The organism is Amycolatopsis sp. NBC_01286 (assembly GCF_035982555.1).
Taxonomy (GTDB): domain Bacteria; phylum Actinomycetota; class Actinomycetes; order Mycobacteriales; family Pseudonocardiaceae; genus Amycolatopsis.
Genome location: NZ_CP108428.1, coordinates 1,701,176 through 1,758,031 on the forward strand (window position 1 = coordinate 1,701,176; position 56,856 = coordinate 1,758,031).

At 70.4% G+C, this 56,856-nt stretch carries 53 protein-coding genes and 1 pseudogene (2 of these 54 only partly in view); 26 read left to right on the top strand and 28 right to left on the bottom strand.

What is annotated here, in order from left to right; genetic code table 11:
• Together OG570_RS08120 and OG570_RS08125 are read left to right on the top strand one after the other, a co-directional pair.
• On the top strand, positions 1-331 hold the 3' end of the coding sequence (locus OG570_RS08120; RefSeq protein ID WP_326945969.1) for an LLM class F420-dependent oxidoreductase. The gene continues 545 nt to the left of window position 1, outside the view; 331 of the gene's 876 nt are visible here — the last part of the coding sequence; the start codon falls outside the window, past its left edge; it ends in the stop codon at positions 329-331.
• A gap of 80 nt (positions 332-411) precedes the next feature.
• A complete protein-coding gene (locus tag OG570_RS08125; RefSeq protein ID WP_326956115.1) occupies positions 412-1,005 on the top strand; it encodes a helix-turn-helix transcriptional regulator in 594 nt (197 codons plus the stop codon).
• On the opposite strand, the gene OG570_RS08130 is transcribed toward OG570_RS08125, so the two are convergent.
• The 4 genes from OG570_RS08130 to OG570_RS08145 all read right to left on the bottom strand — a co-directional run bounded on the left by OG570_RS08130 (position 998) and on the right by OG570_RS08145 (position 5,706).
• Positions 998-2,098 carry a lanthionine synthetase C family protein gene (locus OG570_RS08130; RefSeq protein ID WP_326956116.1) on the bottom strand — a complete coding sequence of 367 codons (1,101 nt, stop codon included), beginning with the start codon at positions 2,096-2,098 and terminating at the stop codon, positions 998-1,000. The genes OG570_RS08125 and OG570_RS08130 overlap by 8 nt on opposite strands.
• The gene (locus OG570_RS08135) at positions 2,095-5,019 is read right to left on the bottom strand and encodes a lantibiotic dehydratase (RefSeq protein ID WP_326956117.1); all 2,925 of its coding nucleotides are present in this window, start codon (positions 5,017-5,019) and stop codon (positions 2,095-2,097) included. Before OG570_RS08135 ends, OG570_RS08130 begins: the two co-directional genes overlap by 4 nt.
• A 66-nt stretch (positions 5,020-5,085) precedes the next feature.
• Complete coding sequence (locus tag OG570_RS08140; protein WP_326945965.1) at positions 5,086-5,208, bottom strand: hypothetical protein; 123 nt, start codon at positions 5,206-5,208, stop codon at positions 5,086-5,088.
• A 129-nt stretch (positions 5,209-5,337) separates the two neighbouring features.
• Positions 5,338-5,706 (bottom strand): YrdB family protein, encoded by a 369-nt coding sequence (locus OG570_RS08145; RefSeq protein WP_326956118.1) that lies wholly within the window; start codon positions 5,704-5,706, stop codon positions 5,338-5,340.
• A 209-nt stretch (positions 5,707-5,915) separates the two neighbouring features.
• Between OG570_RS08145 and OG570_RS08150 the strand changes: the two genes are divergently transcribed.
• The 12 genes from OG570_RS08150 to OG570_RS08205 all read left to right on the top strand — a co-directional run bounded on the left by OG570_RS08150 (position 5,916) and on the right by OG570_RS08205 (position 18,401).
• A complete protein-coding gene (locus OG570_RS08150; protein ID WP_326956119.1) occupies positions 5,916-7,211 on the top strand; it encodes a class I SAM-dependent methyltransferase in 1,296 nt (431 codons plus the stop codon).
• 1 nt (position 7,212) lies between these two features.
• Positions 7,213-8,004: a glucose-1-phosphate cytidylyltransferase gene (locus tag OG570_RS08155; RefSeq protein WP_247060419.1), complete on the top strand. Its 792-nt coding sequence runs from the start codon at positions 7,213-7,215 to the stop codon at positions 8,002-8,004.
• On the top strand, positions 8,001-8,648 hold the full coding sequence (locus OG570_RS08160; RefSeq protein WP_326956120.1) for a PIG-L deacetylase family protein: 648 nt from the start codon (positions 8,001-8,003) through the stop codon (positions 8,646-8,648). Before OG570_RS08155 ends, OG570_RS08160 begins: the two co-directional genes overlap by 4 nt.
• A 5-nt stretch (positions 8,649-8,653) precedes the next feature.
• Positions 8,654-9,673, top strand: a complete 1,020-nt coding sequence (locus OG570_RS08165) for an NAD-dependent epimerase/dehydratase family protein (RefSeq protein ID WP_247060415.1) — start codon at positions 8,654-8,656, stop codon at positions 9,671-9,673.
• A complete protein-coding gene (locus tag OG570_RS08170; protein ID WP_326956121.1) occupies positions 9,673-10,953 on the top strand; it encodes a DUF4910 domain-containing protein in 1,281 nt (426 codons plus the stop codon). The genes OG570_RS08165 and OG570_RS08170 overlap by 1 nt, the downstream gene beginning before the upstream one ends.
• Positions 10,954-10,958: 5 nt before the next feature.
• Positions 10,959-12,341 carry a hypothetical protein gene (locus OG570_RS08175; RefSeq protein WP_326956122.1) on the top strand — a complete coding sequence of 461 codons (1,383 nt, stop codon included), beginning with the start codon at positions 10,959-10,961 and terminating at the stop codon, positions 12,339-12,341.
• A 7-nt stretch (positions 12,342-12,348) separates the two neighbouring features.
• Positions 12,349-13,293: a glycosyltransferase family 2 protein gene (locus OG570_RS08180; RefSeq protein WP_326956123.1), complete on the top strand. Its 945-nt coding sequence runs from the start codon at positions 12,349-12,351 to the stop codon at positions 13,291-13,293.
• On the top strand, positions 13,290-14,474 hold the full coding sequence (locus OG570_RS08185; protein WP_326956124.1) for a polysaccharide pyruvyl transferase family protein: 1,185 nt from the start codon (positions 13,290-13,292) through the stop codon (positions 14,472-14,474). The genes OG570_RS08180 and OG570_RS08185 overlap by 4 nt, the downstream gene beginning before the upstream one ends.
• Entirely contained in the window at positions 14,471-15,019 is a 549-nt protein-coding gene (locus OG570_RS08190) for a dTDP-4-dehydrorhamnose 3,5-epimerase family protein (protein WP_247060404.1), read from the top strand. Before OG570_RS08185 ends, OG570_RS08190 begins: the two co-directional genes overlap by 4 nt.
• Positions 15,020-15,024: 5 nt before the next feature.
• A complete protein-coding gene (locus OG570_RS08195; protein WP_326945957.1) occupies positions 15,025-16,341 on the top strand; it encodes a glutamate-1-semialdehyde 2,1-aminomutase in 1,317 nt (438 codons plus the stop codon).
• A gap of 168 nt (positions 16,342-16,509) precedes the next feature.
• The gene (locus OG570_RS08200; protein ID WP_326956125.1) at positions 16,510-17,991 is read left to right on the top strand and encodes a right-handed parallel beta-helix repeat-containing protein; all 1,482 of its coding nucleotides are present in this window, start codon (positions 16,510-16,512) and stop codon (positions 17,989-17,991) included.
• A gap of 164 nt (positions 17,992-18,155) precedes the next feature.
• On the top strand, positions 18,156-18,401 hold the full coding sequence (locus OG570_RS08205; RefSeq protein WP_326945955.1) for a hypothetical protein: 246 nt from the start codon (positions 18,156-18,158) through the stop codon (positions 18,399-18,401).
• On the opposite strand, the gene OG570_RS08210 is transcribed toward OG570_RS08205, so the two are convergent.
• The 16 genes from OG570_RS08210 to ddaH form a co-directional block, all read right to left on the bottom strand.
• Complete coding sequence (locus tag OG570_RS08210) at positions 18,388-19,002, bottom strand: maleylpyruvate isomerase family mycothiol-dependent enzyme (protein ID WP_326956126.1); 615 nt, start codon at positions 19,000-19,002, stop codon at positions 18,388-18,390. The two genes, OG570_RS08205 and OG570_RS08210, sit on opposite strands and share 14 nt — an antisense overlap.
• Before the next feature lie 139 nt (positions 19,003-19,141).
• Positions 19,142-19,789 (bottom strand): phosphatase PAP2 family protein, encoded by a 648-nt coding sequence (locus OG570_RS08215; RefSeq protein ID WP_326956127.1) that lies wholly within the window; start codon positions 19,787-19,789, stop codon positions 19,142-19,144.
• A complete protein-coding gene (locus tag OG570_RS08220; protein WP_326956128.1) occupies positions 19,786-20,961 on the bottom strand; it encodes a glycosyltransferase in 1,176 nt (391 codons plus the stop codon). The genes OG570_RS08215 and OG570_RS08220 overlap by 4 nt, the downstream gene beginning before the upstream one ends.
• The gene (locus OG570_RS08225) at positions 20,958-22,229 is read right to left on the bottom strand and encodes an O-antigen ligase domain-containing protein (RefSeq protein WP_442788254.1); all 1,272 of its coding nucleotides are present in this window, start codon (positions 22,227-22,229) and stop codon (positions 20,958-20,960) included. The genes OG570_RS08220 and OG570_RS08225 overlap by 4 nt, the downstream gene beginning before the upstream one ends.
• A gap of 1 nt (position 22,230) precedes the next feature.
• Positions 22,231-23,754 carry a right-handed parallel beta-helix repeat-containing protein gene (locus OG570_RS08230; protein WP_326945951.1) on the bottom strand — a complete coding sequence of 508 codons (1,524 nt, stop codon included), beginning with the start codon at positions 23,752-23,754 and terminating at the stop codon, positions 22,231-22,233.
• Between the two features lie 9 nt (positions 23,755-23,763).
• Positions 23,764-25,704, bottom strand: a complete 1,941-nt coding sequence (locus OG570_RS08235; RefSeq protein WP_326956129.1) for a heparinase II/III family protein — start codon at positions 25,702-25,704, stop codon at positions 23,764-23,766.
• Complete coding sequence (locus OG570_RS08240; protein ID WP_247060392.1) at positions 25,701-27,884, bottom strand: bi-domain-containing oxidoreductase; 2,184 nt, start codon at positions 27,882-27,884, stop codon at positions 25,701-25,703. Before OG570_RS08240 ends, OG570_RS08235 begins: the two co-directional genes overlap by 4 nt.
• The gene (gene asnB / locus OG570_RS08245; RefSeq protein ID WP_247060391.1) at positions 27,881-29,800 is read right to left on the bottom strand and encodes an asparagine synthase (glutamine-hydrolyzing); all 1,920 of its coding nucleotides are present in this window, start codon (positions 29,798-29,800) and stop codon (positions 27,881-27,883) included. Before asnB ends, OG570_RS08240 begins: the two co-directional genes overlap by 4 nt.
• A 36-nt stretch (positions 29,801-29,836) precedes the next feature.
• Complete coding sequence (locus tag OG570_RS08250) at positions 29,837-31,681, bottom strand: Wzz/FepE/Etk N-terminal domain-containing protein (protein WP_326956130.1); 1,845 nt, start codon at positions 31,679-31,681, stop codon at positions 29,837-29,839.
• Positions 31,678-33,033, bottom strand: a complete 1,356-nt coding sequence (locus tag OG570_RS08255; RefSeq protein ID WP_442788255.1) for an exopolysaccharide biosynthesis protein — start codon at positions 33,031-33,033, stop codon at positions 31,678-31,680. The genes OG570_RS08250 and OG570_RS08255 overlap by 4 nt, the downstream gene beginning before the upstream one ends.
• A gap of 109 nt (positions 33,034-33,142) precedes the next feature.
• Complete coding sequence (locus tag OG570_RS08260) at positions 33,143-34,285, bottom strand: glycosyltransferase family 4 protein (RefSeq protein ID WP_326956132.1); 1,143 nt, start codon at positions 34,283-34,285, stop codon at positions 33,143-33,145.
• Positions 34,286-34,328: 43 nt separating this feature from the next.
• Positions 34,329-35,645, bottom strand: coding sequence for a nucleotide sugar dehydrogenase (locus OG570_RS08265; RefSeq protein ID WP_247060383.1), 1,317 nt, complete (start codon positions 35,643-35,645; stop codon positions 34,329-34,331).
• A 196-nt stretch (positions 35,646-35,841) separates the two neighbouring features.
• Positions 35,842-36,114 (bottom strand): helix-hairpin-helix domain-containing protein, encoded by a 273-nt coding sequence (locus tag OG570_RS08270; protein ID WP_326956133.1) that lies wholly within the window; start codon positions 36,112-36,114, stop codon positions 35,842-35,844.
• A gap of 75 nt (positions 36,115-36,189) precedes the next feature.
• A complete protein-coding gene (locus tag OG570_RS08275; protein ID WP_326945943.1) occupies positions 36,190-36,909 on the bottom strand; it encodes a glycoside hydrolase family 75 protein in 720 nt (239 codons plus the stop codon).
• 211 nt (positions 36,910-37,120) lie between these two features.
• On the bottom strand, positions 37,121-37,750 hold the full coding sequence (locus OG570_RS08280; protein WP_326951744.1) for a polysaccharide deacetylase family protein: 630 nt from the start codon (positions 37,748-37,750) through the stop codon (positions 37,121-37,123).
• A 108-nt stretch (positions 37,751-37,858) separates the two neighbouring features.
• The gene (gene ddaH, locus OG570_RS08285; protein ID WP_247060380.1) at positions 37,859-38,710 is read right to left on the bottom strand and encodes a dimethylargininase; all 852 of its coding nucleotides are present in this window, start codon (positions 38,708-38,710) and stop codon (positions 37,859-37,861) included.
• A 74-nt stretch (positions 38,711-38,784) separates the two neighbouring features.
• Between ddaH and OG570_RS08290 the strand changes: the two genes are divergently transcribed.
• Entirely contained in the window at positions 38,785-39,231 is a 447-nt protein-coding gene (locus OG570_RS08290; RefSeq protein ID WP_247015250.1) for an Lrp/AsnC family transcriptional regulator, read from the top strand.
• 185 nt (positions 39,232-39,416) lie between these two features.
• Here the strand turns inward: OG570_RS08290 and OG570_RS08295 are convergent, their stop codons facing one another.
• Positions 39,417-39,800 carry a hypothetical protein gene (locus OG570_RS08295; RefSeq protein ID WP_326956134.1) on the bottom strand — a complete coding sequence of 128 codons (384 nt, stop codon included), beginning with the start codon at positions 39,798-39,800 and terminating at the stop codon, positions 39,417-39,419.
• Between the two features lie 54 nt (positions 39,801-39,854).
• Between OG570_RS08295 and OG570_RS08300 the strand changes: the two genes are divergently transcribed.
• From OG570_RS08300 to OG570_RS08315, 4 genes are all read left to right on the top strand, one after another.
• Positions 39,855-40,619, top strand: a complete 765-nt coding sequence (locus OG570_RS08300) for an enoyl-CoA hydratase (RefSeq protein ID WP_326956135.1) — start codon at positions 39,855-39,857, stop codon at positions 40,617-40,619.
• 263 nt (positions 40,620-40,882) lie between these two features.
• Complete coding sequence (locus OG570_RS08305; protein ID WP_326956136.1) at positions 40,883-42,808, top strand: 2-oxoacid:acceptor oxidoreductase subunit alpha; 1,926 nt, start codon at positions 40,883-40,885, stop codon at positions 42,806-42,808.
• On the top strand, positions 42,805-43,869 hold the full coding sequence (locus OG570_RS08310; protein WP_326956137.1) for a 2-oxoacid:ferredoxin oxidoreductase subunit beta: 1,065 nt from the start codon (positions 42,805-42,807) through the stop codon (positions 43,867-43,869). The genes OG570_RS08305 and OG570_RS08310 overlap by 4 nt, the downstream gene beginning before the upstream one ends.
• 113 nt (positions 43,870-43,982) lie before the next feature.
• A complete protein-coding gene (locus OG570_RS08315) occupies positions 43,983-44,312 on the top strand; it encodes a VOC family protein (protein ID WP_326956138.1) in 330 nt (109 codons plus the stop codon).
• Between the two features lie 55 nt (positions 44,313-44,367).
• Here the strand turns inward: OG570_RS08315 and OG570_RS08320 are convergent, their stop codons facing one another.
• From OG570_RS08320 to OG570_RS08330, 3 genes are all read right to left on the bottom strand, one after another.
• Entirely contained in the window at positions 44,368-45,681 is a 1,314-nt protein-coding gene (locus OG570_RS08320; RefSeq protein WP_326956139.1) for a sunset domain-containing protein, read from the bottom strand.
• A 17-nt stretch (positions 45,682-45,698) separates the two neighbouring features.
• Complete coding sequence (locus OG570_RS08325) at positions 45,699-46,751, bottom strand: polyprenyl synthetase family protein (RefSeq protein WP_305879382.1); 1,053 nt, start codon at positions 46,749-46,751, stop codon at positions 45,699-45,701.
• A 116-nt stretch (positions 46,752-46,867) separates the two neighbouring features.
• Complete coding sequence (locus OG570_RS08330) at positions 46,868-47,491, bottom strand: hypothetical protein (RefSeq protein ID WP_326956140.1); 624 nt, start codon at positions 47,489-47,491, stop codon at positions 46,868-46,870.
• 122 nt (positions 47,492-47,613) lie between these two features.
• Between OG570_RS08330 and OG570_RS48250 the strand changes: the two are divergent.
• Together OG570_RS48250 and OG570_RS08340 are read left to right on the top strand one after the other, a co-directional pair.
• Positions 47,614-47,856: pseudogene (locus OG570_RS48250) on the top strand (MFS transporter); the annotation flags it as partial.
• A 317-nt stretch (positions 47,857-48,173) separates the two neighbouring features.
• Positions 48,174-48,581, top strand: a complete 408-nt coding sequence (locus OG570_RS08340) for a hypothetical protein (protein WP_326956142.1) — start codon at positions 48,174-48,176, stop codon at positions 48,579-48,581.
• Positions 48,582-48,647: 66 nt separating this feature from the next.
• On the opposite strand, the gene OG570_RS08345 is transcribed toward OG570_RS08340, so the two are convergent.
• On the bottom strand, positions 48,648-48,959 hold the full coding sequence (locus OG570_RS08345) for a DUF6204 family protein (protein ID WP_326956143.1): 312 nt from the start codon (positions 48,957-48,959) through the stop codon (positions 48,648-48,650).
• Between the two features lie 180 nt (positions 48,960-49,139).
• Between OG570_RS08345 and OG570_RS08350 the strand changes: the two genes are divergently transcribed.
• From OG570_RS08350 to OG570_RS08370, 5 genes are all read left to right on the top strand, one after another.
• The gene (locus tag OG570_RS08350) at positions 49,140-49,793 is read left to right on the top strand and encodes a hypothetical protein (RefSeq protein WP_326956144.1); all 654 of its coding nucleotides are present in this window, start codon (positions 49,140-49,142) and stop codon (positions 49,791-49,793) included.
• 141 nt (positions 49,794-49,934) lie between these two features.
• Positions 49,935-50,357 carry a hypothetical protein gene (locus tag OG570_RS08355; protein WP_326956145.1) on the top strand — a complete coding sequence of 141 codons (423 nt, stop codon included), beginning with the start codon at positions 49,935-49,937 and terminating at the stop codon, positions 50,355-50,357.
• Between the two features lie 32 nt (positions 50,358-50,389).
• Positions 50,390-50,980, top strand: coding sequence for a DUF3558 domain-containing protein (locus OG570_RS08360; protein ID WP_326956146.1), 591 nt, complete (start codon positions 50,390-50,392; stop codon positions 50,978-50,980).
• A gap of 188 nt (positions 50,981-51,168) precedes the next feature.
• A complete protein-coding gene (locus tag OG570_RS08365) occupies positions 51,169-51,327 on the top strand; it encodes a hypothetical protein (protein WP_326956147.1) in 159 nt (52 codons plus the stop codon).
• A 1,016-nt stretch (positions 51,328-52,343) separates the two neighbouring features.
• Complete coding sequence (locus tag OG570_RS08370) at positions 52,344-53,069, top strand: ESX secretion-associated protein EspG (RefSeq protein WP_326956148.1); 726 nt, start codon at positions 52,344-52,346, stop codon at positions 53,067-53,069.
• Positions 53,070-53,135: 66 nt separating this feature from the next.
• On the opposite strand, the gene nuoN is transcribed toward OG570_RS08370, so the two are convergent.
• The 3 genes in view from nuoN to nuoL are tightly spaced (at most 3 nt apart) and all read right to left on the bottom strand, a layout consistent with a single transcriptional unit that may run on beyond the window.
• Positions 53,136-54,707: an NADH-quinone oxidoreductase subunit NuoN gene (nuoN, locus tag OG570_RS08375; protein WP_326945927.1), complete on the bottom strand. Its 1,572-nt coding sequence runs from the start codon at positions 54,705-54,707 to the stop codon at positions 53,136-53,138.
• A gap of 3 nt (positions 54,708-54,710) precedes the next feature.
• The gene (locus OG570_RS08380; protein WP_326945926.1) at positions 54,711-56,300 is read right to left on the bottom strand and encodes an NADH-quinone oxidoreductase subunit M; all 1,590 of its coding nucleotides are present in this window, start codon (positions 56,298-56,300) and stop codon (positions 54,711-54,713) included.
• Positions 56,300-56,856: the end of an NADH-quinone oxidoreductase subunit L gene (gene nuoL / locus OG570_RS08385; RefSeq protein ID WP_326956149.1), read on the bottom strand. Its footprint extends 1,342 nt past the window's final position; the window shows 557 of its 1,899 coding nt (coding positions 1,343-1,899); its start codon lies off the right edge, out of view — the gene reads right to left on this strand; it ends in the stop codon at positions 56,300-56,302. The genes OG570_RS08380 and nuoL overlap by 1 nt, the downstream gene beginning before the upstream one ends.

Here is a 56,856-nt window from a genome sequence, read left to right on the forward strand (position 1 = left end):
CGGCGGCGAGAAGAAGACGCTGCGTTTCGTCGCGAAGTACGCCGACCAGTGCAACCTCTTCAACAGCCCGGAGCTGGAGCACAAGCTCGACGTCCTCAAGCAGCACTGCGAGACCGAGGGCCGCGACTACGGCTCGATCACCAAGACCGTCTACCACATCCTTGACATCGGCGAGGACGGCGAGAAGACCGGCGAGCTGCTGAAGGAGCTGGAGCGGCTGAACGGGCTCGGCATCGAGGTCGCCCTCGGCATGGTCCCGCACGTGCACAACCCGGCGGTGCTCGAGAAGTTCGGCACCGACGTCATCCCGGCCGCCGCGCGGATCGGCTGACCCCGGACAAAAGAACAATCAATTCCCCGCGGATCCCCTGATATCGTTTCTTCGATATTTCGGGATCTGCGGGGGCCACCATGACGGAATCACCGGCTCGGCTGAACGTGATCGCCCCGGCCTGTCTCGGCGAGGCCCTTTCACCGCACGTGTTCCTGCTCGAAAAGCAGGACATCCGGCTGGTGCTGACGGCCGATCTGTCCTGCACCCTGCGGGAACACCGCGGTGCGGTGGCCGCGGTGCCCGCCTTCACCGAAGCCGAGGTTTCGGTGATCAGTTCACTCCGGGCCGCGTTTCCCGGGCAAGCGGTGATCGGCGTCGTCGACGACGTCTCCGGAAACCAGACGTACGCCGCGATGCACGCCGGGGCGCACGGCGTGCTCAACATCCAGCTGCCGCCGTCCCGCGCGGTGACGGTGATCCACCGGCAGGCCGCCCGCCTCGCCCTGGCCACCCCGGACCACCCCGGCGCCGCGCCGGCGTTGAGCGTGAGCGACTTCGCGGTGCTCGAGATGGTGATCGAAGCGCGGTCGACGCGGGAAATGGCCCGGCGCTTCTACTGCTCCGAGCGGACGATGTACCGGCGGCTGAAGGACATCTACGGCCACATCGGCGTCGACGGCCGCCGCGGGCTCCTCGAACTGCTCGCCACGCGCCGGCGGGTGTTCAGCTGAACAGCAGGACGCGGTCCCACGACGACGGGCCGCGCCCGTCGTGCCCCGCGAACGGCAGCAGCGCGCAGGCCACCCCGGCCGCGCCTTCGACGAGCCCGGCCACGTCGACGGGCGCGCCGGATTCGTGGTGCCGGAACAGGAACTCCGCCGTTTCGTCCGCACTCGCGGCCACACGCCGGGCGACGCGGCCGGCCGCGGCCAGCAGCTCCGGATCGCCGGCGGCCGTGCCGACGCGGTGCAGGGCGCGCAGCAGACCGGCGTAACCGTGGCAGACGGTCGGGCCGTCGAGGTGCCACTCGGCCTCGGGGCGCCGGGGGACCGCGCGCAGGGCCTCGACCGCGAGCCGCCGCCAGGCCGGTTCGCCCAGCACGGTCCCGGCCCGGTGCAGGGCCACCGCGACGCCGGGAGCGCCGTAGCACCAGGCACTCTTGGCCGGGACCGGGGTTTCCGCGGCCCAGGCCGGGAAGTACGGCCCGGCGGCGTCTTCGCCGGCGATGTCGCGCAGCCAGCCGGCGAGGTGGTGCATCGCGTCCTGCTGGCCGGGCACCACCCGCTCGTGTTCCGCGGCGAGGGCGAGGAACGCGAGGATCCCGGCGACGCCGTGGGCCATCCCGGCGTCGGCGCCGGGCCGGGTTTCCGTGACCGCCAGCCGGACCAGCGCGTCCAGGGTCGGTCCGACGTCGGCACCCGCGTCGAGCAGGACGCGCCCGAGCCCGGTGAGGCCGTTGACGACGTCGTAGCCGCCCGGGTGGGCGAGCCGGTGCGCCTGCGCGGCCTCGGCGTACGCGGTCAGCCGCGCCCGCAACCCCCGGTAGCGGCCGGTGCCCGCCGCGCACGTCTGCGCGGCAGCGAGCACCGCGGCCGGGCCCTCGTAGAGCCCGGCGGCCGGCGCGTCGGCCAGCGCGGCCACCGCGGCCGCGAGGTGCCGGTGGGCCACCGGCAACCACCGCTCGTCCGTCCGGGCCAGCTCGCCGAACAGCATCGCGACGCCGGGGTGACCGCGGAACAGCGAGGTCGGCCGGGTCCCGCCCGATCCGACGGGCGTGAGCCGCCGCGCGGTCTCGGTCACCAGCGCCGCGAAGTCCGCGGTCACGAGTGCTTCCGGCGGCCGAGGTGGTCGAGAACCGCGGCACGCGCGTAGCCGTGCACCTTCCGCTCCCGCTCGACGGGCCCGCCGAACAGCCGGTTGCACGTCATGTGCAGCAGGCTCGCCAGGATCTCCTCGGCGTCGCCCAGCTCGCGGACGACATCGCCGTAGCGGCGCACGGCCTCGTCACGCGGGCCGAGCGCGTCGACGACCGCGCGTCCCTCGGCCGTCGCGCGCAGGCCGGGCCAGTCGCCGGCCGGGTCCACGAGGGACCGCCACCGGACGCGGTTCCGGGCGTACTCGCGGCCCGGCGTGATCGCCGGCAGCCGGTCCGCCGCACCGAACGCGTGGGCCAGCGCCGCCAGCGACACCGCGGCCAGCTCGTCCAGCGAAAAGGCCGTTCGCCGTTCCAGATCCAGCAGCCTCATCGCGAGCTCGCTGTCGGCGTGGAACACCGCCTCGGCCGCCGGCATCGCCGCCGGGCCGCCGTAGCGCTCCAGCTCCGGCTCGTGGCTCGCCACCAGCCAATCACCGATCAGCCGCTGGTCCGACCACTCGCCGAGCCGCGCCGCGAGGCGGGGGAACACCGACGGCCACAACGTCGCCGGGTCGCCGTGGAACCGCAGCCGCAGGACCGGGTCCGGCTCCGCGTAGCGGACGAAGTACCAGGGCCCGCCGGCTTCGGCGGCCAGCGCCGGGAGCCGGTCGCGCACGACGTCCGGCCGCGGTGAGAAAACCTTGACGTACAGCCATTCCCCGCCCGGCTGGTACCGGCGGCGGGCCCGCAGCGGCCGGGGCGGCGGCGCGGACGGCACCGGCGTCCGGCGGCTGAGCCCGACGACCACCTCGGCGGGCCGGCCGCCCAGCCAGCCGCCCGGGTCGGCGGACTCGGTGGCGACCAGGCCGGCGTCCTTCCGCAGCTCGTCGCGCAGGATCGCCCGGTGCCACGGGTCGGCCAGGTCGAGCGTCAGCCGCTGGTCCCGGCTGCGCACCTCGACCCGCTCCGGCACCCGCCACGCCGTCCGCCAGCGCTCGACCGCGCCGGGCCAGGCGTCGTCCGGCACGTCACGCAGGGCGTCCAGCCGCCACACCGCCGGGCTCAGCACCGTGCGCCGGTAGCGCACGCGCGGCAGGTACGGCCCGGCGAGCGCGCTCCCCCAGTCCCACGGTTCCCACAGCCGCGTCCCGGTCAGCCCGGCGTCGTGCAGGAACCGGACGACGTTCGGCGCCTGGTCCTCGAGCCGCAGCATGTTGTGCACCACTGGCAGCAGCTCGGTACCCGTCGGGACGTGCACGACGGTCACGCGGCCACCGGTCACGCCGACGGCGAGATCGGCCGGCGCGAGCGTCCCCCCGGGCAGGCCGACTGCGATCCGCCGGCCGGTGTGCGCGGGCGTGTTGACGACGTTCGCGCCGCGCCCCTCGCGCGGCTGGTAGGCCAGGGTCACGGGCACGACCTGCTCGTCACGCTCCACGACGTCCGGGTCGGGGAGCATTCCGGCGAACCGGCTCGCGGTCGCGCCGGGCTGGTACGACCCGTGGCTCGGCGCGGTGACCAGCCGGAACTCGCCGGCGGCGAGGTCCTCGACCGAGGCCGCGCACAGCTGGAAGCAGTACTCGCCGAAGCGCGTGACCTCGGCCGGGTCGCCGTCGTCGGCCAGTGCGTCGACGGTTTCGTCGTCGAGCACGACCTCACGCACGCCGTCCCGGACCGCCTCGGCCACCAGCGCCGCCACCCGGCGGTCCCGGGGGGTCCGCTCCGACGGCGGCTCCGGCGTCGCGGGCCGCGCGGCCGGCCACCGGTAGCCCGCCGGGGCGCCGATCCCGGCGGTCTCGTCGAGGGCCTCCAGGAGCGGGACCAGCCGTCCGGTGCCGTACCGCTCGGTGAACCGGGCCTGCCACTCGCCGAGGACGGCCCGGCGCGGCGACATCCGCCACATCGCGGTGACCGCCGCCGCCACCTCGGCGCGGACGTCCTCCGGCAACCGGACGCGCAGCCCCTGCCGGGTGTCGACGTGCACGGGGTTCTCGTGCGGCCGCAAGTCCCGCGCGAGGGCGACGACGCGACGCAGTTCGGCGGTCCCTTCGCCGATCGGCCGCGCGTCGTAGGCGTCACGCGCTTCGGCCACGGCGACGAGGGCGTCGCGCAGCGGTACGACCGCACCGCGGCGCTCGGCCGCGGCCAGCACGTCGATGACGTGGGTGAGCGGGTCACCGCCGTCGAGCGGCGGCCGCAGCGACGTCAGCAGCACGCCCTGGCGCACCAGCTCGGCGATCAGCCCGATGGCTCGGGGGTCCCGCAGCGCGGCGACGACGTCCGGGACGGGCCGGGCCGACCGCGTCTCGGCGAGCACGGCCTCGACCGCCGGGGTGCACCGCACCGAAACGGCCGCGCGCTGACCTGCCGATGGCGTGTCGAGGTGCAGCCGGTCACCGCGGCGGACCACCGTCGAGTGCGCCTGGACGTCGAGGTGGGGCAGCAGGCCGGGCTCCGGCTCGGCCGCTTCGACGACGTCCCGCAGCCAGCCGAGGTCGAGGCGGGTCCGCGTCCGCGCCGGTCCGTCGTCCTCCACCTTCGGCGCGAGGTCGAACCGGCCGGCGGACACCCCGGCGAACAGCCCGAACGGCGTCGGCCGGGTCCGCGAGCGGAGGTCGTACTTGAGCACGGCGAGCGCGGCCCGCCGCAGCTGAGCGGGCTTGCGCGCGTCGAGCCGGCCGCTCCGCGCGTCCGCCAAGACCGCGGCGAGGCTCGGGCTGGCGACCTCGATCGCTTCGGCCAGCTCGGCGCGGTCGGCCGCGGCGCGCAGGACGTCCCGGCACGCCTCGGGATCCGGGCCGCCGGGGGCGGCCGGCAGCCGCGCGGCGCCCGAGCGCAGCGGGGTGCGTACGACGAAACCGTCGTGCACCCGGAAAATCTCGTCACCCATTTCCGGCCTCCGGGAAACCGGCGGCGGAAAACCGGAACCGGTCCGGTTTTCCGCCCGCCGCGGCGATCAGAAGGCCGAGCAGCAGTCGGTGCCGAGGATCCAGACCACGACGTCCGGGTTGAACTCGGCCTGGACGTCGAGGTCGAACTCGTCCGGCACGACCTGCATGTCACCATTTGCGTTCTGCATGATTCCGCTCCTGTCCGTGGGTACGGGGATTTCGACGTTTACCGGGGCCCTGGTGCTCACCCAGTAAATGGGCGAACCCGCAGCCGGGGCAATCGCCGGCGGACAGGTTGGCAGTGATGGCAGGGCCGGTCAGCCGTCCTTGGCGACGCGGCGGGTCAGGGCCGCGACGCCGATGCCGACCACGGCCAGCACGACCCCGGCGATCACCCAGCCGACCAGGGCCAGCACCACGCCGGTGGCCGCGAACAGGGCGAACTCCACCAGGAAGCGGGCCGGTTCCGGGAGCCGCCGGGAGGCCTTCGGGGCGATGAACAGGCCCCAGACGGCGGCCGCCGCCACCGGCAGCAGGACGGCGTCGACGATCGCCAAGGCCACGCCGCCGCCGAGCTGGGTGCCGGCCAGGGCCAAGCCGCCCAGGAGCGCCAGTTCCGTCAGGAACCGGACCGTCAGCACCACACCCGCGACCCCGCTCAGGCGGGGAGTCGGCTCCGAAGTCATCCGCCCAGCGTAGGGCCCAAGTCCACTGTGGACGTTACGGATCCGGACCGGCACCGTCCGTGATCTGCACCACAGGTCACCTGCTTGGCGTGGTGATGTTGCGGTTCCGAATCGGTCCACCGGCCCGGCACGCGTCGCTGTAACGACCTTCCACCGCCGCTCGACGTGTCTAACGCATATCGCGACCGCGAGTCCAAGGAGCCTGGTAGATGACCACATGTCGACTCTGCGGTTCGACAAACACGGCCAGCGTCGTGGACCTCGGCGCGACTCCCCCGTGTGAGCGATTTCTGACCGCCGAACAGCTCGACGAGCCGGAAGCCACTTTCCCGCTGCACCTCATCGTGTGCACCGAGTGCTGGCTGGCGCAGATCCCGCCGTTGATCGACCCGGACGACACCTTCACGGAGTACGCGTACTTCTCCTCCTTCTCGACGTCGTGGGTGGAGCACGCGAAGCGCTTCGTCGACGGCTCGGTCGAGCGCCTCGGGCTGGACGAGAAGTCGTTCGTCGTGGAGGTCGCCAGCAACGACGGTTACCTGCTCAAGCACGTCGTCGAGCACGGGATCCGGTGTCTGGGAGTCGAACCTTCGGTGAACGTCGGGCAGGCCGCGCGCGACGCCGGCGTGCCCACCCTGACCGCGTTCCTCTCCGAGGAAACCGGCCGTCAGGTGCGCGAGGAGCACGGGCCGGCCGACCTGGTCGCCGCGAACAACGTCTACGCGCACATCCCCGACGTCCTCGGCTTCACCAAGGGCCTGCGCGCCCTGGTCGCGGACGACGGCTGGGTCTCCATCGAGGTCCAGCACCTGCTCACGCTGATCGAGAAGAACCAGTACGACACGATCTACCACGAGCACTTCCAGTACTACACGGTCGAATCGGCCCGCCGCGCGCTGGCGACCGGCGGGCTGACCGCGGTCGACGTCGAACTCGTGCCGACGCACGGTGGCTCGATCCGGCTGTGGGCGCGTCCCACCGAGGCTTTCGGGGGGTCCCGGGTGGCGGAGCCCCCGGCCCGGGGCGGCGCCCCGGTTGTCGCAGCGGTCGCGGGCGAGCCCAGCGAGCGGATGACCGACGTGCTGGAGCGGGAGAAGGCCGCCGGGCTGCACGAGCTGTCCGGGTACACCGAGTTCGCCGAGCGCGTCACCCGCGTGCGGCTGGACCTGCTGAAGTTCCTCATCGAGGCGCGCAACGACGGGAAGACCGTCGTCGGCTACGGCGCCCCGGGCAAGGGCAACACCCTGCTCAACCACTGCGGCATCCGCACTGACCTGCTGCAGTACACGGTCGATCGCAACCCGTACAAGCACGGCCGGTTCACCCCGGGCACCCGCATCCCGGTGCTGCCCCCGGAGCGGATCGAAGCCGATCGGCCCGACTACGTGCTCGTCCTCCCGTGGAACCTCCGGGAGGAACTGACCGAACAGCTGTCGTTCGTGGGTGCCTGGGGCGGAAAGCTCGTGTTCCCCATCCCCCGCCTGGAAATCGTCGAGGTGTCTTGAAGTGAAGGTCGTACTCTTCTGCGGTGGTTACGGGATGCGGATGCGCAACGGCGCGGCCGACGACGTTCCGAAGCCGATGGCGATGGTCGGTCCGAGACCGCTCATCTGGCACGTCATGCGGTATTACGCGCACTTCGGGCACACGGAGTTCATCCTGTGCCTCGGCTACGGCGCGGCGCACATCAAGAACTTCTTCCTGAACTACCAGGAAACCATTTCCAACGACTTCGTCCTGCGCAACGGCAAGCCGGAACTGCTCTCGACCGACATCGCCGACTGGACGATCACGTTCGTGCAGACCGGGATCGAGTCGCCGATCGGTGAGCGCCTGCGCCGCGTCCGCGACCACCTCGACGGCGAGGAGATGTTCCTCGCGAACTACGCCGACGTCCTGTCCGACGCGCCGCTGCCCGACATGATCGAGCGGTTCGAGAACACCGACGCCGGCGCGTCGATGATGGTCGTGCCGCCGCAGTCGTCGTTCCACTGCGTGGAGATGAACGAAGGCGGCATGGTCGGCGCGATCACCGCCGTCAGCGAAATGCCGCTGTGGGAGAACGGCGGGTACTTCGTGCTCCGCCAAGAGGTCTTCGACCACATCCCGGAGAACGGCGACCTGGTCGCCGACGGCTGCGGCGAGCTGGCCAAGCGCGGCCGGCTGCTGGCCTACCCGTACCGCGGGTTCTGGAAGCCGACCGACACGGTCAAGGAGCGCGCGGCGCTCGACGACGCCTACACGCACGGCAAGAAGCCCTGGGCGCTCTGGGAGCGGCCCGTCGCGAGCACCGCGTGATCGGGCTCCGGCCGGGACAGCTCGGCGGCGTCGTCGCCCTCGGCGCGCACTGCGACGACATCGCGATCGGCGCCGGCGGCACCCTGCTGACGATGTGCGCGTCACGGCCGGGCCTGCGGGTCGACGCGCTGGTCCTCTCCGGCGGCGGCACGCCCCGCGAGGACGAGGAGCGCGCGGCGCTGGCGGCGTTCTGCCCCGGCGCGCAGGTCGACGTCACGGTGCTGAAACTGCCCGACGGCCGGTTCCCGGCGCACTGGGAAGAGGCCAAGAACGCGCTGGAGGAGCTGCGGCGACGGACCGACCCGGACGTCATCCTGGCGCCGCGCACCGACGACGCGCACCAGGACCACCGCGGGCTGGCCAAGCTGGTGCCGACGGCGTTCCGCGACCACCTGGCGCTCGGCTACGAGATCGTCAAGTGGGACGGCGACCTCGGCGCCCCGTCCGTCTACCAGCCCCTGGAAGACGACGTCGCCGAGGAGAAGGTCCGGCTGCTGCAGACGCACTACGCGTCCCAGCGGCACCGCGGCTGGTACGACCGGGAGGCCTTCCTCGGCCTGGCCCGGATCCGCGGGATCGAAGCGGCCGCGAAGTACGCCGAAGCGTTTTTCGTCAAGAAACTCACTCTCGACCTGAAGGGCTGAATTCGATGCGGGTGTTGCTGACGGGGCACAAGGGCTACCTGGGCACGGTGATGGCCCCGGTGCTCGCCGCGGCCGGCCACGAGGTCGTCGGCCTCGACTCCGGGCTGTTCGAGCAGTGCCTGCTCGGGCCCGCACCGGCCGACCCGGGCGGGTACGCCGTCGACCTGCGCGACGTCACGGCCAAGCACGTCTCCGACGTCGACGCGGTGATCCACCTGGCCGCGCTGTCGAACGACCCGCTGGGTTCGCTCGCGCCCGAGCTGACCTACGACATCAACCACCACGCGTCGGTGAAGCTCGCCAAGCTGGCGAAGGACGCCGGTGTCCAGCGCTACCTGTACGCGTCGACCTGCTCGGTGTACGGCGCGGGCGGCGAGAACCTCGTCAACGAGGACGCGCCACTGAAGCCGGTGACGCCGTACGCCGAGTCGAAGGTGCGCGTCGAGGCCGACGTCCACGAGCTCGCCGACGACGACTTCACCCCGGTCTACATGCGCAACGCGACGGCGTTCGGCTACTCGCCCCGGCTGCGCGGCGACATCGTGCTGAACAACCTCACCGCGCACGCGCACCTGTCCGGCGAGGTGCTGGTGCTCTCCGACGGCACGCCGTGGCGGCCGCTGGTGCACGCCCAGGACATCGCGCGCGCGTTCACCGCGGCGCTGACGGCGCCGAAGGAGGCCGTGCACAACAAGGCCTTCAACATCGGCACCGAGGACAACAACGTCACCGTCGCCGAGATCGCCCAGGAGGTCGTCGAGGCCGTGCCGGGCTCGACGCTGAACATCACCGGCGAGGCCGGCGCCGACCCGCGCTCCTACCGCGTCGACTTCTCACGCTTCCGCGAAGCCATCCCGGGCTTCGCCTGCGAGTGGTCGGTCAAGGACGGCGCCGTCGAGCTGATCGAGGCCTACCGGAAGTTCGGGCTGACCCGGGAGTCGTTCGAGAAGCTGTTCACCAGGCTCGCCTGGCTGCGCAGTGAGGGCGAAGCCGGCCGCGTCGACGACACCCTGCGGCGGCACTAGTGGCGGGCACGCAGCTGCGGACCGGGGCGGAACTGCACGCCCTGGTCGAGCGGCTGTACCCGATCTGCCGCAGCATCACCGGCGACGGCGTGCGGCAGACCCTGGACATCATCGGCGAGCACATCGCGCTGGAGCGGCACGAGGTCCCGACCGGCACCCAGGTGCTGGACTGGACGATCCCGCAGGAGTGGAACATCCGCGACGCCTACGTGGCCACACCTTCGGGTGAGCGGGTAATCGACTTCCGGGAGTCGAACCTGCACGTCGTCGGCTACAGCGTTCCGATATCGGAGCGGCTGCCGCTGAGCGAGCTGCGGGAGCACCTGCACACGCTGCCGGACCGGCCGTCGTGGGTGCCCTACCGGACCAGCTACTACGCCCCGGCCTGGGGATTCTGCCTCGCGCAGGAGAAACTCGACGCGCTGCCCGACGGCGAGTACGACGTCGTCATCGACTCGACCCTGGCCGACGGCTCGCTCACCTACGGCGAGCACGTCGTCCCGGGCCGCGTCACCGACGAGGTCATCGTGTCCTGCCACGTGTGCCACCCGTCGCTGGCCAACGACAACCTCGCCGGCATCGCGGTGGCGGTCTCGCTGGCGCAGCAGCTGGCTCTCGTCCAGCCCCATTACACGTACCGGTTCCTGTTCATGCCGGGCACGATCGGCTCGATCACCTGGCTGGCGCGCAATTCCGACCGGATCGAGAAGGTCAAGCACGGGCTGGTCCTGGCGTGCGCCGGCGACCCGGGCCCGCTGACGTACAAGAAGTCCCGCCGCGACGACGCCGAGATCGACCGCGTCGTGCAGCACGTGCTCCGCTCGCGGGAGCACAAGGTCGTCGACTTCTCGCCGTACGGCTACGACGAGCGCCAGTTCTGCTCGCCGGGCTTCAACCTCGGCGTCGGCTCCCTGACGCGGACGCCGTACGCCGGCTACCCCGAGTACCACACCTCCGCCGACAACCCGGGTTTCGTCTCGCCCGCGGCCATGGAGGACACGCTCGGCGCGCTTCGCGACGCCTTCGGCGTCCTGGACCGCAACCGCCGGTACGTCAACCTCAGCCCGTACGGCGAACCACAGCTCGGCAAGCGCGGGCTGTACGACTCGCTCGGCGGCCGCAGCGACGCCAAGGAAGCCCAGATGGCCATGCTCTGGGTGCTCAACCTCTCCGACGGCGACCACTCCCTTCTCGACATCGCCGAGCGGGCCGGCCTGCCGTTCGACATCGTCGACGTCGCGGCGCGTGCCCTGCACGACGCCGGCCTGGTCAAGGAGTGAGCGACGTGGCCAACCACCGCCGGGCCTCCGGCTCGCTGCTCCGGAACGGCGCCGTGCGCGCCATGGCCGGACGGCTGAGCTGGGGCCTCGGCGACCAGGCGGTCTCGAGCCTGACGAACTTCGCGGTCGGCCTGTACGTGGCCCGCTCGCTCGGGACGTTCGCCTTCGGCATCTTCAGCCTCGCCTGGGTCACCTACGGCGTGGTGCTGAACGTCTCGCGCGGCCTGGCCACCGACCCGCTGATGGTGCGCTTCAGCGCCGTCTCGGAGGACCGCTGGCGCCACGGCGTCGCGAGCGCGTCCGGCACCGCCATCGGCGTCGGCTGCGTGACCGGCGTGATCAGCCTGGTCGCCGGACTCGCGGCCGGCGGCCCGCTCGGCAACGCGTTCGTCGCGCTCGCCGTCGTGCTGCCGGGCCTGCTGCTGCAGGACGCCTGGCGCTTCGCGTTCTTCGCCCGCGGTGCGGGCAAGAAGGCGTTCATCAACGACTGCGTGTGGGGCGTCGCGCTGATCCCGGCGCTGGTCATCGCCGCCGAGATCGGCACGGTCGTCGCGTTCGTGCTGGCCTGGGGCATCTCCGGCGCGGTCGCGGCGGTCTTCGGCTGGTTCCAGACCGGCGTCCTCCCGCACCCGCGCGCGCTGCTCGGCTGGTTCAGGTCCCAGCGCGACCTGAGCGTCCGCTACCTGGTCGAGAACGTCAGCAACAGCGGCGCGTCGCAGCTGCGCGCGTACGGCCTCGGCGCGATCGCCGGCATCACCGCCGTCGGCGCGGTCCGCGGTGCCGAGCAGCTGCTCGGCCCGTTCCTGGCCCTGCTCATGGGGCTGTCCCTGGTCACCGTCGCGGAGGGCGCGCGGGTGCTTCAGCGGGCGCCGCACCGGCTGAAGCACTTCTGCATGATCCTCGGCGGCGGCCAGGCCGCCGCCGCGCTGTGCTGGGGCCTGGCACTGCTGCTCCTGCTGCCGGACGCGGCGGGCCGCTGGGTGATGGGCTCGGTGTGGGACTCGTCGTCCCCGCTGATCCTCCCGGTGACCCTCGCCGTGGTCGGCGCGAGCTTCTCGACCGGCGCCGCGGCCGGCCTGCGGGCCCTCGGCGCCGCCCCGCGGAGCCTGCGGTCGCAGCTGATCGCCTCCCTGTTCTACGTCACGTTTGGCATCACCGGAGCCTTCCTGGGCGGTGCGGCCGGGTCCGCGTGGGGCGTCGCGGCCGCGACGCTCACCGGGTCCGTCGTCTGGTGGCTGCAGCTGCGGCTCGGACTGCGCGAGTACGTGCCGCCGGTCCCGGACGACGCCGGGGCCGGCGACGCCACCATCGTCTTCGCGCCGCTCAAGGAGACGATCAACGAGATCACCGTGGTCTTCGAGCCGATCAAAGAGCCGATCAAGGAATGAGGACTCCATGACCACCGTCCCGCGGCTGAGCCTCGGCCTCCCGGTGTACAACGGCGAGGAGTACCTCGCCGAGTCACTGGACGCGCTGCTCGGCCAGACCTACGAGGACTACGAGCTGATCATCTCGGACAACGCGTCCACCGACGCGACCGACGAGATCTGCCGCCGCTACGCCGAGAAGGACTCGCGGATCCGCTACGTCCGCCAGCCGAAGAACATCGGCGCGACACCGAACCACAACTTCGTGTTCGACGTCTCCCGCACCGAGCTGTTCAAGTGGGTCTCCCACGACGATCTCTACGCGCGCGACCTCCTCAAGCGCTGCATCGAGGCGCTCGACGAGCGCCCGGACGTCATCCTCGCCCACTGCGACCAGGCCATCATCGACGGCGACGGCCGCATCGTCCAGCCGCTCGAGTACACCCTGGACACCGGCTCCCGGCACGCCCCGGACCGCTTTCGCAGCATCCTGTTCGAGCCCGGCGGCGACGACTTCTACGGCGTCATCCGCGCCGACGTCCTCCGCCGCGTCAAGCCGCTCGACAGCTACCACCACGCCGACCGCACGTACTCGGCCGAGATGGCGCTGCACGGGCCGTTCTACCAGGTGCCCGAGCTGCTCTACTTCCGCCGCGACCACCCGGGCCGCGCGGAGCGGGCCAACCCGACCATCCGGAGCCGGTGCGCCAACCTCGACCCGCGGCGCGCGGACCGGCTCCGGAACCCCACCGTCCGCCTGGTCGGCGAGTACATCGTCGGGTTCGCCGACCTGATCCGGCGCTCCCCGATCTCGGGCGCCGACAAGCGCGAGTGCTTCCGGCACCTCGGCAGCTGGCTGACCGACCGCGCGCGCTCCGGCCACGGCGAGCGCGTCGAGGACCGCGCGCCGACCGCCTCCGACGTCGCCACGGTCAACGAGATCGTGGCCGGCCGGGAAGGCAGGCTCGCGTGAAGCGTGCCCCTCGCGTCGGCGTGTTCGGCCTGCTCGGCTCGGGGAACCTCGGCAACGACGGTTCCCTAGAAGCCGTGCTCGGCTACCTGCGCGCCGAGTACCCGGACGCCGTGCTGGGCGCCCTCGTGGGCGGTCCGGAGATCGTCCGCGAGCGGTACGGGCTCGACACCACGCCCCTGCACTGGAACCAGTCCGAGTACGAGACGGCGTCCGGCCTCCGATCGATCGTCCTGAAGGGCCTGGGCAAGCTCGTCGACATCGGCCGCACGGCCGCTTGGGTCCGCAAGCAGGACGTCGTCATCGTGCCGGGCATGGGTGTCCTCGAAGCGACGCTTCCGTTGCGTCCCTGGGGTTTTCCGTATTCGCTGTTCCTCCTCTCGGCCACGGGCCGGCTCTTCGGGACGAAGGTCGCGCTGGTCTCGGTCGGCGCCAACGAGATCAGCGCGCGGGCGACGCGGACGCTGGTCCGCTGGGTCGGCCGCCTGGCCACCTACCGCTCCTACCGCGACGACATCTCCCGCGACGCGATGCGCGCCATGGGCGTCGACACCAGCCGTGACCAGGTGTATCCCGACCTAGCGTTCTCCCTCCCCACCCCGGACGACGCCGGCGAGCCGGGCACCGTCGGTGTCGGCGTGATGGCCTACTACGGCGGCAACGACGACCGCGCCGACGCCGACCGGATCTACCGCCACTACGTCGACACGATGAACCGTTTTGTCGGTTGGCTCGTTGACCAGGACAGACCCGTCCGGCTGTTCATCGGCGATCAGATCGACCGGCAGGTCGTCGACGAGATCATCGAGAAGACCGCTTCCCCGCTGGTGACGGCGGCTTCGGCGGAGACCCTGGACGAGCTGATGCACGAGATGGCCGCGGTGGACCGCGTGGTGGCGACGCGCTACCACAACGTGCTCTGCGCCCTGAAGGTCGCGAAACCGACCGTGGCGATCGGGTACGCGCCGAAGAACGACGTCCTCATGGCGGAGATGGGGCTCGGCGGTTTCACCCAGCGGGCGAAGACCGTCGACTTCGACCGGCTCGTCGAACAGTTCACCGAGCTGGAGAACCGTTCGGCCGAACTGCGCCAGACACTGCTGGAACGGAACGAGATGAACGCGCAACGGCTCAAGGACCAGTTCGCCGCCCTTTCGGCGGCCCTCTTCGGCGGTGGGCGATGAAGGCCATTCCGGTACCCGAAATCGAGGGCGTGTACCTGTTCGAACCGGCACCCCACGTGGACGTGCGCGGCTTCTTCAGCCGCACCTTCGACCGCGAGGTCGTCGCGTCGGTCGGGATCGACCCGGACGGCTTCGCCCAGGACAGTCTTTCCCGGTCCCGCAAGGGAGTCGTGCGCGGGATGCACCTGCGCGGCGGGGCCGGCGAGTCGAAGCTCGTGCGCTGTTCGCACGGCGCGATCTTCGACGTCGTCGTGGATCTCCGACCGGATTCCCCGACATTCCGAAACATCAAGACTTTCGAACTTTCCGGTGAGACGCAGGTTTCGGTGTACATCCCCGCGGGGTGCGCGCACGGATTCCAGTCACTCACAGATCCCTCGGACGTTTCGTACCGTATCGATCGGGCGCACAATCCGAACGAAGACATTACGATTTCGTACAAAGACCCTGAATTGGACATTTCCTGGCCACTGTCAGTCACACTGGCCAGTGACCGAGACGAACGTGCGCCGTCTCTCGGAGAGGCGTTGAAACCAACGAGGTGACCCCCATGGGAACGAACTTGCCCCGCTCCACGACGGCGAACGAGCGGCTGCACCGGGTCATCCCGGGTGGAGCGCACACTTACGCCAAGGGCTCGGACCAGTATCCCTTCGAGATGGCCCCGGTCATCTCCCACGGCCGCGGCGGCCACGTCTGGGACGTCGACGGCAACGAGTACATCGAGTACGGCTCCGGACTGAGAGCGGTCAGCCTGGGCCACGCCCACCCCCGCGTCCTCGACGCCGTCCGCGGCGAACTGGACAAGGGCAGCAACTTCATCCGCCCGTCGATCATCGAGGCCGAGGCCGCCGAGCGGTTCCTCGAAAACGTGCCGACGGCCGACATGGTGAAGTTCACCAAGAACGGCTCCGACGCCACCACGGCCGCGGTCCGGCTGGCCCGCGCCGCGACCGGGCGCAAGCTCGTCGCGAAGTGCGCCGACCACGCGTTCTTCTCGACCGACGACTGGTTCATCGGCACGACGCCGATGAACGCGGGCATCCCGGACGAGACGACCGAGCAGACGGTGTCCTTCCCGTACGGCGACCTGCAGGCCGCCGAGGAGCTGCTGCAGCGCCACAACGGCGAGATCGCGTGCCTGATCCTGGAGCCGGCCGCGGCGGCCGAACCGCCGCCGGGGTACCTGCAGGGCCTGCGGGAGCTCGCCACGCGCCACGGCGTCGTGCTGATCTTCGACGAGATGATCACCGGCTTCCGCTGGTCCGCCCACGGCGCGCAGGGCCTCTACGGCGTCACCCCGGACCTCTCGACGTTCGGCAAGGCCCTCGGCAACGGCTTCGCCGTCTCCGCACTCGCCGGCAAGCGGGAACTGATGGAGATCGGCGGGCTGCGCACCGACCGGGAGCGCGTGTTCCTGCTCTCGACCACCCACGGCGCCGAGACCCACTCCCTCGCCGCCGCGATGGCGGTGATGGACGTCTACCGCGACGAGGACGTCATCGGCCGCATGCACGCCCTCGGCGACCGGCTCGCCGCCGGCGTCCGCGACGTCGCGGCCGGAATCGGCGTCGAGGACCACGTGGTCGTCCGCGGCCGGGCCAGCAACATGGTCTTCGGCACGCTCGACGAAGAAGGCAAGCCGTCGCAGCCGTACCGGACGCTGTTCCTGCGCGAGCTGATCAGCGGCGGGGTGCTCGGCCCGTCCTTCGTGGTCAGCGCCGCGCTCACCGAGGCGGACATCGACAAGACGATCGACGTCGTCGCCCAGGCCTGCACGGTCTACCGCAAGGCCCTCGACGCCAACGACCCCACACCGTGGATGGGCGGCCGCCCGGTGCAGCCGGTCTTCCGCAAGCGCGCCTGACCCGGCCCCCGCGCCGCCCGGTGCCCGGTTCCCGCCGGGCGCCGGGCGGTCGCGGGTCCGGAGCACGCCGTCGGATCCCCGCTCCGGGGAGCCGGTTTCACTCGTTGGGTCCGATGAGGACACTTGAGGGTGACTGTTTTCCCGCCCGATCGTGCGTAGCGTCCTGCCATGGGCAGATCTCGTGCGTTTCTCGTCGGTGCTTGCTCGCTCTTGATCGCCGTGGCTTGCCCGGCGATCGCGAACGGTGCCGACGGGCCCGGGCCGGTGTGCGATCACCAGCCCGCGGCGTACGAGGAACCGCCGCCCGGGGCGGTCTCCGTCGAACCGGGCGTCGACGGAGACCTCTCGGCCAAGACGGCGGCGCACCCGCCGGGCACCACCTTCTGGCTCCGGCCCGGCACCCACACCCTCGGCACCGACGAGTTCGGCCAGGTCGCGCCCAAGGACGGCGACGTCTACCTCGGCGCGCCCGGCGCGGTCGTCGACGGCCGCGGCGTCAACCGCGCGGCGTTCACCCAGCAGGCTCGCGACGTCGAGATCAAGGGCCTCACCATCCGCGGTTTCGCCGCGCTGCAGGACCAGGGCGTGGTCAACCACGACTCCGGCGACGGCTGGCTCATCGAGAACACCACCGTCGAAGACAACGCCGGCGCCGCCCTGATGGCCGGCGCGGGCCAGGTCGTGCGGCACAGCTGCCTGCGGAACAACGGCCAGTACGGGCTCAACGCCTACCAGGCCGGCGACCACATCACCGGCCTCGTGCTGGAGGGCAACGAGATCACCGGCAACAACACCGGCGACTGGGAGACCAAGGTCCCGGGCTGCGGCTGCAGCGGCGGCGCCAAGTTCTGGGCCGTGAACGGCGCCGACGTCCGCGGCAACTGGGTCCACGGCAACCACGGCGCCGGCCTGTGGGCCGACACGAACAACAACGACTTCCTCGTCGAGGACAACCTGTTCGAGGCCAACGACGCCGAGGCGCTGTTCTACGAGACGAGCTACAACCTCGTGCTTCGCGGCAACACCTTCCGCGGCAACAGCCTGGTGCAGGGCCGCAAGTTCGCCTCGCGCGGCGACAACTTCCCGGCGGCGACGGTGTACCTGTCGGAGTCGGGCGGCGAGTCCCGGGTGCCGGCGCGGACGTCGGCCATCGACATCAGCGGGAACACGTTTGTCGACAACTGGTCCGGGATCACGCTGTGGGAGAACGCCGACCGCTTCTGCACCAGCCCGGCGAACACGTCTTCGGGCTACTGCACAAAAGTGGCTTCCCCGTCTTCGTGCTCGGCGGGCACCATCGCGAAGGCGCCGGCCTACGACGACTGCCGCTGGAAGACCCAGCACGTCGAGATTCACGGGAACACCTTCCGGTTCGAGCCTGGGCGGGTGGGCTGCACGAGCTTCTGCGGGCGGATGGCACTGCTGTCGAACTACGGGACGTTCCCGGACTGGTCGCCCTACAAGGGAACCGTGGTCCAGGAGGCGATCACGTTCCAGCAGGACAACCGGTGGCACGACAACTCCTATGCGGGGCCGTGGACCTTCGTCGTGCATGACACCTCCAGGACGGTCGACCCTGCGGGCTGGCGGGCGGGCCCGTACTCGCAGGACGCGTGTTCTTCGTTCGACGGTGGGCCCGCCGGCTGCTGATCACGACTATGGCACCGGGTTCCGACACTTTTCTCCGGCGATCACGACTTCGGTGACGATTTCCCTTGGCAGACAAGGGAAAAGTCGCGAGTGGTGAATTCCGGACACCGCAATCACCCGTTCAAGCGATGGTGTTCGCACGAGTGTTCGGTACCTTCGGAGACATGGCCACCTCGAGCCCCGTTCCCGAAACCCTTCGCCATGACGCGACCGACGTCGTCGCGTTCGACGCGATGGGCGTCCTCTACTCGCGCGCCGACGACGTCGGTGAACTGCTCGTCCCTTTCTTGCGCAGCAGGGGATGCGTGCTCGAACGGCATGACATCCCCGACTGGTTCGTCAGCGGGGAAACCGGAACACCACGGCTGTCCACGATGGACAGACTTCGAAGAGAGCTCAGACCGTGGTGAACCGCGAACTCGGCTCTCCTCGCAGCCGCCCCGAGGGCAGCCGCCGGTTGCAGAGCACCAGCAGGAGATCCTGGGCGGCGCCCGTGAGCGGCGAGCCGGTGCCGTACGACCAGTCGAGGTCGTCGGCGCGCAGGGAGACGCCCGCCAGATCGGCGCCGAAGTACCTCACCTGCTTCGGCTTGAGACCGTCGAGAACCAGCTCGAGCCGTTCCCGGGGCACACTCCGGTCGAGGCTCAGGGCGGTCGTGATGTCCAGGCCGTGGATCACGTCGTGGCTCAGGGCGCCTTCCGCTCCCCCGCCCGGCGGCCGCCAGGGGTGTTCGGCGTTGTCGCGCAGCGAGGCGACGAGCGCCTCGGACGACAGCTCGGCCGCGTCGCGTCGCGCCACCCGGTCGGCCATGTGGTTGAAGCGCCCGGCGGACTTCAGCAGCTCGCGGGCGAACCGGCCGGTCGACATGCGGAACGGCATCGTCAGGTGGGCGACCACCTCCGGCACGCGCCAGCCCGCGCACAACGTCGGCGTCGCCCATTCGGCCGGCGACAGGCCATCGAGCACCGCCGCCAGCTCACGGCGTTCCGCGGCGATCAGGTCCTGGATCATCGGGGTCTCCTTCGCGAGTCGGTCACCCCACCGACGAACAAGCCCGACCGAGACCGACAGGTTCGCCCGGAGAACCGCCACACAACCGGACCGGCGCCTGGGCGCTGCGAGTGTCACCCCGCCGACGACCGCGGAGTCGTCAGAGGCGATCGGCGACGCGGTCCACCGCCCACGCCATCGCGGGGACCACCGCCAGCGCGGCGCAGAACCCGCCGATCGCGTCCGTCGGGTAGTGCGCGCCCAGGGATACTTCGGCCCAGCCCATCGCGATCCCGGCGACCGCGGCCAGCACCAGCATGAGCAGCACCCCCGCCGTGCGGCCCAGGTGCAGGCGGTCGGCCACCAGCAGGCCGATGACCAGCGCGAGGGCCGTGGCCATGGCCGTGTGACCGCTCGGGTAGGACAGGAACTCGCCGTGGATCGTGCGGCCGACGATCGGTTTCAGCACCGTCGTCACCGCGACGGTGGCCAGGACCCCGACCACGGTCAGCACCGCTATCCGGACCCGGTGGGCCAGGAAACCCAGCAACGCGACCAGAGCGACCAGGATCGTCGACCCGACCGGTTCACCGCCGAAGTCGAAGACCAGCGCCACGTACCGCCAGGGCGGCCGGACGCCGTCGAGCGACGGCAGCACGGCCGCGTCGATCCCGGTCAGGCCGGAGTCGTGGAAGTGGAGGATGCCGAGCGCGACGAGCACCGCCGTCGCCAGCGCACCCGACATCGCCAGCGGGGCGCGCAAGGCGACCGGCAGAGCCTCGGGTGCCGTCCGGACGAGTTCCCTCACCCGTGCGCCTCGATCGCGGCCTGGTACCCGGAGATCAGCCGGTCGAGCCCGACCGCCGGGGTGAAGTCCTTCTCGTACCGGACGCGGGCCGCGTCCCCCATCTCCTGGTTCCGGTCGCCGGTCACCTGGCGCAGCCGGTCCGCGAGCGAGGCCGCGTCGTTCGGCTGGTGCAACAGGCCCGTCACGCCGTCCTCGACGAGCTCGGGGAACGCGCCGTGGGCCGCCGCGACCGTCGGCACGCCGGCCGCCATCGCCTCGACGACGACCAGGCCGAACGCCTCCAGCCACGTCGACGGCGCCACCACGGCGACGGCGTCGGCGGTCAAGGCGCGGCACTCCGCCTTGTTCTGCAGGCCGACGTACGAGACGTCCGGCCGGCCGGACGCCCAGGTGGCGACCTCGTCCTGCATCGGGCCGGTGCCGGCGATGACCAGCGGCACGCCCAGGGCGCCGCCGAGCTGGTCCCACGCCCGCATCAGCAGGCCGACACCCTTTTCCTCGGTGATACGGCCGAGGAACAGTACGTGCTTTCCGTCGCCGGTGCGGCGGACACCGGGGTCGGTGACGAAGTTGTGCTTCACCGCCATCCGCTCGCCGGGCATCCCGGCCGACACCAGGAGGTCACGTTGAGCCGCCGAAATGCAGAAGAACCGGGACACGCCCGTCCACCACCGGCGGCGGTTCGCGATCATGCTGGCCGCCATCGGCACCGTCGCGGCGCTCGAGCCGCGGTAACAGCCGTGCTTCACCGCGGGCAGCGGTGAGCCGCCGACGCACTCGGTGCAGATGTGGCCGTCGCGGTGCAGGGTGCCCGGCGGGCAGACCATCGTGTAGTTGTGCAGCGTCGCGACGGCGGGCACGCCCGCGTCCGCGCAGGCGGCGACCACCGACGGCGACAGCAGCGGGAACGTGTTGTGGATGTGCACGACGTCCGGGCGCGACGCCCGCAGCCGGGCCGCGAGCTCCTTCCGGACCGCCGGGTTCCACGGGATCATCAGCGGAACGGTCGCCTTGCGGGGCAACGGCATCTGCGCGATGTCGTCGCTGCGGCGCTCGAACAACGACACCTTGTGCCCGCCCTCGGCGAGCAGGGAGACCTCGGCGTCGACGACGTTGTTCTCACCGCTCGGCTGCTCGGACCGGTACCGGTTGTGGACCACGAGCACCTTCACGCGGCTGCACCTCGCACGCTTGCCCCCTTCGCCGGGATGAATGCTTCTTCGTCGGACTGCGGCACCCCGCGGACCAGCAGCGACGCGGCCAGGGCCAGGTGGAGCAGGTACGGCGACGCGTCGCCGAGGCCGGCCTCGGTGTAGGAGGCCGAAATGCAGTAGGTGATCAGGAAGATCGCGCACGCGCGAGCCAGGGACGGCGGCCGCAGCACGGCCACCACGACCAATGTGAGGAGGAAGCCCGCGACCAGCGCGATCCCGACGAACCCCTGCTCGTGGTAGATCGCCAGCCAGCTGTTGTCGATGGGGAGGCCGTCGTAGGACTTGTCCGTCAGGCCGACGCCGAAGATGTACTCCGACGTCGTCCGCGGGGCCTCCAGCAACGCGTCCCAGACCTTCGCGCGGCCGGTCAGGCTGGAGAAGTTGTCCGCGCTCTGCCCGCGGAGGAACCACGCCTGCAGCGCGCCGGCCAGCACCAGGCCGCCGACACCGCCGATACCGGCCGTCCACGCGAACACCTTGCGGGCGCGGGCACTGGTCAGCGCCATCGACAGGAAGGCCACCAGTAGCCCGGCGAGCAGGCCGAGCGTCGCTGTGCGGGTGTGCGTGAGCAGCAGCAGCGCGAGGGCCGGCACCACGATGATCAGGGCGCTGCGCCAGGTCGTGCGGCGGCCGAACCAGAGCAGGAGCGTCAGGCCGGAGATGACCGCGGCGTACTGACCGATCTGCGGCGGCGTGAGCGGCCAGATCGCGCCGGACAGCCGGCCGCCGTACTCCTCGGGCATCGCGTTGCCCGGCGAGACGACCAGGCCCACCGCGACCGACGCGAGCACGATCCCGTACGTCCGGATGTGGGACCGGACCAGCCCGAACCCGCCGTCCCACCAACGGGTGAGCAACCAGAGCGTGGAGAGGAAGACCGTGAGCCGGAAGCACCGGAAGAGCGCGCCCGCGCCTTCCTTCAGGTCGGCGCTGGCCAGGATGCTGGACAGCAGCAGCAACGTCAGCAGCAGCAGGTACGCGCTCGGGCGGATCCGCAGGTGCTTGTTCAGGGCCAGCGCGATCACGAAGGCCGTCATCAGCGAGCCCATCGTGACCAGCTGGCTGACCGACCGCGGCAGCGGGATGACCGTCTTCGCGCCGGTCGAGCCGAGCGTGTTGATGATCAGCAGCGCCCACGCCAGGGCCGCCCACTTCGGCGTCGACGACGCGGGCTCGACCGTGGCTTCGCCGCGGATCCTCGCCGTCGTTCGGGTTTGTGTCGCCATGTCAGCCCCCGCCCTGCGCGGTGAAGGTGCTTCCGGAGTCCTGCGAGTACGGCGAGCCCTGCCACTCGCCGATCTCGATGACGCGGTCGGTGGTGTACGGGATGAACGTCCACGGCCCGGCGTAGCTGTTGTCGTGCCAGCGGTTGTCCTGCTTGTACGTGATGGCTTCCTGGACGACGTCGTTCTTGTAGGGCGACCAGTCCGGGTAGGTGCCGAAGTTCGACAGCAGCGCCATCCGGCCGCACGAGGCCTGGCAGCCGACCACGGCCGGGTCCAGGACGAACTTGTTGTCGTGGATGTCGACGTGCTGGGTCTTCCAGCGGCAGTCGCTCAGCAGCGGCTCGGTGGTGATCGCCGGCGCCGCGCACGTCTTCACGTTCGGCACCAGGCGGGTGCAGTCGCCGGACGAGGTGTTGGCCGGGCTGTTGCAGTACCGGTCGGCGTTCTCCCACAACGTGATCCCGGACCAGTTGTTCTCCAGGAAGTTGCGGGAGATCTCGATCTTCGCGGTCCGCGCCTTGATCCGCGGCTCGCCGCCGGACTCGGAGATGTAGATCGCCGGCGTCGGGAAGTTGTCGCCCTTGTCGGCGTACCTGCGGCCGTCGACCCAGTTGTTCTTCCGGATCGTGTTGTCGCGGATGATCGCGTTGTAGCTGATCTCGTAGATGATCGCGGCGCTGTCGTTGTTCTCGATGAGGTTGCCCTCGATGAGGAAGTCGTTGTTGTTGGTGTCCGCCCACAGCCCGGTGCCGTGGTTGTCGTGCACCCAGTTGCCGCGGACGTCGGCGCCGTTGACGTCCCAGAACTTGACGCCGCCGGTGCAGCCGCAGCCGTCGATCTTCGTTTCCCAGTCGCCCGTGTTGTTGCCGGCGATCTCGTTGCCCTCGACGACCAGCGCGGTGATCGGGGTGCTGCCGGAGAAGGCGTTGATCCCGTACTGGCCGTTGCGGCGCAGGCAGTTGCCGCGCACCTGCTGGCGCGCGCCCGCCATCAGCCCGGCGCCGTCGTTGTCCTGGATCGTGGAGTGCTCGATCTGCCAGCCGTCGCCCGAGTCGTGGTTGACGACCCCTTCGTCGCGGGGCGCCGCGAAGCCCTGCACGGTCAGGTAGGTGAGCTTGACGTTGTTCCCGTGCCCGGTGAACGCGTACTGGTTGATCTTCCGGCCGTCGAGGACCGCGCCGGGCGCGCCGATGTAGACGTCGCCGTCCTTCGGCGAGACCTGGTCGTACTTGTCGTCGCCGAGGATGTGCTTGCCCGGCTTGAGCCAGAACGTCGTGCCCGGGCCGGCCGCGCGCGTCTTCACGGCGAGGTCGTTCGGGACCGCGGGGTCGACGATCACCGCACCGGCCGGCGCCGCCGTCGGGCCGGCCGGCTCCTTGTCGCAGACCGCCGCGACCGACCCGCTGGGGGCCGAGGTCGCCTGGGCCGGGCCGCCGGTGTCGGGGCTGCTGGAGCACGCCGCGAGCGTGAGCAGCACGCCGAGCAGCGGAGCGGCACGGCGAAGTCGGGAGCGGCGGGCTGTCACGGGCGGGTCCTAACTGAAGCGGAGCAGGGTGATCGAGTGTCCGGGAGTGCCGGAGCCGACCAGGGTGGTCGAGGGTTCCTTGCGGCCGAAGCCCGCCGAGTACCAGCCGAGCAGCGGGTCGAGCTCACCCCGGTGGGCCGTCCACGTCAGCTCGGCCGGCAGTTCCAGCTCCGCGGTGTGGACGGGGGCCAACGTCCGGCCGTCACCCTCCCAGCGCAGGTGGGCGACGTTCCCGTCCAGGGTGGCCGTGACGGCCGGGCCCAGGTGGAACGCCAGCCGCGCGGCCGGGCCCGTGTCGCCGAGCACCTCGTCGACGATCTTCAGCACGGCGCCGTCGAGCTCGACCGTCCGGCGGTGCACCGCCGGCGCGTAGCCGTCGTGGGCCGCCGACCAGTGGGACGGGCCGTGGTCGGGGGTGTGCACGCCGAGCACCTTCGTCACCGCGTGCCGGGTCCAGAGGAACGGCCCGCCGGACGCCGACTGGTCCTGACCGCCCAGTTCGAGGGTGTTGTGGCCGAGCGTGGAACGGAAGTACGACCGCCACTGCGGCTCGCCGTGGTAGCAGAAGGTGCCCGGGTCGGCGAGGATGTCGACGCCGTCGTGGCGGACCTCCACCGACAGTGCGTCGGCGTGGGCGTGCGCGGCGATCGACAGGAAACCGTGCGGCCCGCCGTCGCACCGCGCCCAGACCTTTCCCGAGCGCAGGATCGTCATGCCCGCGTCCCGCAGGTGGGCGGGACGCCGGCCGGAGCGGACGCCCGTGGCTCGCGGTGTCCGGAGGGCGAGTGCGGTCAGCAGCGGCGTGCGGACGTCGTCACCCGGCACCGGCCACCAGTCGAGGCGGCCGAACAGGACCTCGCCGGTGGCCAGCAGCGACGCCCAGCGGTTGGTCTCGGAGCCGTCGACGATCAGGCCGAAGCCGTCGTCGGCGTCACCCTGCCGGGGCGGCCGGAACCGGTTGTCCACAATGGACGCCAAGGCGTCGGTCATCCGGAGCAGGACGTCCCAGGTGGAGTCCGGCACCGGGGTGCCGGCCGCGTCGGCTTCGAGCGCCGCCGCGAGGCCCAGTTCCAGCACCAGGCCGTGGTACTCGGACGCGAGCTCGGCGTTGAGCCCGGAGCCGAAGGTGTTGCGGCCCAGCTGGACGTCCAGCGAGCGGGTCGCTTCGGCCCGCCAGCGCGGCGACTCCGGGAACCAGCCGAACGCGCACGCCGCGGCCAGCAGGCCGGCGTCCTCGGCAATGACGTGGTTGTTCGCCGACGAGCCGTGGCTGCGCAGGGTCGCCAGCCAGTTCTGGTGGTGCCACAGCTGCAGGTGGAAGTCCGGGTTGTCCTCGAACAACGCCGTGACGCCCGCCCAGCCGTCGAGCAGGCGGCGGACCCAGACCCACGACAGCAACCGGATGCCCAGCTCGATGCCGCTCACCCAGTGCGGCCCGCGCAACGGCGGGTTGGCCGCCCACCAGGACCGCAGGTGCGCGGCGACGCGCTCGGCGTACGTCGCGGTGCCGGTCAGGGCGTACGCCGCGGCCAGCACGGTGAGGTGCTGGTGGCGCGACGGCTCCCAGATCTGCTTGATGTCGCCGACCTCGTCCTCCGACCGGTACGGCACGTCGAAGGCGTAGACGTCCAGCGGCGCGCGGCGGCCGGTCTTCGGGTCGAGGGCCCAGTCCGGCGACACCATGTCGTCGCGCAGGACGCCGAAGTACTCGGCGCGGCCGGCCATCAGGTGGTCGGCCGTGGCCAGCAGCCGCGTGACGGCCTCGCCGGAGACCTTGCCGAGAACGCCGTCCGGCAGCTGGGCGGTGAACCGTGGGTGTGACGGCCACGCGGGCGGCTCGGGCAGCGCGGACCGCCACTGCCGCTGGACGACGGCGTGCCGAGCACGGCCGACGACCTCCGCCGGCCCCATCCGGGACAGCCGGCGGAGGTACCAGCCGGGACCCATCATGCCGGGGCACCCGCCTTCCGCGGCAGCTCGATCCGGACCGGCGCCGAGTTCGCGACGCTGGTCTGGGCGGCGAGCGTGGCCAGCGTCGTCGCGGCCAGCGAAGCGACCGAGATCGGCATCGGGCCACCCGTGCGGACGGCTTCGAGGAAGGCGTCGACCTCGGCGGCCTGGCCCTTGTCGCGGCCCTTCGGGAGCCGCGAGCTCGCCCACTTCTTGCGGGAGAACACCGACGCGCGGACGAAGTCGTCGAACTTCAGGACCTTGCCGTCGGCGGTGACGTCGAGCGTCTCCTTCGGGAAGCCCGACGAACCGCTTTCGGCGTAGGTGATGACCGCGGTGGAACCGTCCCCATAGCCGAGGGTGATCTGCAGGTCCGTGCCGCCGGTCGCGTAGACCGAGACCGGGTCGGCGTCGAGCAGCCAGCTCACGGTGTCGATGAAGTGCCCGCCTTCACCGGCGAACCGGGAGCCCTCGGTGGCGGTCTGGTTGTACCAGCTGCCGTGGTCGAGGCGGCCGGCGTTGACCAGGTAGCGGACCGTCGCCGGGCCGACGCGCGGGCCGAACTGGCCGCGGGCTTCGTGCAGCAGCGGCGCGAACCGGCGGTTGAAGCCGACCTGCAGCCGGTCGTTGCCGGACTCCTCGATCGCGTCGAGCACCTTCTGCAGCTCGGTTTCCGTCAGCGCCAGGGGCTTCTCGACGAACACCGTCTTGCCCGCGAGCAGCGCCTGGCGGGTCAGCTCGGCGTGCGAACTGTGGCGGGTGACGACGAAGACGGCGTCGATCGAGTCGTCACCGAGCACGTTGTCGATGTCGGTGGACGCCTCGGCGAAGCCGAACTTGCGCCGCGCGTTGGCGCCGGACAGCGCCGATGTCGTCGCGACGTGCTTGAGCTCGACGTCGTCGCGCTCGACGAGGTGCGGCAGCAGCATCGACGACGCGTAGTTGCCGGCCCCGACGAAGCCGAGGCGCACCGGCTGCCCGGCGGGCTTCGGCGCGGCCTTGTGCTCGACCAGCCCGATCCGCGCGGACGTCACGACCGGCTCGGTCTTCGCGACCGCGTCCGGGTAGCGGAACAGCACCGCGACGGCCTTGAGCTCACCGTCGTTGAGCGACTTGTACGTCTCGACGGCCTCGGAGAAGTCCGAGACGTGCGTGATCAGCGGCTCGACGTCGAGGCGGTCGCGGTCGATCAGGTCGATCACGCACTCGAGGTTGCGGCGCTCGGTCCAGCGGACCTGGCCGATCGGGTAGTCCCGGCCTTCGAGCTCGTACGACGGGTCGTAGCGGCCAGGGCCGTACGAGCGGGAGAACCGGACGTCCAGTTCCTTCTCGTAGTAGGCGTTCCACGGCAGGTCGAGCTTGCACTTGCCGATGTCGATCACGCGGCCGCGGTCGCGCGACAGCTTCGCGGCCAGCTCCACCGGGTCGTTCGTGTTGCCGCCCGCGGCGAGGTACGTCTGGTCGACGCCCGCGCCGTGCGTCAGCTCGTCGACGGCGGTGTCCACCACGCCGGAGCCCGGGTGGCTGCACACCAGCGCGCCGAGGCTCTCGGCGAGCTTGCAGCGCTCCGGGTCGGGGTCGACGCCGAAGACGCGCACGCCGGACGACACCAGCAGCTGCACCACGAGCTGGCCGATCAGGCCGAGCCCGATGACCAGGGCGACGTCGCCGATCTGCGGCTCGCCACGGCGCACACCCTGCATCGCGATCGAGCCGACGGTGCCGAATGCCGCGTGCCGCGGGTCGACCCCGGCCGGCACACGCGAGTAGAGGTTCTTCGGCACCCAGTTCAGCTCGGCGTGCAGCGCGTGCTCGTTGCCCGCGCAGGCCACGAGGTCGCCGACCGCGACGTCCGTTATGCCGTCGCCGACCTGCTCGACGATGCCGCACAACGAGTAACCGAGGGGCGTGTATGAGTCCAGTTTGGACGTCACTTTGCGGTAGGTCGCCGAAAGACCGTTGGTCGCCACGCTCTGGACGACCTTCGCGACCTGGTCCGGCCGGGCTCTCGCTTTGCCCACCAGGGACAGGCTCGCCTCGGACACCTTCATCATCTCGGTGCCGGTCGAGATCAGGGAGTACACCGTGCGGACGAGCACCCCGCCGGCCTTGCACGCGGGCTCGGGCACTTCCAGCAGTGCCAGTTCACCGCTCTTGTAGTTCTGGACGACCTGCTTCACTTCGCTCCCGCTCCCGACATCGCGTTCCGGTACCAGTACTCAAGGGTCAAGATGTGCCAAAGGTGCTTGCTGCGGTCCTGCTGGCCGGCGGCGTCCTCGGCGACCATCCGCTGCAGTGCTTCGCGCTGCAGGAAACCGGATTCGACGAGCACGCCCTCGTTGACGACTTCGCGCACCAGCGGCGCGAGGTCGCGGCTCATCCAGGCCCGCAGCGGCGCGCTGAACAGGCCCTTCGGCCGGTGCACGATCTCGCTGGGCAGGATGTTGAGCGCCGCGTTCTTGAGGGCGACCTTGCCGGCGCGGCCGACGATCTTCTTGTTGCCGGGGGTCCGGAACGCCGCGCGGACGACCTCGACGTCGACGAACGGCGTCCGCACCTCGGTGGACGCCGCCATCGTCGAGCGGTCGGTGTAGGTCAGGTTCAGGCCGGGCAGGAACATCCGCGAGTCGGCCAGGCACATCCGGTTGACGAAGTCGTCGAGCGACTGGTCGTTGTACGTGTCGGCGTGCTCGGTGAGGACGTCGTCGACCGTCGGCGCGAGGTCCGGGTTGAGCAACCCGAGCAGCTCGGCCTGGTCGTACATCGTGTAGCTGCGCCGGAACGCCGTCTCCTCGGGCAGGCCCGCGAACGACAGGAACCGCTTCGCGAACCGCACCGAGCGGTAGCCGCGCTTGGCCGAGGCCACCGGCAGCCGGTCCACCAGGGACTCCACCGGACGCCGGACCGCGCCCGGAACCTTGTGGTAGCGCAACGCGATCAGGTTCGCGAGGTGCTTGCGGTAGCCGGCGAACAGCTCGTCGGCGCCCATGCCGGACAGCATCACCTTGACGCCGGCGTCGCGCGCGGCCGAGCAGATCAGGAACGAGTTGATCGCCGCCGGGTCCCCGATCGGCTCGTCGAGGTGGTACGTCATCTTCGGCAGCAGGTCGAGCACCTGCGGCGCGATCTCGATCTCGTGCAGGTCGACGCCGAACTGCTTGGCCACGATCCGGGCGTACTTCAAGTCGTCCGGCATCGCCTCGAACTTGGCGTCCTCGGCCCGGAACCCGATGGTGTAGGCCGAGATCCCCGGCTGCGACCGCGCGGCCAGCGCCGTCAGGTAGCTGGAGTCCAGCCCACCCGAGAGGAACGTCGCGACCGGGACGTCCGAGAGCAGGTGCTTGGCGGTCGACTCGGCAATCACCTCGTGCAGGTCGACCTCGCCCTCGAAGGCCGCGCCCTCTTCGGCGACCTCGCGCAGCGACCAGAAGCGGCCGCGGTCGACCCGGCCGTCCGGGCGGCAGCGCAGCCACGTGCCCGGCTGCAGCTTCTCCGCGCCTTCGTAAGCGCAGCGGCTGTCCGGCACCCAGTAGTAGAGCAGCGACGCGACCAGCGCGGCGTTGTCGATCTGCAGCGACCCGCCCAGCTCGCCGGCCAGCGCCTTCAGCTCGGAGGCGAAGGCGACGCCGCCGGCCCGGTGCACGAAGAACAGCGGCTTGATGCCCAGCTGGTCGCGGACCAGGAACAGCTCGCCGGTGCCCTCTTCGAACATCGCGAAGGCGAACATCCCGCGCAGCTTCGGCAGGCAGTCGGTGCCCCAGCGCCGCCACGCCTGCAGCAGCACCTCGGTGTCGGACGTGCCGCGGAAGCGCACGCCGGCGGCCGTCAGCTCGGCGCGCAGCTCGGGCGCGTTGTACAGCTCGCCGTTGTAGCTCAGCGCGAGGCCGTCGAGGACCATCGGCTGGGCGCCGGTCTCGGTCAGGTCGACGATCGAGAGCCGCCGGTGTCCCAAGTGGACTTCACCGGCGCCGGTGCCGCCGACGACGTGGTCGTAGCGGCCGGAGCCGTCCGGCCCGCGGTGGGCCAGCGTCTTCGTCAGCCGGTCGGTCAGCGGTCCGCCGTCCGGCCAGAGGTAGGTGCCTGCGATGCCGCACATCTCGAGTGGGTTCCCCTTCGTCGCGGCGCGCGGAGGTCAGGAGACCTCGGCGCTCTTTTCGGGGGTCTGGGTGGCGAAGCCCCCGGTCCGGGGCGAAGCCCCGCTTGTCACAGCGCTCTTTTCGGACTCGAGCTCGGCGTTCAGTTCGCCTTGGTGTGTCGGCTCGCCATGGTCGCGCTTGAACGGCGTCGGCCGCTTCGGCTTGACCGGGGCGAACTTCTTCGTCGGCGCGTCCGCGTGCGGAACGCTGACCTTGCCCGGTTCCGGGAGCTTCGGATCCGGCTTCGGCGCCTTGGGCGGCAGCGGCTTGGCGACCTGCGGGACCATCGGCCGGACCGGCGCGAACTTGCGCGTCGGCGGATCCACCAGCGCGACGCGCTCGGCGACCCGGGCGGCCAGCTCGTCGATGCGGTCCTCGCGCTCGACGTCGGCGACCTTCGGTGCCGCGGGTGTCAGCCCGGCGCGGCCGCGCAACGCGGTGTGCAGGCCGTCCCACAGCGTCCCGTCCGACTTGTCGCGCGGGTCCGGGTCGACCAGCACCACGCCGAGGATCGAGATCTCCTGGTCGGCCAGCTGCCGCGCGACCGTGTGCAGCCACAGCGTGTTCGCGTGCCCGGCCTTGACGACCAGCACGGTCTCCGCGCCGAGGTGCTCCAGGTCGGTCCACGCGGTGCCCGGCGAGATGGTGCCGACGCCGACGCGGCGTTCGCCCGGCTCGGCGTCGGGGTCGCCGACGCCCAGGACGACGACCTCACTCTGGGTCTCGGCCGCCAGCTTCCGGACGTCCTCGCCCGGCAGGTCGTCGACGACGCTCGCGCGGCCGTCCTCGCCGAGCTGCTCGGCGACGTCGAGGGCGAGCGCGGCCGTGATGCCCGGCGCGCCGAGCTCCAGCAGCGACACCTCGGTGATGTCCTTCTGGATCGCGCGGACCAGCGTCGTGGCGACGCGACGGCGTTCGGAGACGGCCCGGGAGCGGCGCCACAGCCGGGACGGCCCGCGGCGCTTCGACGGCAGCTGCGCGATCACGGACGCGCCGAGGTGCGTCGAGATCTCGCGGCGCAGCACCGGCCGGTCGCGCGAGACCGCGCCGACGGCGGCGAACGCGATCCCGAGCGCCAGGCCCAGCGCGAACCCGATGCCGGCGTTGGTCGCCGTCGTCTTGAGGAACGCCTTGGGCAGCGCGCGGGGCGCGTCGACGATCTGGGTACCGGCCGCAACCTGCGGGCTGCCGATGCCGGCCTGCTGGGCGCGGGAGTCGAAGTCCGAAACCTGCGACGCGAGCGCGGCGCGGCGGCCGTAGAGGCCTTCGAGCGTGCTGGCGTTCGCGTTGCGGCCCTTGCCGGTCTCGTCCGCGATCTGCGCGTCGACCTTCGTCAGCTCGTCCTGGGCGTTCTTGCGCTGGTCGAGGATGGCCTTCGACTGCGCGGCCGCGGCGGCCTGGCTGCGCTCGACGTGGTCGGCGATGAACGTGTCGGCCAGCGCCTGCGCCTGCGCGACAGCCTCGCCGTCGCTCTTGGCCTTGACGGTGATCTGCATGACGTTGTTCGTCACGGGCAGGCCCGAATAGTTCTTCATGAACTCTTCGGACGATTCGGTGCTGTTGAGCTTCTTCAGCGCGCCTTCGGCGATCTGGGTCGTCGACAGCACCGCGACGTCGGTGCGCATCAGCGTGCCGCTGTCGGTCGGCGAGTCGTCCTGGTGGACCACGATCACCTTGGCGACGGCGGTCGGCGGGGCCGGCAGCAGGATCGCGACCAGGGCCCCGGCGATCAGCCCGAGCAGCGCCGTGGCCAGCCAGAGCCGCTTGCGACGGCGGATGGTGACGAACAGCCGCTGGAGATCGACGAGCGGAGCAGCCGGAGTTTCGCTTGTAGTCGTCACGCCGAACCTGCCAAGGCTTTCTCGGGGGCTTCCGCCACGGGTTCGGCGACCGGCTCACGCGGTCGGACGGGATGGGTGAGGACCGCGCCGACGATCTCCCGCCCGGCTTCCGAGCAGGCCTCGGCGAGCGAGACGAGCTCCCACGCGGTGCGGCTGGCGGTGCTGAGCACGACCAGCACCCCGGAGCTCCCACCGGCGTCCGGGACGGTCGGGCGGCCGGGGGTGACCTCTTGGATGCGCAGCGGCAGCGACATCCGGTCGGCCAGCGTGGCCAGTTGCGTCGCGGCCAGCCGGGCCGTCTCGTCGTCGTCGGCGATCAGCAGCAGGATGTCGGCGGGGCCGGTGGCCAGCCTGGCGAGCACCCGGCGGTACCGGATGTCGCGATTGACGTCGTCGGCCGAGGTCGCCACCGGCGGCAGCACCCACGGCCGGTCGCCGCCGAGCAGGCGCCGCACCTTGCCGTACAGGCCGGTAGCCGGGAGGCGGTCGCCCTCCGGCGTCGGGACGTCGACGCCGGCGAGGATCGGCGAGCCGAGCGCGGACGCGATCTCCGGCTCACCCCGCAGCCGCCGGTCGGCGCGGGCGGTGAAGAGGTGGCCGAAGACGCCGACGAGGAAGAACAGCACCGCGCCACCGGCGGCCAGCTGCGTCATCGTCGGGGCGGCCGGGCCTGCCGGGCGCTCGGACGGACCGAGCACCACGGTGTTGCCGACGCCGGTCGCGAGGTCGGCCTGGTTCAGGTCGTTGATCGCCTGCTCCAGCGACGTCCGCAGGCCTTCGAGCTGCGTGCGGACCTGGACGCTTTCCACGGTCAGGTCCCCGCCGACGGTCTTGGCGAGGTCGCTGATCTTCTGCGTGGTCAGCTGGACCTGCTGGCGCAGCGTCTCGCGCTGCTCCTGGGCCAGCTGCACCGAGGCGTCCGCCGAGTTGCTCGCCAGCTGCCCGGAGTACTTGACGAACTGCTGCGCGACCTGGTCGGCGAGCTGCTGGGCGTGCTCGGCGGTGTCCGCCGAGACGGTGATCGTGACGACGTTGCCATTCGCCACCGACGCCGTGACCTGCTTCTTCAGGTCGGCGCCGGTCGGGTGCCACTGCAGCTGCGCGGCGGCGCGGTCGAGCACGACCGAGCTGGTCGCGACCTCGGCCTGGGTGAGCAGCTCGTCCGCTTGGCGCGGTCCTTGCAGCAGGACGCTGGACGAGGTCTGGTACCCGGGCGAGAAGAGGACGGAGGCGCCGGCGCCCACCGCCGCTCCGAGGACGGCGAGGGCGACCAGCAGCCGCCAGCGCCGGCGGAGAACCTGCCCGATCAGGCTCAGGCGCACCGTGTCGTCAGTCACCGGCGGGATCTCCATTCCTGGGGCGAGTACGCCGAACGGCTTCAGTGGATCGGCCGGTTACCCGATCCGTCGTCCGGCCGGGACCATTGGTTACACGTCCGGTGACTTCTTGACCGAACGGCGATCAGGAACCGAGTGCGTGCTCATACGCGGCGAGGAGGGCCTTCGCCGAGTTCTCCCAGGACAGCGGGCCCGCGACCCGGACCTGGCCGAGCTTACCCATCCTGACCCGCTCCTCGGGGTCGTCGAGCAGCCGCGAAACCAGGACCGCGAACTCCGCTTCGTCGTTCGCCGGGGCGTACACCGCGGCGTCGCCGGCCGATACGCGCGCTTCGCGCAGTTCGAACGAAACGATCGGCTTGCTCATCGCCATGTACTCCATGACCTTGTTCATCGTGGAGACGTCGTTGAGCGGGTTGAGCGGGTCCGGCGACAGGCAGACGTCGGCGGTGGACAGGTACCGGACCAGGTCCTCGTCCGAGATCCGGCCGGTGAACTCGACCTGGTTGGCCAGCCCGAGCTTCGCCGAGAGCGCGACCATGTCGTCGAAGGCGTCGCCGGAGCCGACGAACACCGCGTGCCAGTCGGTGCGGCCGACGTCGTCACGCAGCTTCGCGAGCGCGCGCAGGGCGTAGTCGACCCCGTCCTGCGGGCCCATCACGCCGAGGTAGGCCAGCAGGTACGGCTTGCCCTGCTTGAGCTCGGGCTCGACGGGGACCTCGTGGAACCGCTCGACGACCGGGGCGCTGCGCACGACGTAGACGTCTTCGGGCCGCTTGCCGCCGCGGATCCGGGCGACCTGCTTGTAGCTCTCGTTCGTCGAGATGACGACGTCGGCGGCCCGGTAGGTGGCGCGTTCCAGCGCGCAGACCCCGCGGTAGAGGAGGTCCTGCCCGCGGTCGAAGCGCGACAGGTACAGCTCGGGGCACAGGTCGTGCTGGTCGAAGATGAACTTCGCGCCCTGCCGCTTGAGCACCTTCGCGACCAGGTACAGCAGGTCCGGCGGGTTGCAGGCGTGCACGACGTCGACCGGCCCGACCTTGCGGGCCAGCCGCAGCGTGTGCCACAGCGCGCTGCCGTACTCCTGCAGGTACCCGGCCGGGCCGCCGGTCGCGGCCTTCAGCGGGTAGCGGTGGATGTGGACGCCGTCGATGACGGCTTCGGCCTCGGTGTCGCGTTTCGTGCCCTGCGGGCAGATCACGTGCACCTCCCAGCCGGCGTCGCGCAGGGTCGTGGACTCCTGCCAGACGCGCCGGTCGAAGGGCACGGAAAGGTTTTCAACCAAGATGAGCGCTTTACCAGACTGTGTTTTACCAAGCAAGGCCGGCGTATCCCTCTTCAAGGCGACGCTTCTCGGCGTCGGGCAGGCGGACGAGGTCGATCAGCACCCGGTCGCCGCCGTGCGGCAGCGCCGCCAGCACGTCCGGGTCCTTGCAGCCGACGATCACGACGTCGGCGTGGTCCATGACTTCTTCGACGGACCCGGCGAGCAGCGAACCGAGGTGCGGCAGCCGGCCCTCGATGTACTCGCGGTTGGCGCCCATCAGCCGCGAAAGGCTGACGTTCGCGTCGTAGATCTTCAGGTCGTAGCCCTTGCCGAGCAGCTTCTCGGCCAGCTCGACCAGCGGCGACTCGCGCAGGTCGTCGGTGCCCGGCTTGAACGACAGCCCGTACAGCCCGACCTTGCGCTTGCCGGTGCGCGCGACCAGGTCGAACGCCCGCTGCAGGTGCTCTTCGTTGGAGCTGAGCACGTGCGACAGGATCGGCACCTTCACGTCGGCGCGGTGCGCGGCGTAGACCAGCCCGCGCAGGTCCTTCGGCAGGCACGAGCCGCCGAACGCGAACCCGGGCTTGAGGTAGGCCGGGCTGATGTTGAGCTTGGTGTCGGCGAGGAAGACGTCGATCACCTGGTGCGAGTCGAGGCCGAGCGCGCGGCAGATCGAGCCGAGCTCGTTCGCGAACCCGATCTTGAGACCGTGGAAGGAGTTGTCGGCGTACTTCGTCATCTCCGCGACCGGGATCGGCACGCGGAAGACGGCGCCAGGCAGGCCTTCGTAGAGCGCCGCGACGGCGTCACCGCTGAGCGCGTCGAACTCGCCGATCACCGTCTTCGGCGGGTCGAAGAAGTCGCGGACGCTGCTGCCCTCGCGCAGGAACTCCGGGTTCACCGCGACACCGAAGTCGACGCCGGCCGTGCGGCCCGAGGCCTTCTCCAGGATCGGGACCAGCAGGTCCAGGCAGGTGCCGGGCAGCATCGTGCTGCGGAACACGACCGTGTGCCGCTCGGTCTTCTTCGCGAGCGCCTCGCCGATCTCCTCGGCGACGCGCTCGAGGTAGACCGTCGAGAGGCTGCCGTTCGGCGCCGACGGCGTACCCACGCAGACCAGCGAAATCTCGCTGTCGGCGACGGCTTCCGCGACGTCGGTCGTGGCTCTCAGCGCCCCGCTCGCGACGACTTCGGCGGTGAGCTCGCCGATCCGCTCCTCGACCACCGGGGCGTTGCCCGCGGTGATGAGGTCGATCTTGACCGGGTTGACGTCCACGCCGACCACCCGGTGCCCCTGCCCCGCCAAGCACGCGGCGGAGACACACCCGACATAACCAAGCCCGAAGACACTGATCTTCACGCCAAACCTCCGCTTTTCCCACGCGACCCATGAGTTGGTCGGCGAGCCCCCCTGGATCGTTACCGCGAGGGCCGCGAACGGGGTAATGCGTGAGACGGCCGTGAGGCGCAACAGTTTTCCGGTAAGAATCGCGTCTCGATTCGCCCCGGAATTGCATCTTGCAGGTGGACGGGCAACGCGTTCGGCGCAGTTCTCGTCAGCGGCCCCCGGAAAGATCCCCGAGAAGCCGTTTCCGTTCCGGGGTGTACGTCCACCACGGCCGGGGCGGCGCGCCGTCGGCTTGGTCGACCGCCGACATGAAGGTGTCGAGCACGCAGGGGTCGTGCCGGCGGCCGTCGGTGGCGCAGAGGCGTTCGTACAGTTCAACCGGGTCGCGCCCGGCGAGCTGGACGGGTTCGGTGATGCCGAGCCGGGTCAGGTCGCGGACCATCGCCGGGCCGATGTTGGCCAGCTTCAGCAGTTCGCTCATGGACCCAGCACAGCAGCCGGGGCCGGCCCGTGTCTTGTACGGATCGGCCCCGGCTGTGTCGTGCGGTGCCGTGCGTCAGTTGTTGTTCACGAAAGTCGTGGCGAGGCTTTCGCCCTTGCTGATCGCATTGGCGTGGTTCTCGATCGGGGAGACGGTCGAGTTCTTGAAGCAGATGTACGTCACACCGGAGTCGGTGCCGCCGTTGGACGGGTCCGGGTTGATGCCGAGATCCTTCGCCGTCGCGTAGGAGGCTTCGCCGATGATCTGGGTCGGGCCGGTGTCGCCGATGACCGCGTACTCGATCTTGCCGTTGTAGATCACCGCGCAGGAGCCGCCGCCCTTCAACTGCGACGAGGTGTACTTCCAGATGCTGCTCGAGCTCGGCACGACGATGTAGGGCAGCTTCGCGGCACTGAGCGGCTTGCCGTCGGACTGGTGGAACGCCGTGTCGTCCTGGTAGCAGCAGTCGGTGTCCTCGTTGCACTGCGTCGTGCGCTGGCCGTCGCAGTCGATGTCCATGTCGGCCTTCCAGAAGACCGCGCCGTTGGCGTCACAGACGGCGACCGTCTTGGCCGAGACGTCCTCGTCCGTCTTGTACTTGCCGTTGGAGATCTGGGTGCAGCTGTTCGTCTTGGCCAGCAGCTGCGCCGCGGTCGGACCGGCTTCGACGGCGGCCGGCGCCGCGGCGGTCTGCGCCGAGGTGGCCTGAGCCGGAGCCGGGGCGGCCGACGCGAGAGCCGAGGGCATCACGGCCGCGGCCAGCGCCATGGTCGCGAGCAGGATCAGTTTCCGCATACCTGGTGCTCCCTTTAGTTAGGAAACTTTCCTTACGGCGGCGAGCACACAGGATGCACCCCGGACGGTGACGGGTTCAAGACCCAGAGGTACGAGAATTTCCCAGCATCCGGCGAGACTTGACGAAAACGCTGCTCACCGGACGCGGCCGCGGATAACCGGTCCGGGCCGTGTTCCGACCACCGGGAAGACGGGCTGACGGTTATACCGACTAACCGTCTGCCCGTCGAAACAGCCGTCGCATCCACTGTCCCCGCCTGCGGCCGCCGGACAGCACGCCGTCCAGCCACTCCTGGTCGAGGTCGTGTCGCAGCTCCGTCCGCGGCTGCAGCCACCCGTCGCGGCTGGTCTCGCCGCCGTCGCTCGCGTACACCCGTGTCGCGCCCGCCTCACGCAACCGGTCCAGCACCCGCCGGTCGTAGGCGCCGAACGGCAGCGAGTACCGCCGCACCGGCCGGCCGCACAGGTCGCCCAGCAGCTTCGGGGCGTCCGTCAGTTCCCGGCGCGCGTGGCGGTCGTCGAGGCGGCGCCAGTCGCGTGGTTCCCAGCCGTGCGAGCCGATCTCCATGCCGGCACGGGCCAGGTCGCGCAGGGCGTCGTGGTCGAGGTAGCCGCGCTGCCCGAGACGGCCGGCGAGCGGGAAGAACTCCGCCGTCAGCCCGCGCTCCACGAGCCGGGGCAGCGCGATTTCGACGTCGGACTCGTTGCCGTCGTCGAAGGTCAGGTGGACGTCCGCGCGTTCCTCGACCGCGTCGAGGATGCGGTCGAACTGCTCGACCGTCACCCAGCGTTCGTTCTCCCCCGGCTCGAGCTGGCGAGCCGGCCGGCCGATCCCGTGCATGGCGAAGTTCACCGCCACCGCTTCCACCCCCTGCCACCGCGAGTAGTCGAGCTGTTACCCCGATTAATCGCGGAAGCAAACGGGTGAGTTACACCCTTTTTCCGGCAATCAGCCTTTCCTGATTTCCAGCGTGCAGCACTTCGGCCCGCCGCCGGCTTTCCGCAGCTCAGAGATGTCGACGTAGACCGGCTCGTACCCGCGCTCGGCGAGCAGTTCACCCAGTCGAGTGGCCTCGACGGGGAGGACGACGTTCCGGCCGTCGGACACCCCGTTCAACCCGAAGCACTCGGCGTCGGCGGCGGTCGCGAGGACGGCGTCCGGGAACAGACGCTCGAGCACGCGGCGTGATCCCGCGGAGAACGCCGCCGGGTAGTAGACGATCTGCGCGCGCGTCGTGTCGGTCGCCTCGGCGAGCACGAACAACGCCGTGTCGAGGTGGTAGTAGCGCGGGTCGACCAGGTTCAGCGAGACGACGGGGACGCCGAGGACCTCCTGCGCCTCGGCGTGCGCGGCCGGGTCGGTGCGAAAACCGGTGCCGGCCAGCAGCAGACCGCCGGTCCAGGCGAAGTCGCCCTCGGCCTCGTTGATCTTCTCCGGCATGGTGATGTCGCGGTAGCCGTGTTCGACGAACCAGCGGCGGAAGTGCTCGGCCTCGGCGGTGCGCTGCGGCGCGCGGAACCGCGAGCCGAGGACGCGGCCGTCGACGACCGTGCCGGAGTTCGCGGCGAAGACCATGTCGGGCAGCCCCGGCTGCGGGTCGATCTCCTCGACGGTGTGGCCGAGACGGCGGTAGGTGTCACGCAGCTCGGTCCACTGCGCGACGGCGACGTCGGCGCTGACCGGCTGGGTCGGGTCCATCCAGGGGTTGATCACGTAGTCCACCGCGAAGAACCGCGGCGGGCACATCAGGTATCGGCGGGTGGTCGGTACGCGAGCGGCCAAGGGCTGTGATCCCTGCATGAAAGCAGGGTAAGCGAGGCCGAAACTCGCAATCAATCGCTGTTCGCTGCGCGCAACTGTGCTAAGTGTTGCGTGTGAACACCATCGACCAGCGAATCGTTTCGTGCCTCGTGGCGAACGCCCGATCGAGCTACGCGGAGATCGGCAAGGTCGTCGGGCTGTCCGCGCCGGCGGTCAAACGACGGGTCGACCGGCTGCTCGAAACCGGCATCCTGCGCGGCTTCACCGCGGTCGTCGACCCGGAGGCGCTGGGCTGGGGCACGGAGGCGTTCGTCGAGGTCACGTGCCAGGGCAACATCACACCGGCCCGCATCCGCGCGCGGCTGGAACCGCTGCCCGAGGTGGTCGCGGCATACACGGTCTCGGGTGCGGCGGACGCGATCGTCCACCTGCGGGCCGCCGACATCCACCACCTGGAGACGGCGCTGGAGCGGCTGCGCGGGCTGGAGATCGTGGACCGGACGGTGTCGACGGTCGTGCTGTCCCGGCTGCTCGAACGCCCGCCGACGCCGGAGGCGTGACGCGGCCGGTCGCCGGCAGCGCGAAGATCACGGAAGCGTCCACTGACCGAAATCCGCCGTTCGCCAGGCCTGGGAGCGGCGACCGATCGCGCCTCTTGGCTGCTCGAAGGCCGGTCGCGCGAAACTGCGCGGGGCGGCGCCCCCCGTCTTCCAGCGTAGTGGCGGGTACCGACAGTTTCGGCAGCTCAGCTGCCCAGGGCTCGGAGCACCGCCGGGGCTTCGTCCGGGTGCAGGTGCAGCTCTGTGCGGCCCGCGTTGAACGTGATCGCCTGCTCGTCCACCGCCTGCATCGTCAGCTCTCCCGGCTCGAACAGCACTGGTGGCCGTCCCGGGGCCAGCCACTGGACGCGGCCCGGCCCCACGAGGAGCCTGCCCTGCTGTTCTCGGCCGTCCGTCAGGGTCGGGTCGCGTAGGACGCACGGGATCTTCGCCTGCTCGCCTCGGCTCAACGCCTTCCGGCGCGCCGATCGGCGGCGGGCGCCGAAGAGCTCGGCCGTGTCGATCATCGTCAGGACGTTTCCCGCCAGCACGATGAACCCCCGGACCAGGGCTCCGACCAGTTCCCCCATCCCTCCAGTCATACCCGAGCAAGGCGACGACCGCCTCGTGCCACCCTTACTCCCATGACCGACAGCATCGTCAGCGAGCACGCGGGCGGCGTCGCCCTGCTGACCGTCGACGCGCCCGGCAGCCGCAATGCGCTGACCCTGGCGCTGTCTTCGCAGCTCGCGGACGCCGTCGCGGCCGCGGAGCGGGACGAGTCGGTGCACGTCGTCGTGGTCACCGGAACTCCGCCGGCGTTCTGCGCCGGGGCCGACCTCTCCGCGCTGGGCGCGGCCGACGAGGCCGGCCTGCGCGCCATCTACGAAGGCTTTCTCTCCGTCGCGCGCTGCACGCTGCCGACGATCGCCGCGGTCGGCGGCGCGGCCGTCGGTGCCGGGCTGAACCTCGCCCTCGCCGCGGACGTCCGGCTGGCCGGGCCGCGCGCGAAGTTCGTCGCGCGGTTCCTGGAGCTGGGCCTGCACCCCGGCGGCGGGATGACGTGGATGACGCAGCGGCTGGCCGGCCCGCAGCAGGCCGCCGCCATGACGTTGTTCGGGCAGCCCCTGGACGCCGAGGCGGCGGTGCGCGCCGGGCTGGCCCTGCGCGTGGTCGACGGCGGGCACGACGACCTGCTCGCCGCCGCGCGGGAGCTCGCGGCGCCGGCCGTCGCCGCGCCGCGCGAGGCCCTGCTGGCGACCAAGCGCAGCCTGCGGGCGACCGCCTCGCTGGCCGCGCACGCCGACGCCGTGGACGTCGAGATCGAGCCGCAGCTGACGTCGCTGGCGTCCCCGGAGTTCGCCGAGCGGCTGGCGGCGATGCGGGCCCGGATCCGGTCCGGCCCGTGAGTTCTCACCACGTGGACGTGACGCGGGAGATGCGCGTCACAACGCCTCGTGACAGTTAACCGTTACCATCGGTTACAGGTATTTGTCGGACCAGCAGAGAAGAACCACTAGCGCAGCGAAGAGGTCGTCCGGGACTCGGGACACTGGGAACATCGTGGTCAAGGGCGAGCTAACCTCGTGATAGGGCCTGGTGTCCCGACTGTCATGACACCGGGCAGAGCGACCGAAGGCCGCAACGTCGGGAGAGAGGGAATCCCTGACCCATGAGCACGAGTGCGAACGGCAACGGCGCTGGTCACGGCTCGCTCGCCGCGACCAGGCCCACCGAGATCAGCAAGCTGGACCGGGTGGTCATCCGGTTCGCGGGCGACTCGGGTGACGGGATGCAGCTGACCGGCGACCGCTTCACGTCCGAAGCGGCCGCGTTCGGCAACGACCTGTCGACGATGCCGAACTTCCCCGCCGAGATCCGCGCCCCGCAGGGCACGATCCCCGGCGTCTCCTCGTTCCAGGTGCACTTCGCCGACTACGACATCCTCACGCCCGGCGACCGGCCGGACGTGCTGGTGGCGATGAACCCCGCCGCGCTCAAGGCGAACGTCGCCGACGTGCCGCGCGGCGGCACGATCATCCTCAACACCGACGACTTCATCAAGCGGAACCTGACGAAGGTCGGCTACGCCACCGACCCGCTGGACGACGACACGCTCGAGCCCTACCAGGTGCACCGGGTCGCCATGTCGACGCTGACCCAGGGCGCGCTCGCCGACACCGGCCTCGGCAAGAAGGACGCCGAGCGCTGCAAGAACATGTTCGCCCTCGGCCTGCTGTCGTGGATGTACCACCGGCCGACCGAAGGCACCGAGCGGTTCCTGCGCGAGAAGTTCGCGAAGAAGCCGGACATCGCCGAGGCCAACATCCTGGCCTTCCGCGCGGGCTGGAACTACGGCGAGACGACCGAGTCGTTCGCGACGACGTTCCAGGTCGCCCCGGCGAAGCTGGCGCTGGGCACCTACCGGCAGATCACCGGGAACACGGCGCTGGCGTACGGGCTCGTGGCCGCCGGGCAGCAGTCCGGCCTGCCGATCCTGCTCGGCACCTACCCGATCACCCCGGCGTCGGACATCCTCCACGAGCTGTCCAAGCACAAGAACTTCGGCATCCTCACCTTCCAGGCCGAGGACGAGATCGCCGGCATCGGCGCCGCACTGGGCGCGTCCTACGGCGGCGCGCTCGGCGTCACCTCGACGTCCGGCCCGGGTGTCGCGCTGAAGTCCGAGACCATCGGCCTCGGCGTGATGATGGAGCTGCCGCTGGTCGTCATCGACGTCCAGCGCGGCGGCCCGTCGACCGGCCTGCCGACCAAGACCGAGCAGGCCGACCTGCTGCAGGCGATGTTCGGCCGCAACGGCGAGTCGCCGGTGCCGATCGTCGCGCCGCTGTCGCCGGCGGACTGCTTCGACGCGGCCGTCGAGGCCACCCGGATCGCGCTGAAGTACCGCACGCCGGTGCTGCTGCTCTCGGACGGCGCGATCGCGAACGGCTCCGAGCCGTGGCTGATCCCGGACGTCGAGACGCTGCCCGACCTGCGTGTCGAGTTCGCGACCGAACCCAACTCGGACAACGACTCCGGCGAGTTCTGGCCCTACGTCCGCGACCCCGAGACGCTCGCCCGCGCGTGGGCGATCCCGGGCACGCCCGGCCTGCAGCACCGCATCGGCGGGCTGGAGAAGGCCGACCGGACCGGGCACATCTCCTACGACCCGGACAACCACGACAAGATGGTCCGGCTGCGGCAGGCGAAGATCGACGGCATCGACGTCCCCGACGTCGTGGTCGACGACCCGAGCGGTGGCAAGGCCCGGGTGCTCGCGCTCGGCTGGGGCTCCAGCTTCGGCCCGATCGGCGCCGCGTGCCGCCGGGTGCGCAAGCTCGGCATGCCGATCGCCCAGGCCCACCTGCGGCACCTGAACCCGCTGCCGGCCAACCTCGGCGACGTCCTGCGCGCCTACGACAAGGTCGTCGTGCCGGAGATGAACCTCGGTCAGCTTTCCCTGCTGCTGCGCGCGAAGTACCTGGTGGACGTCCATTCGCACACCAAGGTCGCCGGGATGGCGTTCAAGGCCGAAGAGCTGCAGAACCTGTTCTCGGAGATCATCACCGGCATTGCTACGGAGGCCGTGAAGTGACCGCGATAGACCTGGGACTGCCCACCACCGGCGGGCTGGATCTCGTCCCCACCACCGACGAACCGCAGAAGGCCAAGGACTACAAGTCGGACCAGGAGGTCCGCTGGTGTCCCGGCTGTGGCGACTACGTCGTGCTCAACGCGGTCCAGTCCTTCCTGCCGACCCTCGGCCTCAAGCGCGAGAACATCGTGTTCGTCTCGGGGATCGGCTGCTCGTCGCGGTTCCCGTACTACCTGAACACCTACGGCATGCACTCGATCCACGGCCGCGCGCCGGCGATCGCGACGGGCCTGGCCACCACGCGGCCGGACCTGTCCGTGTGGGTCGTCACCGGTGACGGCGACGCGCTGTCCATCGGCGGCAACCACCTGATCCACGCGCTGCGCCGCAACGTGAACATCAAGATCCTGCTGTTCAACAACCGGATCTACGGGCTGACCAAGGGCCAGTACTCCCCGACGTCGGGGCCGGGCATGGTCACCAAGTCGTCCCCGATGGGTTCGGTGGACACGCCGTTCAACCCGCTGTCGCTGGCGATCGGCGCCGAGGCGTCGTTCGTGGGCCGCGCGATGGACTCGGACCGCAAGGGCCTCACCGAGGTCCTGCAGGCCGCGGCGGAGCACCGCGGGTCGGCGCTGGTGGAGATCTACCAGAACTGCCCGATCTTCAACGACGGCGCGTTCGACGTCCTCAAGGACGCCGACGAGGCCGCCGCCCGGCTGATCCCGCTGCGTGCCGGCGAGCCGATCCGCTTCGGCCCGAACCAGGAGTTCGGCGTCAAGCGCAGCGACTGGGGCGGCCTGGACGTCGCGAAGGTCGCCGACATCGGTGAAGACAACATCGTCGTGCACGACCCGGCGATCACCGACACGTCGTACGCGTTCGCGCTGTCCCGGCTCGGCGACCAGAACCTGAACCACGTCCCGACGGGCATCCTCCGCCAGGTCGAGCGCCCGACCTACGACGACGGCGCCCGCGCCCAGGTCGAGGAGGCCCGCGCGGCCCGCAAGCCGGACCTGCGGGGCCTGCTCCACGGCAAGGACACCTGGACGGTCGCGTAACCGCTGCTGCAAGGTCCGTGAAGGCCCCCTTACCGGCTCAAGATGCCGGGAAGGGGGCCTTCACAGCATCAGGGGGTTGCCAGAATTAGGACACGTGTCCTAAGTTTCAGGTCATGCGACCTTTCGTATTCTTCGACGTCCGGACGTCCGACGTGGACCGCACCAAGAAGTTCTTCGCCGACCTGCTGGGCTGGGAGTCCGGCGGACCGCTGTTCACCGCGGACGGAGCTCCGTGGGGCGGCCTCACCGAACTCGCGCCGGACGACGACCGCGCGCCGCAGTGGCTGCCCTACGCGCCGGTGTCCGATGTGGACGACGCCGCGGCGAAGGCCGTGGCGCTGGGCGGCCGGGTCGTGCGCGAGCGCACGGATCTGCCGTTCGGCTCGCTGGTCGTCGTCACCGACCCCGGCGGCGCCGCGCTGGTCCTGTTCCAGGCGGCCTGAAACGCCGTGAAGGCCGTCTCGCGGGTTCGCGAGACGGCCTTCACGGATCAGGAACTCAGGTGAGCGGGCGGAACCCGACGCGCTCGGCGTCCTCGGCCGTGCGGAACCAGACCTCGGCCACCATCCGCGGGAACTGCTCGGACTCGTCGGTGCAGTACCGCAAAGCCGTGACGCTCGCCTTCACCTCGAAGCCGTCGCTGGGCCGGCCGCCGCCGGGTCGCGGCATCGCCGAACCGGGGCCGAACGGGCCGGGCGGGACGGAGTCCTCGGCCGACTCGCGGGCGGGCGGGGGCGGCGGGGCGTCCGGCGCAACGCCGACGGCCGTCTGGTTCGGCTGCACCGACGGCTCGAACAGCGAGCCGCTGTGCGCGCCGGTCAGCTCGGGTTCGCGGCGCTCGACCGTGCGCATCGACGGCTGGATCGGCTGCGGCGAGTCGAAACCGCCCCGCACCACACCGCGCGGCTGGCGCTTCGGCAGCACCTGCGTCGCCTCGGCCGGCGTCTCCGGCGGCACGTCCAGGTCGCCACCGGCCGCTTCGTCACCGGCGAAGGCGTACTGCGGCGTCTCGTCGTCCTGGAGTTCGTCCTCGAAGTCGTCCGAGAGGTCGTCCTGAAGCTCTTCTTGGGGCTCTTCCTTGCGGACCGATCCCGGGTGCTCGCCGATGTAGCGGGTGCGCTCCATCGGCTCTTCGAACGCCGAGCGCTGCGACTGCGGCTCGCGGTCGAACCAGTCCGGGTCGGCCGCATGCGCGGCGGCCGGCGGCTGGAACAGCGACCCACCGGTGTCCGGCTCGAGCTGGTGCTCCAGCTGCGAAAGCGCCGGCGCGGGCTCGTACTGCTCGTCGTCTTCCGGGCTGAGGTACTCCGACGCGGCCGCGCGGTACGGGTCGTCCTGCTCCGGTTCCGCGACCGGCGCCATGACCTGGGTCGCGGACGCCGGGTAGACGTCTTCCGGTTCCGGCTCCGGCCGGTAGTCGTCCACCGGCGGGGTCCGCGGCGGCACCTGCGAGTCCAGCTCCGCGAAGTCCGCGTCGATGTCGTCGTGGACGTCGTCGCGGTTCACCGGCGACGCGGCGACCAGTGTCCCCGGGTACGACGTCTCCTGCGGCCGGGCCTCTTCGTACGGACTCGCGTTGTACCGGCTCTCGTCGTAGGACGGCTCCGGTCGCGTGTAGACCTCAGTACCCGGCGCGGCCAGCCCGGTGGCGTTCGCGGGCGTGCGCGCGGCGTCGGCGTGGGCCTGGGCCAGCGCGCTCTCCAGCTTGCGGACGCTCTTGCGAAGCGGTAGCACCAGCACCAGCCAGGTGAGCAGTGCCCCGACGAAGAAAGCCGCCAGGCTCCACAGCCAAACCTGTCCGAAAATGGACATCTATCCCTGCCCCTAGTTCAGTGCGTGCGCGCTACCAGGTAAGCGGCAACCGACTCGCACGCGTCACGAGCGGGTGACGCGGGCAGCGCGGTGAGCTCGGCACGCGCGCGCTGAGCGTAGTCGGAAAGGGTGACGCGTGCGCGTTCGAGTCCACTACTGACCCGCAGCAGCGCCAGCGCCTCCTCGACCAGGTCGTCGTCGGCGATCGGGCCGGACAGCAGCTCGACCAGCCGGGGATCGGTCCCGGGGTCGGCCAGCGCGTACAGCATCGGCAACGTGCGGACGCCTTCGCGCAGGTCCGTGCCCTGCGCCTTGCCGAGCTCGTCGGACGGCGACGCGATGTCGATGATGTCGTCGGAGATCTGGAACGCCGTGCCGATGATGTCGCCGAACCGGCGCAGCGCCTCGATGTACTCGTCCGGGGCGCCGGACATCATCCCGCCGAAGCGGCCGGACGTCGCGATCAGCGAGCCGGTCTTCTGGGCGATCACGGTCAGGTAGTGCGCCACCGCGTCGTCACCCGGTCCGGGGCCGACGGTCTCGCGCATCTGGCCGGTGACCAGCTCGCCGAAGGTCTCGGCGATGATCCGCGCCGCGTCCGTGCCGAGGTCGGCGACCAGCCGCGAGGCGTGGGCGAAGAGGAAGTCGCCGGTCAGGATGGCGATCGTGTTGTCCCAGCGCGCGTTGACGCTCTCGGCGCCGCGGCGCATGTCCGCCTCGTCCATGACGTCGTCGTGGTAGAGCGTGGCCAGGTGCACCAGCTCGACCGCGGCGGCGGCGATCACGACGTGGTCGTCCTGCTTCGGCCCGAACTGCGCGGACAGCAGCGTGAACAGCGGACGGAAGCGTTTGCCCCCGGCCTCGACCAGGTGCAGCGCCGCGTCGTGGACGGCCTGGACGTCACTGCTGACGACGTCGCGGAGCAGCTTCTCGACGTCGGCCAGCCCGGCGGCGATCGCGCGCAGCAGGGCTTCGTCGGCGATCTGCAGGCCGACCGACGCGCGCAGGTCCTCGAGGGCGCCACCCGGCGCAGCGGGGAGGGATCCCGCCCCGGGGGCTGGGGAAGGCACAGACACGTCGGCTCCGCTCTACTCGTGCACCGGTCGGGTTCTCCCCTGAGCGTAGTGGCTACCCCGCGCCACCGTTTACCCGCTGTCCAGCGGAAACGGTGACGAACATGACATCGTCAGCCGGTCGGGGCCGCGTCGCGCACCCGAGCGCGCAACCACCGGTGACCGGGGTCCTTCGCGAAGCGCGGGTGCCACGCCTGCGCCATCGGCCGGAGGGGCAGGTCGGCGGGTACCGGGAGCGGCCGCCCGTCGGTCACGCGGGCCGCGAAGCCGCTGGTGGTCAGGCAGACCAGGTCCGAGGCCAGGACATGTTCAACGCGGCCGTCGGCGTCGGGACGACGGCCACGACGTCGCGGCTCAGCCCGCGCTCGGCGAGCACGGCGTCGAACGGCGCTTCGGTGCGGCCGCGGGGGGAGATCGCGAGGTGCGGCTGCGCGGCGAGCTGCTGTTCGACGACGATCTCGGGAGTCCGGCAGGTCGATCATCCCCAGGTCAAGGTCGATCCGGCCGTCACGCAGCGGCTGGACGTCCTCCTCGCCCTCCGCGACGAACCGCAGCCGCACCCCGGGCGCGGCGGCGCGGGCCGCCGCGATCAGGCCGGGGCCGAGCTGGCTGACCAGGGAGTCGTTGGCGCGCAGGACGAACGTCCGCTGCAGCGTCGCGAGGTCGAACTCGCCGGAGTTGCGGAGCATGCCGCGAGCGCGTTCGACCAGGCGTTCGACGCAAAGCTTAGGTGTCAAGATTGCACTGGACGCAGTACTTAGCCCTGCTTAGCGTTGACCGGCTGGAACACACCCTCCCCCGCGTCCGGCAAGGCCTGCTCACGACACTGATGGCGCTGTGCGTCGTCACGGTCGTCGGCATGGTCGCGGCGATCAACCTGGCCGTGCCGCTGCTGTCGGCGAGCCCGCTGCACCCGTCGCCGACGGCGCTGCCGTGGGTCGTCGACAGCTACGTCGTCGTCTTCGCCTGCCTGCTGATCCCGGCGGGCGCGGCCGCGGATCGCTTCGGCCGCAAGGGAATCCCGCTGGCCGGACTCGGCGTCTTCACCGCGGGCGCACTGTTGTCCGGGTGCGCGAACGACGTCGCGCCGGTGCTGGCTGGCCGCGTGCTGAGCGGCGTCGGCGCGGCCGCGGTGATGCCGGCGAGCCTGGCCATCCTGGTCGGCGGCGGCGGCGCGCTGCTGCAGACGGGCTCGTGGCGGGCGTTGTTCTTCGGCGTCGCACCGCCGGCGCTGGCCGTCCTGATCCTTTGTGGACTGTTCGTGCCGCGCACGCCGGTCCACCCGCGGCCGATCGCGCTGCTGTTCACGGCTGGCGTGGTGGCGCTGCTGGGCATCACGTCGGGGCCGTCGGCGGGCTGGGCGAGCGCCGGCGCTGGGCGCGTTCGCCGCGGCCGCGCTGCTGCTCGGCGCGTGGGTGCGTGGTCGAACTGCGGATCACGCACCCGATGCTCGACCCGCGGCTGTTCGCGATCCCGGCGTTGCTCGCGCACTGCCTCGCGCTGGTCGCGACGTTCGTCGGGATGTTCTACCTCAACGGCCAGTACCTGCAGCACAGCAAGGGTTTCTCGCCGTTCCTGGCGGGCCTGGCGTTGCTTCCGATGGCCGTGACGCTGTTCTTCGGCCCGCGCGTGACGGTGGCGCTGGCCGGCCGCGTCCGCCCCCGCCTGCTCACGGCGTCCGGCTTGATGATCGTCGCACTCGGCCTGGCGGCACTGTCCGCAGCGGACAGTGCGACGCCGTATCCGTGGTACGCCTCGGCCACGGTGGTGCTCGCGGCGGGCTGCCCCACGAACGCGCCGGCGTCGGCTCGGGCCTGCAGGGCATGACCCGCGAGCTGGGCAGCGCGCTGGCGGGCACGGTGCTGACCGGCGCCGTCGTGGTGACGACGCGGGTCAGCGGCGCCGGATCTTGACGTCGTCCAGGCAGGTCGAGCTGACGACCAGGTCACGGTACGGGTAGCCCTCCCGCTCGAGCAGCTCCATGACCATCAGCTCGCCCTGGTCGTGGGCTTCGTCACCCGATGCGACGTCGACCTGGACGCGGAAGCTGAAGCCTCCGAGGTGGTGACTGTAGGTGAGCGAGCCTTCGTCGCTGAAGACGGGCCCTGCAACGTCGTCCGAGGTCAGGCGGGCGAGCAGCTTTTCGCGGACGGCCTGCGCGGGCCGGTCGAACTTGCCCCGGACGAGGACGCGGTAGGTCGGCATGAGCGTCAATATACAGAGCTGTATCCGGATACCGGAAGGATTATCCACCGGGTGGTTCGTGATCCACGAAGGGGTGATCAGCGGTTTCGGGCGCAACGGACGCGTCGGACAGGCGGATATTCACGACGTGGAAGAACTGCCGAACCCGACAGCTCTCCCGGTCAGCAAGGAGGCAGCGACATGCGCAGCACAATCGCGAGGCGGGCGGGGCTCGCCGGAACGCTGTTGGTGGCCGGACTCGCCGTGGGCGTCCCGGCGCAGGCCGCGCCGCAGCCGGGCGTGGCCCAGATCGGCTCCGCCGAGTTCACGAAGGGTGACGCGACGATCAAGGTGCCGGTGCAGGGCCAGTGTTCGGTGAGCGGCCCGAAGACAGCGACGGCCCAGACGGTGTCGAAGAACGGAATCACGTTCGGCGGCGGCACCTCGTCCTGCGCGACGACGGTGACGGACCCGAAGACGTCCGCCACGACAACGACGTCCACGGCGACGGGCAAGAACTTCGAGCTGTCGGCACTGGTGAGCGCGGGCGGCCCGCGGATCAAGCTGTCGACGTTCAAGGTGACCTGCACGGCAACGCACACCCAGACGAACGCCGGCTGGACGTACGGCGGCATGAGCGGAATCACGAACCCGCCGAACCCGGTCCCGGTGGGGTATGTCGTGCCGCTCAAGAAGTCGAACGGAACGGTGCTGGCGAACGCGGTGTTCAACATCCAGAACCTCCCGGGCGACGGCAGCATCGGCTTGACGATGCTGCGCATCAACTTCCTCCCGGCATCGGGCATGACGGGCCAGGTGATCCTGGGCCACACATCCTGCGCGCCGACGCCCTAGGCCCCCTGAGCTGGGGTTTCTTGCCTGGCTGAGCTGATGGGGAACCCTGGTAGGGTTCGAGCCGTCGGATACGCAGGGTGCTCGGGGTGAAGCACTGTGCAAGCTAGGGGAGAGCTGACGTGGCGTTTGTGGTGTTGGGCCGTGGGTGAGGTCTACGACCCGAGCAAGGACTGGCAGCTACCGGGGCCGAACGGAACCCCCCACGCGGGCTCGTACGGCTCCGGTCCTGGCTCGGGTTCCGGCGGGGGTGGGGCGGGGTTCCAGTACGACGTCGAGACCCTCCGGGAACTCGCACGCGAGTGGAACGACCTGGCGAACGAGTTCGCAGACGACCAAGGCAACGCGCGCGTGATCGCTATCGCACGGGGACCTGGCTTGGAATACGCCAGTGGCGGAAACGCCGAACTGGTTCGCCAGTCGGGTAAAGCACTCATGACCACACTCCAAGAACGCGAGGACTACTGCCGAGCCATGGCCGCCAAGTTCGAGGCAGCACTGGGCAAATACTCCAGCACAGAGGATGTCAATCAGACTGAAATCAAGCAGACTGGGGGCAGCTTGTGAACCGCCGGTTACCGCTCGTACTGGGTATCTCGATGGTCTTCGCCGCTGGATGTTCGACGCCCGAACAGGGTACTGCGATTCCATCATCGAACGACGCTACGAAGCCAACGCAGAGCAGTACGGCCGGCCAGCTCCCCGGTCCTGGTGTACCTGCCGTGGAAAATGGCGTAAGCACGGCCCGATTTCAGCAAGCACCTTGTACAACTCTTACCGATGTCCAGGTCACAGAGTTGCTCGGGCCAGACACTCAGTCACGGGAAGACCTGAACGCCGACGGCGGTCCTGGCTGCTTCTGGCACCCGTCGAAAGTCTCGCAGGCATCCGTGGCGGTGATCTACGCCACCAAGAACAAGAGTGGGTTGACCGCCATCTATGAGCAGCGAGAAACAATGTTCCCCCTGTTCATTCCAATGGATCCCATTGACGGCTACCCCACTGTGGCCTACGGCCTGGTCGATCAGCGCGAAAGCAATGGCAAATGCGCCATTGCACTCGGCACCAGTAACCAAGACGTCGTCGACGTCTCGATCGCCCTGTCGGAGACCAACATTGGCAAGAAGGATCCGTGCGCGGCAGCATACCAAGTAGCTGCCACCGTCTTGAACAATCTGCGGGCGGGGTGAAGTGATGGTTGTCGAAGGTCCTTTGACTGCTGCGGAGATCTATGAGCAGGTCACCGGTGGCGAGGGCATCGGGTCGCTGGCTGATGCGCAAGATGGGGCTGGGCAGTTGACTCACCGGATGGTTGAGCGGGCTCAGCGGATCAGTGCTCTGCGGGCCAAGACCATGGGTGGGTGGCAAGGCGGCGCTGGTGACTCTGCTGCTGATTCCACGCTTCCCCTTGTTCAAGCTGCTGCTGATGATGCTGTTCATCTCGAGACTGCTCGGACTGCCGTTGGTGCTCAGATGGATGCTTTCGGGACTGCCAAGTATTCCGTCAAGCCCGTTGCGCCTCGGCCGCCTGAGATGACTTCTGGGGATCTCTACAATGTTCTCACTGGGGATGGGCAGTCCTACAACTCCAAGGTTTCCGGGTGGCAGGCTGATAGTCAGGGGAACATCGAGGCTTTTGGGGTCTATCACTCCGCCAGTGCCTCCAATGGTGGGCTGATGCCTTCCCAGTACGCGCAGATTGATGACTCCGGCGCCCTTATTTCCTTGGCTACTCCGGGGCAGGATACTCAGGGTAAGACCACTACCGGGCGGACCGCTACCGCTACCGATGCTGGTGAGTGGGCTCGTAATCCTGGGCAGACCGAGGTGTTCGGGCAGGATCGGGGCGTCCCCGCCGGGCGGAATCAGGACGTCTACGGCCAGGACGTCCAGTCTGGGCGTGATCAAGGGCAAGGGTCGTATCTGGTTCCGGGGCAGACCCCTCCTGGGAATGGTGCCTTCGATACCACTCATGCCAACAGCTACGTTCCGCCTGCTGCTGCTCAGGGTGGCGGGTATCAGTTCGGGCCTACGGGGCAGTCCCTTGGCAATCTCGGCGGTGGGTCGGGGAACCAGCTTTACGGCGGAGACAGCGGGGCTGGCGGCTTTGGGCCAGGCACCGGTGGGTTCGGGCCAGGGACCGGCACCGGCGCAGGTACCGGATCAAGGACCGGAAGCGGGCCAGGCAACGTCGGCGGATATCGCACCGGGACCGGCAGCGGGCCCGGCACCGGTGGCTACCGGAGCGGCGGCCCGAACACCGGCGGGGTCACCCAACGCGGTCCCGGCTCCGGCGCCCGGGTTCCTGAAGAGCGCCTGCCCGGCCAACCCGCCGTCCGCGGTGCGGCTGGCACTCGCGGTGCCAATGGCTTGCCCATGGGCTCCCCCGCCGGCGGGCGTGGGGCGAAAGACGACGACAAAGAAAAGAAGTCCGCTCCTTACCTGAAGAATCCCGATCCCGACGAGACCTTCGGTGGGTTCACCGAGAAGCCCATGCCGCCCGTGATCGGGGAAAGCCGGCCCAAGTCGTAGGCGCCTGGAGGAACGAAGCACGTGGTGCTCAAGGCCGAACTGTCTCTCGGCAACCTGCTCACGGCCATGCGTACCGTGGGCTGCGGGGATCCGCATCCGGTCTTCGCCGGTGGGTTGCGCTACATTCCGCCGTCCATCAGGGAACACACTGATCGCCGGGCCTTTGAAGAGCTCTCCGAGTACGGCTTCACCCAGGGCGACGGCTTCACGCCCGAGTTCGACGATCTCCTGCACCTGCTCGACCGGCCCGCGGTCGAGTTCTTCGCCTACGCGCGGGACCAGCAAGAACAGATCGGGGTCCTTGTCGCCGTGCAAGGGCGGACCGCCGTCACCGCGCTCTGTCAGGGTGAGCGCGTCTGGCTCCGGGGTGTCTCGCCTGATACCCACCCCGTTGACGCGCTCATCGCGAACCTGCCGCCTTGCGCGGCCGCGGACATCAAGCCGTTTTCCCTGTCGCAGCAAGACTTTCGGGACCAGCCCGGCAGCGAGGTGTTCGACGACGCCCCAGGCCGCAGCCGGGCCGCGCAGAAGCTCGATGAGCTCGTGAAACAGAAGCACAGCGGGATGGGGCAGTTCTACGCCGCCAAGCGGGAGGAGGGGCTTCGCGTCGAAGCTGACGGCTCTTTCGGCTATCTCGACGTTGATGCCGGGCGGGTCGGGATCGGGGTGGCCGATCAGTTCATCAGCGTCATGCCCGGGGATCCCGTGGTGCTGGGGCGGAAGGTCGCGGCGCTTCTGGACAACTGAAAGGGCCGCCACCCCCTCAAAGAGAGAGTGACGGCCCTGGCAGAAGGCAGAAAGCAGAAGAACAACTCAGGAAGCGAAGCCGCCCGCTCCCGCCCATGAGAGGGCGAATGCCGGGACCAGGCCCAGGACCAGCGTCACGGCCGTGCCCAGGAAGATCGCCGTTCCGGTGCCGAAGCCCGGGATCGTCACCGTGGGGCCGTCCGCGGCCGGCTCGGAGAAGTACATCAGGACGATCACGCGCAGGTAGAAGAACGCCGCCACCGCGCTGAACACCAGGGCGATGACCACCAGCGGGGCCATTCCGTCGGACAGCGCCGCCGAGAACACGACGAACTTGCCGACGAAGCCCGACGTCAACGGGATGCCGGCCAGCGCCAGCAACAGGAACGTGAACACTGCGGCCACCAGTGGCGACCGTTTCGCCAGGCCCGCCCACGCCGAGAGGTGCGTCGCCTCGCCCGACGAGTCGCGGACCAGGCTGATCACGCCGAACGCCGCCAGCGTCGTGAAGCCGTACGACAGCAGGTAGAACAGCGTGCTCGACAGGCCGTTCTCGGTGATCGAGATCGCGCCGATCAGCAGGAAGCCCGCGTGCGCGATCGACGAGTACGCGATCATGCGCTTGACGTCGGTCTGGGTCAGGCCCAGCACCGCGCCGATCAGCATCGAGATGATCGCGACGCCCCAGAGCACGCCGCGCCACTCCCAGCTCGTGGAGCCGAACGCCACCGACAGCACGCGCAAGATCCCGCCGAACGCGGCGACCTTCGTGCACGCCGCCATGAACGCCGTGACCGGGGTCGGCGCGCCCTGGTAGACGTCCGGGGTCCAGGTGTGGAACGGGCCGACCGAGCCCTTGAACAGCAGGCCGACGACCAGCAGGCCGAGGCCGGCGAACAGCAGCGTGTCCGAGCGGTCCGAACCGGCCGCCGCGGCGGCGATGTCGCCCAGCTTCACGGAGTTCGCGTAGCCGTAGAGCAGCGCGAGGCCGTAGAGGAAGAACGCCGAGGAGAACGCGCCGAGCAGGAAGTACTTGACCGCCGACTCCTGCGACAGCAACCGCCGACGCCGGGCCAGGCCGCACATCAGGTACAGCGGCAGGGACAGCACTTCCAGCGCGATGAACATCGTCAGCAGGTCGTTCGACGCGGTGAACGCCATCATGCCGCCGAGCGCGAACAGCGTCAGCGGGAAGACCTCGGTCTGCATGGTCGTCGCCGTCTGCGCGCGGTCCTGGACCGTGCCCGGGCGGATGCCGGCCTGCGCGACCAGCGCGCCGCCCGGCTCGACGACGCGGTCCGAGATCAGCAGCACCGCGCCGACCGCCAGGGCCAGCAGCGTGCCCCAGAGGAACAGCGCCGGCTTGTCGATCGAGATCGCGCCGCTGAACGTCTTGACACCGCCCGCGGGCGCGTCGGTGAGCGCGTACTTGATCAGCCAGCCGCCGGCCGCGAGGATCGCCACCAGGCTCAGCCCGACCTGCGTGCCGAACCGCGAGCGCTTCGAAGCGAACGCTTCCACCAGCACGCTGAGGCAGGCCGCGCCGAAGATGATCAGCACCGGCAGCACGGCGTTGTAGTCGACCGACGGCGTCGCGATCGGTGGTTCCGGCGCCTGGGTCAGGAGGATGTCGAGCACGGGTTACTTGCCTCCCTGAACCGCGGACAGCGTCTGCTGCACCGTCGGGGTGACTGTGTCGAGCACCGGCTTCGGGTAGAAGCCGAGGACGATGATCAGCACGACCAGCGGCGCGAGGATCGCGATCTCCCGGCCGCTCAGGTCCTTGATCACCTTGGTCGCGCCCGGCTCGGTCACGGTCGCGGTGGCCACGGCGCCACCCGACTCGACGCCGGCCGGGGTGGCCCCGCCGCCCTTGGCGGGCGGCACCAGGGCCGCTCCGCGGAGCGGACCCTGCATGACGCGCTGGTAGAGCCAGAGGACGTAGGCCGCGGCCAGGACCATGCCGACCGTCGCCAGGATCGTGTACACCGGCTGGTCCACGAAGGCCCCGATGAGCACCAGGAACTCGGAGACGAACGAGTTGGTGCCCGGCAGCGAGAGCGTGGACAGCCCGGCGAGGAGGAACAGGCCCGCGAGCAGCGGGGTCACCTTCGCCATGCCGCCGTAGTCGGAGATCTTCGTCGAGCCGCCGCGCGCGACGACCAGGCCGATCACCACGATCAGCATGCCGGTCGCGAGGCTGTGGTTCAGCATGTACGTCGCCGAGCCGATCATCGCCTGCTCGTTGAACGCGAAGATGCCGAGCGAGATGAAGCCGAAGTGGGCGATCGAGACGTAGGCGATGAACCGCTTCATGTCCCGCTGCCCCGCGGCGAGGATCGAGCCGTACAGCACGCCGATCACCGAGAGCACCAGCACCAGCGGAGCCAGGGTCCGGCTCGCGTCCGGGAACATCGGCAGGCAGTAGCGCAGGAAGCCGAACGTGCCGACCTTGTCCAGCACACCGACCAGCAGGACGGCGACGCCGATCGGCGCCTCCCCCGCCGCGTCCGGCAGCCAGGTGTGGAACGGCACGAGCGGCGCCTTGATCGCGAACGCCAGGAAGAAGCCGAGGAACAGCCAGATCTGCGTGCTCAGCGGCGCGTCCCGGACGACCGTGACCAGCGTGGCCCAGTCGAACGTGCCGTGGCCGAGCTTCTTGTCCGCCAGCGAGTACGCCCCGATCGCCGAGGCCAGCATGATCAGGCCGCCGAGGAACGAGTAAAGGAAGAACTTCACCGCCGCGTACTGCCGGTTCGCGCCGCCGTAACCGCCGATGAGGAAGTACATCGGGATCAGCATGATCTCGAACAGCACGTAGAACAGGAAGACGTCCGTCGCGGCGAAGACGCCGATGGTGAGCGCCTCCTGCAGCAGGATCAGCGACAGGAACCCGCCGGCGCTGCGGCCGGGCGGGAGCTTGTCCATCGTGCCGAGCCCGCCGACGACGATCGGCACCAGCAGCGCGATCACCGCGATCATGATCAGCGAGATGCCGTCGGTGCCGAACGCGATGTGCACCCCGAAGCTCGGGATCCAGTCGAAGCTCGACGTCATCTGCAGCCGCGCGCCGGACGGCGAGTAGCTGAGCCAGAACGGGATGATCAGCAGGAACTCGAGGATCGAGAAGGCGAGCGCGGCCAGCACCGCGGCGCGGTCGTTCCCCTTGAGGAACGCCAGCACCAGGGAGCCGACCAGCGGCACCAGGATGAGGATCAGCAACCAGGTCATCAGGAGAACCTCACCAGCAGGAGAGCCGCCAGAAGCAGGAACGTGCCGCCGAGCATCGACAGCGCGTAGGACCGGACGAACCCGGTCTGCAGCCGCCTCAGCCGGCCGGAGCCGCCGCCGAGAGCGGCGGCGAGGCCGTTGACCGCGCCGTCGACGCCGCGGTTGTCGACGAAGACCAGCGCCCGCGAGAGCCAGGTGCCCGGGCGGGCGACCAGTGTCTCGTTGAGGGTGTTGCCGTACAGGTCGTTGCGGGCGGCGCGGGTGACGAACGAGACGCGCTCCGGCCGCTCGACCGGGACGGGACGGCGGAAGATCAGGTACGCGGCCAGGAAGCCCGCCAGCGAGACCGCGACGACGATCCCGGACATGAGCCACTTGTCGATCGCCAGGTGGGCTTCCGGTGCCTCGCCGACCACGGGAGCCAGCCAGTTCTTGAACCGGTCACCGAGCGAGAAGAACGCGCCCGCGCCGACCGAGCCGACCGCGAGGATCGCCATCGGCACCCACATGATCGGCTTGGACTCGTGCGGGTGGAAGTCGCGGCCGTCGGCGCTCT

Excerpts from the sequence above, each read along its gene's own strand:
- OG570_RS08125 (WP_326956115.1), top strand. The coding sequence starts at position 412 with ATGACGGAATCACCGGCTCGGCTGAACGTGATCGCCCCGGCCTGTCTC.
- OG570_RS08135 (WP_326956117.1), bottom strand. The coding sequence starts at position 5,019 with ATGGGTGACGAGATTTTCCGGGTGCACGACGGTTTCGTCGTACGCACC.
- OG570_RS08140 (WP_326945965.1), bottom strand. The coding sequence starts at position 5,208 with ATGCAGAACGCAAATGGTGACATGCAGGTCGTGCCGGACGAGTTCGAC.
- OG570_RS08145 (WP_326956118.1), bottom strand. The coding sequence starts at position 5,706 with ATGACTTCGGAGCCGACTCCCCGCCTGAGCGGGGTCGCGGGTGTGGTG.
- OG570_RS08150 (WP_326956119.1), top strand. The coding sequence starts at position 5,916 with ATGACCACATGTCGACTCTGCGGTTCGACAAACACGGCCAGCGTCGTG.
- OG570_RS08165 (WP_247060415.1), top strand. The coding sequence starts at position 8,654 with ATGCGGGTGTTGCTGACGGGGCACAAGGGCTACCTGGGCACGGTGATG.
- OG570_RS08180 (WP_326956123.1), top strand. The coding sequence starts at position 12,349 with ATGACCACCGTCCCGCGGCTGAGCCTCGGCCTCCCGGTGTACAACGGC.
- OG570_RS08190 (WP_247060404.1), top strand. The coding sequence starts at position 14,471 with ATGAAGGCCATTCCGGTACCCGAAATCGAGGGCGTGTACCTGTTCGAA.
- OG570_RS08195 (WP_326945957.1), top strand. The coding sequence starts at position 15,025 with ATGGGAACGAACTTGCCCCGCTCCACGACGGCGAACGAGCGGCTGCAC.
- OG570_RS08200 (WP_326956125.1), top strand. The coding sequence starts at position 16,510 with ATGGGCAGATCTCGTGCGTTTCTCGTCGGTGCTTGCTCGCTCTTGATC.
- OG570_RS08205 (WP_326945955.1), top strand. The coding sequence starts at position 18,156 with ATGGCCACCTCGAGCCCCGTTCCCGAAACCCTTCGCCATGACGCGACC.
- OG570_RS08210 (WP_326956126.1), bottom strand. The coding sequence starts at position 19,002 with ATGATCCAGGACCTGATCGCCGCGGAACGCCGTGAGCTGGCGGCGGTG.
- OG570_RS08225 (WP_442788254.1), bottom strand. The coding sequence starts at position 22,229 with ATGGCGACACAAACCCGAACGACGGCGAGGATCCGCGGCGAAGCCACG.
- OG570_RS08235 (WP_326956129.1), bottom strand. The coding sequence starts at position 25,704 with ATGATGGGTCCCGGCTGGTACCTCCGCCGGCTGTCCCGGATGGGGCCG.
- asnB (WP_247060391.1), bottom strand. The coding sequence starts at position 29,800 with ATGTGCGGCATCGCAGGCACCTACCTCTGGCCGGACGGCGGACCGCTG.
- OG570_RS08255 (WP_442788255.1), bottom strand. The coding sequence starts at position 33,033 with ATGGAGATCCCGCCGGTGACTGACGACACGGTGCGCCTGAGCCTGATC.
- OG570_RS08270 (WP_326956133.1), bottom strand. The coding sequence starts at position 36,114 with ATGAGCGAACTGCTGAAGCTGGCCAACATCGGCCCGGCGATGGTCCGC.
- OG570_RS08275 (WP_326945943.1), bottom strand. The coding sequence starts at position 36,909 with ATGCGGAAACTGATCCTGCTCGCGACCATGGCGCTGGCCGCGGCCGTG.
- OG570_RS08280 (WP_326951744.1), bottom strand. The coding sequence starts at position 37,750 with ATGCACGGGATCGGCCGGCCGGCTCGCCAGCTCGAGCCGGGGGAGAAC.
- ddaH (WP_247060380.1), bottom strand. The coding sequence starts at position 38,710 with ATGCAGGGATCACAGCCCTTGGCCGCTCGCGTACCGACCACCCGCCGA.
- OG570_RS08295 (WP_326956134.1), bottom strand. The coding sequence starts at position 39,800 with ATGGGGGAACTGGTCGGAGCCCTGGTCCGGGGGTTCATCGTGCTGGCG.
- OG570_RS08300 (WP_326956135.1), top strand. The coding sequence starts at position 39,855 with ATGACCGACAGCATCGTCAGCGAGCACGCGGGCGGCGTCGCCCTGCTG.
- OG570_RS08305 (WP_326956136.1), top strand. The coding sequence starts at position 40,883 with ATGAGCACGAGTGCGAACGGCAACGGCGCTGGTCACGGCTCGCTCGCC.
- OG570_RS08315 (WP_326956138.1), top strand. The coding sequence starts at position 43,983 with ATGCGACCTTTCGTATTCTTCGACGTCCGGACGTCCGACGTGGACCGC.
- OG570_RS08320 (WP_326956139.1), bottom strand. The coding sequence starts at position 45,681 with ATGTCCATTTTCGGACAGGTTTGGCTGTGGAGCCTGGCGGCTTTCTTC.
- OG570_RS08345 (WP_326956143.1), bottom strand. The coding sequence starts at position 48,959 with ATGCCGACCTACCGCGTCCTCGTCCGGGGCAAGTTCGACCGGCCCGCG.
- OG570_RS08350 (WP_326956144.1), top strand. The coding sequence starts at position 49,140 with ATGCGCAGCACAATCGCGAGGCGGGCGGGGCTCGCCGGAACGCTGTTG.
- OG570_RS08360 (WP_326956146.1), top strand. The coding sequence starts at position 50,390 with ATGGTCTTCGCCGCTGGATGTTCGACGCCCGAACAGGGTACTGCGATT.
- OG570_RS08380 (WP_326945926.1), bottom strand. The coding sequence starts at position 56,300 with ATGACCTGGTTGCTGATCCTCATCCTGGTGCCGCTGGTCGGCTCCCTG.